This window comes from Arthrobacter sp. Soil_N43 (assembly GCF_057655195.1).
Genome location: NZ_JBDGML010000054.1, coordinates 1 through 45,466, shown reverse-complemented (window position 1 = coordinate 45,466; position 45,466 = coordinate 1). Strand labels below are relative to the sequence as shown.

Genomic DNA, 45,466 nt, shown 5'->3' with positions numbered 1-45,466 from the left:
CACAATGGCGCCTACCTGCTCCGAGCCCGTGAGCGAGACGCCTTGGACGCGGTCATCGGCGATGATGTCCGAGATCTGCGGGTGGGTGGCGAACAGGTTGACGTAGGCCCCCTCGGGGAAGCCTGCATCGCGGAAAAGCTCCTCCAGAGCGAGCGCCGATTCAGGGCACTGGCTAGCATGGCGGACAATGACGGTGTTGCCCAGGATGATATTGGGGATCGCGAAACGGGCCACCTGGTAGTACGGGTAGTTCCACGGCATGATGCCCAGGATTACGCCAAGGCCCTGGTACCGGAAGAAGCTCCTCAGGCCATCAGCAACCTCCAGCTCCTCGTCCGCGAGCCATTCCTCTGCGTGCTCTGCGAAAGCAGCTGCAATGGAACCGGAAAACTCTGCTTCGCCTGCTGCCTGCTGAAGCGGTTTGCCCATCTCCCGGTTGATGATGGCGGCGAGCTTGTCCTTGCGTTCAACAAACAAGTCAGCCAGGCGCTGGGCCAGTGCTGCACGTTCGGCCACGGTGGTGGTGCGTGACCATTCCTGATAGGTCTTCTGGGCTGCGCTGAGTCCTGCTTCCACGTCTGTGTCGGTGGCAGCGGCGTATTCCGCGTGCGTGGTTCCCGTGGCCGGGTCAATTACGGCAAATGCGCTCATGAGGATGCTCCTTTATCGGTTATTTCGAAAGGACGGGGTTTACCCGTAAAAAGCCGGGCGGGACCGCAGCAGGGCGCCGCGGTCCCGCCCGGTGTGCGTCAGCGCGTTTCAGGGGCGGTGGTGGCTGCATAGAAGCGCTGGCGGGCGCGACCCTGCAGGTGCTTGGCAGTACCTTCCTGGTTGCCGGGCCGCTGGGAGGTCATGGGGACTCCAACATCCCAGAACGCGCCGTTGCCACTCAGGTAGCGCCACGGTTCCACACGGGCGACGATCACAGCGGGCCCGTCCGCTTCCCTGGCCTCGGTGAGCGCTGCCTCAAATTCCTCAATGGTGGTGGTGGACCAGGCGGCGCAACCCATGCTGGCAGCGTTGGCGGCGATGTCGATGTCGAGGATCGGTCCGTCAAGGCGGCCGGACTCCTTGCTGCGCGCCCGGTACTGGGTACCGAATTCGCTCCCCGGTCCCCCCTTTGCCACCTGAAGCGGCCAGATGCACTGGTGCCCGCGGTTGTCGATCACGATGGTGATGATCTTCTTGCGTTCCTGGACCGCGGTGACCAGCTCGGTGGGCTGCATGAAGTATGTGCCGTCACCGATCAGGACGTACACCTCGCCCGGGGCCTCCGCGCGTGCCAGGCGGTAACCCAGGCCGGCCGGGATTTCGTGGCCCATGCAGGAGTTGGCGTACTCGAAATGGATTTCGGTGCCGTTGGACGCGTCCCAGACCTTGTGGATGCCTTCAACCACGCCGCCGGAGCCCAGGATCAGTGCGTCCTCGCTGGTGGTGGTCCGGTTCAGTACGTCGATGACCTGCGCCTGGCTCATGTTCTCGCCGGGAAACGCTTGGAGGTCGTGTTTGCGCACCTCGAGTGTGGCTTTCCGGGCGTCCGCGATGTCGCTGCGGAAGTCCTCGGACGTCGAGTATCCAACTTCCGCGAGGCGTTCCCGCACGGCGGCCAGGTTCAGCTTGGCATCACCGATCACGGGGAACGAACCCATCTTGTGCGCATCGAACGAACCGACGTTGAGGTTCACGAACTTCACGTTCGGGTTCTGGAACAGCGAGTGTGAGGCGGTGATGAAGTCCTGGAGGCGGGAACCTACGGTAATCACAACATCCGCACCATCGGCGATCTCGTTGGCGCCCACGGTGCCGGTCACACCCAAGGCACCCAAGTTGAGTTCGCTGATGGGGCCGCTTCCCTTGCCCGCGTAGGTCTCGGACACCGGGATGCCGAACTCGGCGCTGAAACGTGCCAGCTCTTCCTGAGCCTTGGAATAGCGGACGCCGCCACCTGCGATCAACACGGGACGTTTGGCATGACGGATGATCTCGGCTGCACCACTGATCTCGTCCTCCACGGCCGGACGACGGCGGATATGCCAGACGCGCGGGGTGAAGAAGGACTCCGGGAAATCGAACTCTGCGCCTTGGATATCCTGCGGCAGGCAGACCACCACGGCACCGGTTTCCACTGGATCCGTGAGGACGCGCATGGCCTCCGGAAGGGTGGACAGCAGCTGTGCAGGGTGGGTGATCCTGTCGAAATAGCGGCTGACCGGACGGAAGCAGTCGTTGGCGGACACATCGCGCTCAACCGGATGTTCGATCTGCTGCAGCACGGGGTCACCGAAACGGTTGTTGATGATATCCGCTGGGAACAGCAGCACCGGAAGACGGTTCGTGGTGGCCGTCGCGGCACCGGAGACCATGTTGGTGGATCCGGGACCGGCGGAGGCCGTGCATGCCAGGGTGGCAGCACGGTTTGAAGCCTTCGCGAAGCCGATGGCCGCGTGGACCATCGACTGTTCGTTCTTGCCCTGGTAGTGCGGGAAGTCCACACCATACTCGTCGATGCCCTGCGCCAGGCCGACGGAGTTGCCATGCCCGAAAATGCCGTACATGCCGGCAACCAGGCGCCTCCTCTCGCCGTCCAGTTCGCTGTACTGGACCTGAAGGTATTCAACGATTGCCTGTGCCACAGTGCGGCGGCGGACGGCCTTGATGTCGACGTCGGTGCCGATATCAGCAGCGGCTGTGCTAGTCATGCGTTCTCCTAAATTCGTAGGTGCGTCGGCATTTGCAAACCGATTCGCCCGAACATCAGGTTGTCACCGTGGGGAAGGAAAGTTGTGTCCCAGTTTGATACGCACCCACACCCGCCAGGGGACAAGAAAAACAGCAGTCGACGGCGGCACGTAAGTACCGCCGTCGACTGCTGTTGGCTGTTTGGTCTTGTCCCTAGTCGAACCGGTAAGGCTCCTGCGGGCCGACCGAGGGAAGCGGCCGGGGCCGCTCGCAGGTGCTTTCGATCCGGACGTGCCGGCCTTGCTCCGAGGATGCTTCGAAAGCAAGGAGGACTTCCAGCACGTGATAGGCGAAGTCACCACCAGTGCGCGGCTCCACCCCGTTGCGGATGGCGTAGCCGAACTCGGCCAGGCCGATGCCCCGGTAGGCGTCGTCGCGGTGGGTAACTGGTGTCTCCCGCCAATCACCGCCACCGGGAGGGGTCATGTCCAGCGCGAGGTCGCCCGGCTCACCGCGTCGCAGCACCGGCGCCCCGGAGAAGTGGTCCGGGTTTGGCGCTGCCAGGGAACCTCCCGTGCCGTAGATCTCAAGATGCGGCAGGTTGTGGTTCCAGACGTCCCAGCTGACGATCACGGTGGCGGCAGCGCCGGACTCGAAGTCCAGGGTGCCGGTGACGTGCGTTGGCGTCTGGATCTGAATGACGTCGCCCTCTTTGCCAGGACGGGGACGGGTCTCCGATGAACGCGGCGCCGTTGCGGAAACGCGCTTGACCGGGCCGAAGAAGTTCACGAGGTTGGTGATGAGGTAAGGCCCGATGTCGAGCATCGGCCCGGCACCGGGGCTGTAGAAGGGGTCAACGTTCGGGTGCCAGTGCTCGTAGCCGCGGCATGCGAAGGACGCGAAAGCCGCCACGGGTTCGCCGATCCACCCGTCGTCAATGAGCTTCCGGCTGGTCTGCATGCCCGAACCGAGGAAGGTGGTGGGAGCCGAGCCCACCTTGACCCCTGCATCACGGGCGGCATCCAGGATTTTCCGGGCTTCCTCAAGGGAAGTGGCAAACGGCTTTTCAGAGAGGACATGCTTTCCGGCTGCGATGGCCTGGAGAGTCACCGGGGCGTGGAGCTTGGGCGGGGTGAGGTTGAGGACCAGCTCCACCTCGTCGTCGGCAAGCAGCTCCTCCGGCGAGAGGGCCTTGGGAACCGAATATTCTGCTGCCCGTGCTTTCACGGCCTCCGCGTTCACGTCGGCGAGCGCTACGACATCGACATCCGGGTGGACGCCGATTTTGTCCAAGTACTGGTTGAGAACGTTTCCGACGCCGATGATGCCGACTCGAATGGGTTCCATGTGAATCTCCGTTATTAGTTGGTGAAAGATCCCGGGGCGGGGAAATATACCCCGCCCCGGAAACAGTTGCTATGGCTGGCGCCTCTAGCCGGCCCGGCGCTCTTCGCGGGTCTTGGCCGTGGCTTCTTCGTCGAGGGCGCCATCGGTGATGACGACGCCATAATGGGTCGCCGCTGCTTCGAGGGTCACCCGTGACTCGCGGTAGTCGTCGAGCACGGCCAGCACGTCGCGTTCCAGCGGGTCGCCGTATCCGCCACCACCCGGGGTGATGGATACGACCTTTTCGCCGGACTGCAGATCGTAGCGGCCCACCACAGGAATTTCACGGCGTTCGCCAGTCTTGAGGTCTTCCACCCAGGTCGACGGAACGGCCCCGTCGTGTCCGCCGCGGACGCCCTTGGGCGGGTTGAGCTTACCTTCGATGCCGTATGTGAGGGTGACGCTTTCCCCCCGGGGTTCCATGGTGACGCGGGTTGCGAGTCCGCCGCGCTGCCGACCTGCCCCGCCGGAGTCGGCTACCAGAGTGCGTTCGTGGATCAGGATCGGATAACGCTGCTCATCCACCTCCACGCTGTCGTGGTAGAGAAGGGCGCCGCAGACGGGACGCTGATACGTCGGCCAGCCGTCAACGTAGGGGGTGGCAGGGCCACCGACGCCGCCCACCAGGATCTGGTTGACGTAGGCGTTGCCGTTGCGTTCGTCGATGCCGGAAATGACGGACTTGGCTGGCGCTTGCCCGGCTGCTCCCTCAGCGGTGCCGTATCCATCGTCGATTTGGGAGAAGGCGGCCTGGACGATGTTGACCACCCGGTCGGCGAGGTTGGTGGTTCCGGACGAGCAGGAGTGGGGGTGCTTCGGGACGCCGACGGCGCAGCCGTCACGCAGCAGCACCTCCACCCGTCGGAAGGTTCCGGCGTTGCTCGGCAGGTTTTCCGGGATACCGGAGAGGATGCCTGCCAGTGCAGCACCGGTGGCCGTTGCCCTCGTGAGGTTCAGGCCGTTGGGCAGGTTGTCCGGGTTGTCCCGTAGGTCGATGGTGATCTTTCCCTGCTTGGGCTTGACCTCGATGGTGGCCTGCAGGCGCACACCGTCTGGGCCTGTGCCGGGGAAGGGATCGTGGGCCGAGGTGCCGTGCAGGACATATTCGGGCAGCGTTTCGATGGCGCTGGCGGTGAGGCGCTCGGAGTAGTCGAACCAGGCGTCAACGAAGTCCACGAGGTCGTCGACGCCGAACTTCTCGGCGAGTTCATGGATGCGGCGCTCGGCAATACGGGAGGCGCCTACCGATGCGAGGTAGTCGCCGTACCACTGGTCAGGAACGCGGATGCGGGAGCGGCACATGCGGATGATGTCGTCGATGTCCGTGTAATCGCGCTGGACCCTCACACAGGGGAAGATCAGGGCGCCTTCCTCATAGACGTCCCGGGCGGTGGCGAAGAACGTAGTGGGCAGCGAGTTGCCGCAGTCGGCCTGGTGAGCCTTGGTCACGGCGGTGAAGAGGTGGCGTCCTCGGAGGAAGATCGGCACCAGGATGACATGGTCGGCGGCGTGGGAGTTGCCCATGTAGGGGTCGTTGTGCAGGAAGGCATCGCCTTCACGGATGTCATTATGCAGCTCGACCATGTCCTCGCCCAGCGGGCCGGCGCCGAAGACGTGAACCGGGACACCTTCCGCTGCTGCGAGCAGCTGGTTGTCCGCCGTCAGCACGGCGCAGGAGAAATCGCGGGCCGTGTTGATGACGGAGGAACGTGCCGAGCGCAGCAGGCCGCTGGTCATCTCGCGGACGATGCCGTCGAATGCATTGGCAAGCACCGAGAGCTTTACTGGATCGAATTCGGGCGTCACGGTTACGCCTCCTTACGGGTGAGGTAGATGTTGGATCGTTCGTCGAGCGTGGCATTCCATTCCGGTGGAACGACGATGGTGGTGGTGGGCTGGTCGATGACCGCGGGCCCCAGGATCTTGTCCCGCGGGGCCAGGGTGACACCGCGGTAGCGCTGGGTGCTGAAGCTCTCGCCGCTGAAAACGATGTCATCGGTGCGGTGGACCTCGCTGGTGCGGGCCGCCCCGATCTCATCCTTAGTGTGCTCGGGCCGAGGGATTTCCACGCGGACGCCCCAAGTGATGATTTCGACCCGGCTGTCCGGATCGTGTGTGCCGTTGCGGCGGTCGTGCTCCTCGTGGAAGGCCCGCTCAATGATTCCTGCGGCGTCGCCGGCGGTATCGGGGGCGGCATCCAGATACACACGCAGGTCCCACGCCTGGCCCGGGTACCGGGCGTCGACAAAGTAGGTGACGTTCGGGGCATCGCCTACACCATCGAACCGCTTCCCAAAGAGCTCTGCCTTGGCCGTCAAATCCTCCACCGCACGGGTGGCGGAACCGGAGTTGAAGCTGCGGGTGTCGTTGTGCAGCGGTGAGAGGAACTCGGTGGCGATCGGAGCGCGATGGGCGCCGTAAGCGGCCAGCACGCCAGCCGTCGCGGGGATCAGGACGGTGTCGGTCTCCAGCAGGACACCGATTGCGGCTGCGACCATGGCACCTGCGCCACCGCCGGCAACAATCAGCGCGCCTCGGGGATCAACGCCCTGTTCCAGTGAAGCCTGACGGATGGCCGTGGCCATGTGGTTGGCAGAGACGTCCAAGATGGCCTGTGCAGCCTGCAAGGTATCCATGTTCAGAGGGCCGGCGATGCGAGTATCGATGGCGCGGACAGCGGCCTCGCGATCCAGGGTAAATCCGCCTTCGAAGCCATCAGCGTCAAGGTAGCCGAGCGCCACACAGGCGTCCGTGACGGTGGGCTCTTCGCCTCCGCGTCCGTAGGCAGCGGGACCGGGGGTGCTGCGGGCACTTTGCGGACCCACGCGGAGCAGGCCGCCGCCGTCGACCCATGCGATGCTGCCGCCACCGGCGCCGATGCTGGAGACAGCCACGGAGGAAAGACCGGTGAGGTGTCCAACGAAGGGCTCACCCAGCCAGGCTTCCCGGGTATGGCGGACAACGCCCTCTTCGACGAGGGACACGTCGAAAGTGGTTCCGCCCATATCGCAGACCACGACTGTGTCCCTGTCCGGCGCGGCTGCCGCTCCAACCAGCGGTGCCATCGACGGACCCGAGTTCAGCAGCAGTACCGGTCGGTCCAGTACATCGACGACGTCGAGGACGGCACCTTCGGAGGTGACCACCAGCAGGTCGCCGGCGAAACCGTACTTCTGGAGGTCAGCGCGCAGCTTACCCAGATGGTCAGCCATCAACGGCTTCAGGGAGGCGTCGATCGAGGCTGCCGAGGAGCGGCGGTATTCGCGGATAGTAGGGTTGGCCTCGTTGGACAGCGTGTACGGAACACCCGGCAGGATCTCCTGGATGAGTTCCGCGACGCGCTTCTCGTGGGCGTCGTTGATGATCGACCAGAGAAAGGAAACGGCCACCGCTTCGATTCCCTGTTCCTTGAGGGAACCCAGAACCTCACGCACTTGCTCTTCATCCAACGGCACCAGGACATCGCCTTCTGCGGAAATGCGTTCGGTGATCTCAAAGGTCAGGTGGCGGGGAATGTAGGGCGGCGGGTAGGCAGCTTTGGAGTCGAAGGCGTCCCGGCGGCCTCCCTCGCGGAGCAGCAGTGTGTCGGCGAACCCGTCGGAGGTCAGCAGGGCGGTCTTGGCCACCTTGCCGGTCAGTACTGCGTTAGTGGCGTGCGTAGTGCCGTAGACGATGACGTCCGCGTTGCGCAGGACGTCATCCCCGCTCCAGCCAACCGATTCGGCGGCCCGGCGTACGGAGGCTTCAAAGCCGGTGAAGACGCGGTCATAGGTGGTCAGGGCCTTGCCGACGGCCATGTCACCGTTGTTGGAATCGACGACGACATCGGTGAACGTGCCACCGGTGTCCACGGCGATGCGGTACCTCGCTTCACGTGGGTGTGTCTGTACTTCACTCATGGGTCTTCTTACTTTCGTAGAGCTTGCAGGGGTTAGAGCTGGGGCTTGCCGACGCGGTTGCGGAGCAGCCCTACTTTGTCGATCTCGATTTCCACCGTGTCGCCCGGCTCAAGCCAGACGGGAGGGTTCCGCTTGGCGCCGATGCCTTGCGGGGTACCTGTGGCAATGACGTCTCCGGGCTCCAGAGTGAGGAAGCCCGACAGGTAGGAGACGATGCGGGCGATGGAGAAGATCTGGTAACGGGTGTTGGAGCGCTGCACTTCAACGCCGTTCACCCGCGTCACCAGGTCCAGTGTCTGCGGGTCTCCCACCTCATCCAGCGTCACCAATGCCGGACCCCAAGGAGTTGAACCGTCAACAGCCTTGCCCGCAAGCCACTGGGTCCCGCGATACTGGAGATCACGTGCCGTAACATCGTTCAGCGGGGCCAGGCCTGCGACGTACTCGAGGGCTTCATCTTCCGTTACTTCGCTGGCACGGCGCCCCATCACTACGGCCACCTCACCCTCGAAGTCCAGGTTTTCGCTGACCCTGGCGCCGCCGATCTCCTCCTCGGGACCAACCATGGTGGAGTCGAACTTGGCGAAAACGTCCGGGTACTCGGGGAACGCACGGCCCGTTTCGGCAACGTGGTCCTTATAATTCAGCCCGATGCAAAGCACCTTGGATGGGTTAGGCACGGGCATTGTCAGGCGGATCTCGGAGCGGGCACCCACGCGGGCTTCCGGGTCCTGGGCCGCGGCCTCGGCGGCCTCGGCTGAGATGGCATCGAGACGGTCGCCGTAGAGCTTCAGGAACTCCCGGACGGAGGATGTTGCCCCGTTGACTGCCCCGCTTGAGCCCTGCAGGAGCAGTTCCAGATCGTAGACCGAGTCTTCGATGAGGACACCTCCGCGGACGCCGGATTCGTGGTCATAGGAAACGAGCTTCATGGTTACTTGCCGCCTTCTGTTGCTGGGGACTGTGCCGCGACTGCCAGGACGGCGTCGGCCAGCCGGTCAGCGATGTCTTCGGTCACTTTTACGTCCATGGGCGTGGAAAGGGACAACAGGTTTGCGGGAGATCCGAGCAGCCCCCGCTCGTAGGACGCCCACCACAGCTTGTGCTGCGTCTGCTCGTCAACTTTCTCAGCACCGCCAGGAACCGCGCGGAGCAAAGAGCCACGTCCGCGAACTTCCCAGCCCGCCTCAGCGACCCTGGCGTTGACCATGTCGCGGGCGGTATCGCCCAAGTGATTCAGCCGCTTTACTTCCTCTTCGTTATAGAGGCGCAGGGCGACAGCACCGGCAGCCATGCTGACCGGGTTGCCGGAGAAGGTGCCGCCATGCGGGAGGCTGTCCTGACGGGTCGGATCCACCTCGGCCATGAGCTCGGCCTTGCCGCAGACTGCGCCAACGGGGAAGCCGCCTCCGATAAGCTTGCCGGTGGTCAGCAGGTCGGGGGCAACCCCGTATTCACCGCTGAAGCCGTTGTACCCGAGGCGGAGGCTAATGACCTCGTCGATGATCAGGACGATGCCGTGGCGCGTTGCAAGTTCGCGTGCGCTGCGGACGAAGTCCTCCGAAATGTGCAGGAGCCCTGCGCGGTTGGGCAGCAGGTCGAGGATGATGGCGGCGTAGGCGTCCGGGGCGGCCTCTACCGCCTGGCGCAGGAACTCGACGTCGTTCAGCGGCACCGCAGTGACGTCATCGATCACGCCGCGTGTCAGGCCGCGCTGGTAGGCCGGTCCACCTGGTACCAGTGCGACCTCGGATGTCCCGTGGTAGCCACCCTTGGTGACGATGACTCGTTCACGGCCGGTGCTGGCCCGTGCGATGCGGATCGCGGACATGACCGCTTCGGTGCCGGAGTTCGCAAAGCGGACCTGGTCCAGATCAGGGAGACGGTGCAGCAGGAGTTCAGCAAGTTCCCATTCGTAGAGGTTCGGGATGCCCCAGCTGGCTCCGGTGGTGAGGGCCTTGGTGGCGGCTTCCGTGATCTCCGGGTGCGCATTGCCGTGAATCAGGGACGTGAAGTTGTTGTTCGCGTCGATCAGTTCACGGCCGCGGTCGTCCCACACGCGGTAGCCCTCGCCGCGGATCGCATACGGGCTCGGAGCTCCCGTGTAGTACGTTGAGCGCCCATAGCCGCCGGGCAGCAGCGGGAAACCGCGTGGCCCGCGGCGCAGATGGGGATCCTCCGCGGGATGCTGCAGATCCGCAATATTTTCCAGATGGTTGGGTGTTGCCAATTGGGGTTTCTCCAGTCTTTTCAGTTCACGAGGTCGATGAGCGGCTGCCCGGTCAGCGCAAGGCGGACCCGCTCCACAGCGCCGTCCTGCAGGGCCCCCGTTGACCGGTTGGAACGCCAGGCGATGTGCGGAGTGAGGATGGTGTTGGGCGCCGAACGCAGCGGATGTCCCTCCCGCAACGGCTCTTCAGCGAAAGTGTCGATGCCTGCGCCGGCGATGTGTCCGGAGATCAGTGCTGCAGCGAGCGCAGCTTCATCGATAAGGCCGCCGCGCGACACATTGACCACCACTGCACCCTTCCGCATACGGGCGAGGACATCTCCGGAGAGGAGGTCCGCCGTGTCTTGGTTAAGCGGCAGGTGCAGCGAGACGACGTCGGAGTTCTCCAGGATGTCGCCGAGCCCGGTCATCTCCACGAAGCTGTCCGTGACGAAGGGATCGTAGGCCCGGACATCGGCTCCCACGGCCGAATACATCCGGGCGACGTGCTGACCGATGCGTCCCATTCCAAGCACCCCGACCTCAAGCTCGGAGAGCACCGGCGTGTCGTAGCCGATGGTCCCGGCCCAGCCCAGGTTCCGGATGGAGGCATCACCGGCAGGCAGGCGGCGGGCCAGCGCCAGGCCCATGGCGAAAGCGTGGGAGGCCACTTCCTCTGACGCGGTTCCCGGGACGATCGAGACTGGGATCCCAGCCTCCGTGGCGGCGGCAACATCGATGTTGTCGTAGCCGATTCCGTAGCGGATAACCGCCCTGCACTTCGACATCACGGGGAAATCAGCTGCGGTGAGCTTTGCATAGGGGGTAATCATCACAATGTCGGCTTCGGGAAGCCCTTCACGGAAGGCGTCGGTGTCTGCCGCGGGGTTAAGTGTGTAACCGAACTCCTCCGCGAGCGCGTGCTCGCGGTCCAGGTTCGGAAAATGGTGAGGGGCCACAAGAATGGTTCCCTGGGCATCGCGGGTCATAGTGTGTCGTCCTGTTCGTGTCGTACCCTCGTTCGCTGCCGGACACTCCATGGGACGGGTGCCGGTGTCGGGTGATTACAAGTACAACGCGATATCGGAGCGTCCATCCGTGCCAGATCGGGACACCGTGGTGGGACACGTCCCACTCGGCAGACCTGCGCGACAGCAGGCAGGAGCCGACCATCAAAGGATGGCCGGCTGCTGCAGATGGGCGGGTATAATCGTGCGGGGATCAGAGGTCGAAGCCGCGGCTGCGGAAGTAGTCCATGCGCCGGTACAGGGTGGAACGGCCGATTTGCAGTGTTTCCGCTGCGAGGCTTCGGTTGCCTTTGGCCTCCTGGAGGGCAGTGCGCAGCTCGCTCAGTTCTGCATCTTCCAGCCGTGAAAGCCGGCCCTTTGTCAGAACACGGTGGAAACCCTGTGGCAGGTCGTCCACAGTGACTTCTGCGCCTTGGGCCCGTTCCACGGCGTTGGAGACTACAGCCCGGAGCTGGTCGATGTTCCGTGGCCAGTCAGCATGTGTGAGTGTGGTGATGAGCCTGCGGGAAAGCCTCCGCTGCCCGAGTTCCTCCGCGATTGCGTTAGCCAGCTGGGGGATGTCTTCACGCCTGTTGCGGAGGGGCGCCACTGAGATTTCCAGGACATCGAACGCTTCGGAGAGCAGCAAGGTGGCGTCTGTGGGTCGCGCAATGGTGAGGATCAGCTTGGTGGTGGGATTGCCACGCAAATTACGTGCGATCTCACCGGCTTCGTTCTGCGAAAGCTCATCGGCGTGCTCGACGATCAGCGTGGCCGGGAGTTCGGTAGCCACCCGGTGCAGCACATCCCGGAAGTTGGGGTTCCTGAGTGCTCCGCTACGGGCGTCAACCGCCATGTGGCCACCCCGCAGTGATGCGATGGCACTGGCCAGGCGGAGTTTTCCGCTGCCCAGTTCACCGATCAAAACAACGGACCTGTCCTGGTCCACAGCCTTGCGGGCCATGTTTAGGGTGCGCTTGAATTCCGTGCTCGTCCCGTCCACGTGCTTCATTAGGCGCTCAGCAGTTCCCTGCGGGGAAGATTCCAAAGTCAGAGGCGCACTTGCGGCGGTGACGGCCCGCTCCTTGGCCGGCGAGTGGGACCGGACCACAACGATTGCCCCCACATTCGCAGACGAGAGGGTCACCGGGGAGATCTCCAGTGTGGACAACCCCGGCCCCTGCAGCATGGCCTCGCAGTTCATGTCACGGCCGGAGGACATCACTGCCTTGGCGTAGCCGGAAATGATCGAGAAGTCGCTGTCCACCAAAGTGGCTGTGGCGGATGCGTTCTGGAGGGAGTTCTTCCCATCAACTGCAATGACCGCACGGTTGCCCCGTCTCCGCGAGATTCTCAGATACTCACTCAGGAGGGCCCGTTCCTTCGATGAAGTCCGGACCTCGATGTCGCGTTCGATGCGAGAGGCGACACCCTCAAGCATCAGCAGCGTGGAGGAAGGTTCAAGGGTGGTGACTCGGTTGGCCGGGAGTGTCAGCCCGATGACGGCGCGGACACGATTGTGGAACGGATCCCGCACCAGGGACGCGAAGCACCAATTGCCGCGCATGTCCTCGCGGAAGTGTTCCTCTGGGGCCAGCCAAACGCCGCGGCCTTCTTCTAGGGCCAGCCCTTCTCCATTGCTGCCGCAGCTTTCCTCCAGCAACGAATATCCAGCCGGGAAGCCGTCATCGCGGAGGAAGCTGGCCTTCACCAGCACGCCGTTAGGGGCTGTGAGGTTGACGTAGCCGCCCAGGTCCGCTGCAACTTCGTCCAGCTTCTGTAGGTGCGGACCAGCCGCCGCAATCGTGTATTCGTCAACCCGGCCTTCGTCATAAATTCCACGGTCGGCAACCGCGTCGACACCAGCCGCGCGGCTTCTGTACCAGGAACGTGCGACTATCGGCCGGATTCCGCTAAGGTCCGCGTGGGGTTGCATCAGGAACAATTCGCGTAGGCGGTCTGTTTCACGCAGCGACTCATACGGCCACGGGGACAATACTTCTGCAGACATGGGACAGGTTCTTTCTGGATGTGAAGGAAAGTTCAGGACGCCAAGGTGGCTCCGGTACCACCAGGACGGCTTGTCCGATTGCGCCGCCTGGGCAACCTGGGACGGAATGCCTGCTGGGCATGCCAGTCCTCGTTCATGGCGGCATTGTCTTCCCTTGCCTTTGCGCTGATGTATGCCGCAACCATTCCCGAAAGTCCGCTTCCGAGGATGATGGTGTTGTTCCGAGAGGCCCCCAGGCTCGTTTTTTCGGTGCCCATTTGCTTTGCTCTTCCGCTCGATCATTCAAAAGGCAACCGCAGCGGCGCTGCTGCGGGCCACTATCAGTTTACCTAACTAACAGACGTTAGGGAAGAGTTAACCTCAAGGGCCGCACACGGCTAACGCCTGTTAGGATGAGGCATTATGAGCGACAGGTCCTACGAAGCCGCCCGCGAAGCTTTCGAGCTGCGACTGAAAGAGTGGAATTGGGCCGGCCAGAAAGCTGCCCGCCAAAACATCCTTGAGGCCTTCCTCGAGCTTGCCATCGCTCACGGTTTTAACTCCGTGTCCATGAGGACGATCGCCAACGCCGTCAACATCAAAGCACCAAGCCTCTACTCGCACTTCCCTGGCGGAAGGGACGAGATTGTTGCGGAATCCTTGCGGTGGCACTTCCATCGCTTTGGCGTCGCCCTTCTGCAAGCCGTAAGCGGTGCCGGGGATGCAGATGAGTTTTGGGATGCCATGGTGCGACTGCATTTCACCCGGCAGGTGCGGCTCCCTGAAAGCAACCTTTGGGATCTGCTGGTCGCCACAGACAGAATGGCGGGAGTCTTGCCCAAAGACGTCCGGGTCCAGGTGGATGACTGGGTGCAACTACACCAGAACATGTATGTGGCCGCTGCCAGGGACATGGGTGTTCCCGAAGCGGAGGAGCGGGTCAAAGTTGTCATGACGCTCTTGGAGGGTGCCACTCGTTGGGCATCTTACGAGTGTGACGACAATGAGCTGGAAAGGCTCAGCGACCGAGCGGTCATGATATCCCGGACACTGCTCGGGATGGACTTCCCAGCGTGAGAGCTTCCGCCTTCTCTCACGCGGCACCATGCCGCGGCCAGCCAGCGAGGCCCGGCTACAATTCCATCCTCACCAGATCGTACCCGTCGTGTTCATGCAGCATTTTCCGCTCTCCGATACTGTCAAAGAGCCATACGAATGCTCCGTCGGATGTACGATCATCAACGATTCCGTTCTGCACAAACGTTCCGTTTAATCGCACTTCTACAACGTCACATGGGGAAACGGCATCCCACTGCTTATTGAAGGATTTTGCCATCGCGGTTATCTCTTTTCATTCAGGAGTTTCTAAATTTGAGAGAGCCCGACTTCATCGTCGGCGCGGTCCAATGACATTTGGCCCACGGTATCTTCGAGCAGCTGCCTCCGCTACTTCCTTTGCACGGAAATTCCCTCAGACATGGTATAAAACTCAGTTCTGGACGAAGAATTCGAAATCCATAGAACGCGGCCACTGTCCGAGACTTCCTCTACCTGGCCTGCCGAAATAACCTGTGAGTTTTTGAGGATGTACACACGCTCCCCGGATTGCAGTTCGTGCCAATCCGCTTGGATGGTTCCTGTTCTGCGCCGAACAGACGTTCTGACTTTCATAATTCCACCTTGAATAGCAACTGAAGTAGGGAAATTAGCGCGGATCTCCCGATCGTCGGAAGTTCATCGAATCTAGGTCCGCGAAGATATGGCCAATTCCCTCTGCGGCGCACCGGCGCCGTATGCATCGGCTGAGTGCGGAGTCAAATTGGCAGGATCCTCCGCTCGCGCAGAGGGATTGACCACACCCGTCGACGTCGTCGGGCTGTGATCGCATACGACCTGCCGTTGCAGGTAACGCAATTGGGCCATCTTTCTGCTCATCATTAGAATCAACTCGCTTACCAAATGTTTGGGACAAGAAAAGCATCCGTCCCGAGGCTGCAATCGAACCGTGTCAGTTTGAGACACAAGCGGCTCTCATCTCGCGATCCCTAAGCCGGCATCACCTTCTTGCCATCGCGGGACTCGCCACCTGAAATCCTTTTGACCTAATGATTCATTCCCTCAGAAGTCATGCCGCCTCATCCCCATACTCCGATGAATGAGTGGAAGCATCATCGCTGTTTGTCATTCTGATAGCCCCATCATCGCTGGGCGGGCCCTCCGCGCAACCAGGGCGCCAAGGGCCGACCGCAACCAAAAGTTTCGTTGGGCGCTCCTCCGTCGCTTATCTCCTCACCAAACTTTTGGTTCCGGCCGGTCCCCCAAGTTGCACTCCGAATCCTTCTGCCCAGCGGTTGAATCCTCTATCAGAACGGCACCCAAATCCAACGACCACAGTCACGCCAAGAAGGTCAAAGAACCAGGGGACCATGGAAACGCTCACCATCAAATCTCCCGCAGATCTGCTCAGCTTCATCGGCCGCACCCTCGGCTTCTGGCCGCAGGAGAGCCTAGTCTGCGTCACCGTGGACACCGACTGCCTCGGGCTCACCTTGCGCGTGGACCTCCCCCGGCACGACGGCGGTGAGCTCGGCTACGCCCCACCGTCGCCGGCTACCTTAGCCATGACCCGGACGCCACGAGCGTCCTCTTCGCCGTCTACACCTAAACACCCTGGGACGCCGACCAACCCAAACCCCGCGCGGCGATCAGCGCCGCACTCACCGGCGTGCTGGCCCAGCGCGGCATCACCATGAGCGACGGGCTACTCGTCGGGGAGAAGACTTTCACCCAGCACGACGGCGACCCCCAGCACAGCGCCGCAATCCCCCCCCTGACGGCTACCCAGACCAGCGCGATCAACGCCGAATTGCTCCCATGGAGAGGTATCAGAGCAAACACAACCCGAAGGTGCACGGCATGGACGATCTTCCAGCCATTGGCACACAGGCCTCCTCAGCCGAGATCCCGACGGCACGTTTGTCACGCCTCCAGCACTCTCCTTCGCCCAGGTTCCCCGCAAATCATGCACCTCGGCATGTCCGGCCCATGAACCGCTATCAGCCACAAAGTGTGCGGAAAGGGAAGCAAAGATGCGAGTCGAACAGCCGCCGTCGAAAGTCTGTGCACAATGTTCACACCCCTTTGGACGGACAAAGGGCGATGAGGGCAATCTCCTGGGCCGTCAGGAAGCAGCTATTGGATGAAAACCATGAAACGAAAATTCTATTGGTCATGTCGTCAACACAACCCTTCATCATGAATGAGTGATGGCCAACAACGGCCATCAGAGCAAGCCCGAAAGGAGGACGGAAACCCCACATCCCAGCAAGCGGAGGGCCCACAGCCAAGGCCCCTGACCCCGCCACCCACACAACTTCACAGGCCATCGCGGCGGCCAGGCACCAGCCACGGAACAACGTCAGAGGGACCCGCGGAGGGTCCATGTACACACATTAAAAGCAAAAACCCCTCTGACGAGGGGTAATGCGTGCCCGAGGTGGGACTCGAACCCACACACCTTTCGATACCGCATTTTGAGTGCGGCGCGTCTGCCAATTCCGCCACTCGGGCGCGGAGTACACGGAGTAACAATCGTAGGCCCACAGTGTGATTGTGAGCAACGCAGCCACTTCCAGTGCGCGGAATTACTCTACATGCAGATAGGCTGAAACCCAGAATCGCGCCAGTGCCGCCGCAACAAGCCATGCAGATCCAAGTACATCCGTGGGGCGCAACTAAGATAGTCCTGTTCCCGCCGTACCTTTTCAAGGAGATCCCGTGTCAGAACCGACGGAGTCAAACACCACGTCCCAGCCGGCGCGCCGCGTAATTGTCGCTGAAGACGAAACCCTCATCCGCCTGGACATCATCGAAATCCTGCGCGGCGAGGGCTACGACGTTATCGGCGAAGCAGACAACGGCGAGAAGGCCGTGCAGCTGGCCGAGGAGCTCAAGCCGGACCTCGTCCTCATGGACGTCAAGATGCCCGTCATGGACGGCATCTCCGCTGCCGAGAAGATCGTCAAGGCACGCATCGCCCCCGTGGTGCTGCTGACCGCCTTCAGCCAGAAGGAACTCGTGGAGCGCGCCCGCGACGCCGGCGCCATGGCCTACGTGGTGAAGCCCTTCACCCCGGCAGACCTCATCCCGGCCCTGGAGATCGCGCTCTCCCGCCACGAGGAGATCAAGGCCCTCGAAAGCGAGGTCAGCGACCTGCAGGAGCAGTTCGCCACCCGCAAGCTCGTGGAGCGCGCCAAGAGCCTCCTGACCACCAAGATGGGCCTCACGGAGCCGGAAGCCTTCCGCTGGATCCAGAAGACCTCCATGGACCGCCGCCTGAGCATGCGCGAAGTGGCTGAGACCATCATCAACCAGGTCAACTAGCTAAAAGACGAAAAGGAGGATCCCCGCCAGCCGGCAGGGACCCTCCTTTTTTGTTCACACAGAACACAGCAGCAAGGGAGGGTCCCCGCCAAACGGCGGGGACCCTCCCTTGTTGCTCAGCTACTCAGCAGCGGCTGAAGCCTAGTTCTTCTTCTTCTTTTCCGGCCACGGGCCAAGCTTCTCCCTGGTCGTCCCCTCGCCCAGGCGCGCGGTGTCGGCGAGGTCGCCCACCTTGTGGACCTTCAGCGAGTTGGTCGAACCGGCCTTTCCGGGAGGGGAACCGGCGGCGATGACCACCAGGTCACCGTCTTCCACGAGCCCCATGTCCAGCAGGCTGCGGTCCACCTGGGCCGTCATTTCGTCCGTGTGGCCCACCATGGCCACCAGCTGCGGCTGGATGCCCCAGGTCAGTGCCAGCTGGTTCCAGACCTGCTCCACCGGAGTGAACGCGAAGACCGGCTTGATCGGGCGCAGACGGGACAGACGGCGGGCGGAGTCACCGGACTGCGTGAACGTACAGATGTACTTGGCGTCCAGCTGGTCGGCGATTTCGACGGCGGCACGGGTGATGGCGCCACCGCGGGTCTTGGGCTTGGTGCCCAGCGGGGGGACGCGCTCCAGGCCGTGCTCTTCGGTGGACTCGATGATCCGGGCCATGACCTTGACCGTTTCGATCGGGTACTTGCCCACGCTGGTCTCGCCGGAGAGCATGACTGCATCGGCGCCGTCGAGCACTGCGTTGGCGCAGTCGGAAGCCTCCGCGCGGGTGGGGCGCGGGTTGTCGATCATGGACTCGAGGACCTGCGTGGCCACGATGACCGGCTTGGCCCAGCGGCGTGCCAGTTCAATGGCGCGCTTCTGCACGATCGGCACTTCCTCCAGCGGGAGCTCCACACCGAGGTCGCCACGGGCCACCATGATGGCGTCGAAGGCGTCGATGATTTCGTGGAGCTGGTCCACGGCCTGCGGCTTCTCGATCTTGGCGATCACCGGAACGCGGCGGCCTTCTTCGTCCATGATCTCGTGGACGCGCTTGATGTCGGTGGCGTCACGGACGAACGAGAGCGCAACCAGGTCGACGCCGCGGCGGATCGCCCAGCGGAGGTCGTCCTCATCCTTCTCGCTCAGCGCGGGGACGTTCACGGCAACACCCGGCAGGTTGATGCCCTTGTTGTTGGACACCATGCCACCGACAGTCACTTCGGCGACGACCTTGACGTCGTCCACCTCGATGGCGCGCAGTGCAACCTTGCCATCGTCGATCAGAAGGGCGTCGCCCACGTTGACGTCCTCGGTGAGGCTCTTCAGCGTGGTGGAGCAGATCTCCTTGGTGCCGGGCACGTCTTCGGTGGTGATCGTGAAGATGTCACCGACGGCGAGCTCGTGCGGGCCGTCCACAAAACGGCCAAGACGGATCTTCGGGCCCTGGAGGTCCGCCATGATCGCCACGGCCTTGCCGAGGTCCGTCGCAGCCTTGCGGACGTTCTCATAGGTGCTGTCGTGCACGGAGTAGTCGCCGTGGCTCATGTTCATTCGGGCTACGTCAACGCCGGCTTCCAGCACCGCGAGGGTGTTTTCATAGCTGGCAATGGCCGGTCCGAAGGTGGCCACAATTTTTGCGCGTCTCATATACCTACCCTATTGGTCTCTTGCATTGGTTAAGTTGTCATGGAGGTGAACTTTCACCTCCGAGGCATAACTAGAGGACGGCGATGGCGCGGTCCGTCGGTGCAACGGGAGCGGGCAGAATCGTGCTCCCCATCAGGTACTTGTCCACGGCCGCGGCTGCGGCACGGCCTTCGGCGATGGCCCACACAATGAGGGACTGCCCGCGTCCGGCGTCACCGGCGACGAAAACGCCCTCGGTGTTGGTCATGTAGTAGCCGTCCCGGGACACGTTGCCGCGTCCGTCGAATTCGGCGTGGACCTGTTCGGTGATGCCGGCGGGCTCCGCGCCGGTGAAGCCCAGGGACAGGAACACCAGGTCGGCGGGGATGATCCGCTCGGTGCCGGCCTTGGGGAGCCTCTTGCCGTCAACGAACTCGGTTTCGGCCACCTTGACGCCGGTGAGCTTGCCGTTCTCGCCGACGAACTCCACCGTGGAGGCGAGGTAAGTGCGCTCACCGCCTTCTTCGTGGGCGCTGGCCACCTCGAAGAGGGTGGGGAAGGTGGGCCACGGCTGGTGGCCGGCGCGCTCCGCCGGAGGCTGCTTGCCGATGGCCAGCGTGGTCACCGAGGCGGCGCCGTGGCGGTGAGCCGTGCCGAGGCAGTCGGCACCGGTGTCGCCGCCGCCGAGGATCACGACGTGCTTGCCCTTGGCGTGGATCTGGTTTTCTACCTGCTCGCCTGCCACCACACGGTTGGCCGGAACGAGGTAGTCCATCGCGAAGTGGACGCCTTCGAGCTCGCGGCCCGGGATCTTCAGGTCGCGCGGTACGGTGGCGCCGGTGGCGATGACCACCGCGTCGTACCGGCGGCGCAGCTGCTCCCAGGTCACGTCCGTACCGACGGCGACGCCGGTGCGGAAGCGGGTGCCCTCGGCCTTCATCTGCTCGAGCCGGCGGTCCACCTGCTCTTTTTCCATCTTGAAATCGGGGATGCCGTAGCGCAGCAGGCCACCGATCTTGTCATCGCGTTCATACACGGCCACGGTGTGGCCCACGCGGGTCAGCTGCTGGGCGACGGCGAGGCCGGCGGGGCCGGATCCCACGACGGCGACCGTCTTGCCGGTCAGGCGGTGCGGAGGCAGCGGGTTAACCCAGCCGTTGTCGAAGGCCTGGTCGATGATGGACACCTCGACCTGCTTGATGGTCACGGCAGGCTGGTTGATGCCCAGCACACAAGACGCCTCGCAAGGGGCCGGGCACAGGCGTCCGGTCCACTCGGGGAAGTTGTTGGTGGCGTGCAGCCGCTCAATCGCTTCCTCGCCCTTGTCCCGCCACACGAGGTCGTTCCACTCGGGAATCAGGTTCCCCAGCGGGCAGCCCTGGTGGCAGAACGGCACGCCGCAGTCCATGCAGCGGCCTGCCTGACTCTTGAGGACACCCTTTTCCTGGGCCTCGTAAACTTCCTTCCAGTCCATGATGCGGACGGGAACGGGGCGGCGTGGCTGGGTTTCACGCTGGCGTACTTTCAGAAATCCGCGTGGGTCAGCCACCGGTCACCTCCAGGATTCGAGACCAAACTTCTTCGCCGTCGGGGTCCAGGCCCTCTTCAATGGCGTCAAGACGGGTTTGCAGCACGGCCGCGTAATCGCGCGGCAGCACCTTGGTAATGCGGGCAGCAGTGTCGTCGAAGTTCTCGAGCAGGCGGGCGGCCAGCTGGGATTCGGTTTCCTCGACGTGCTTGACGAGCAGTCCGTGCACGATGTCGCGGTCCTCGGCGTCCAGTTCACGGAGCTGCAGTTCACCGGATTCCAGCGCCTGCTTGTTCACCCGGGCGCTGTCCAAGTCCAGGACGTAGGCCGTGCCGCCGGACATGCCGGCGCCGAAGTTGCGTCCGGTCCGGCCGATGATAAGCGTCTGTCCGCCGGTCATGTACTCACAGCCGTGGTCGCCGATGCCTTCGACAACCGCCGTGGCGCCGGAGTTGCGGACCAGGAAGCGTTCGCCCACCTGACCGCGCAGGAACAGCTCACCGCTGGTCGCGCCATAGCCGATCACGTTTCCGGCGATCACATTGCTCTCCGCCTTGAACACGTTGGTGCGGTCCGGCCGAACGATGATGCGTCCGCCGGACAGGCCCTTGCCCACGTAGTCGTTGGAATCGCCGTACATGCGCAGCGTGATGCCGGCAGGCAGGAACGCGCCCAGCGACTGGCCGGCGGTTCCGGTCAGCGTGATGTCGATCGTGTCCGTGGCGAGGATGTCCGTGCCGAACGTCTTCGTGACCACGTGGCCCAGCATGGTGCCTACCGAGCGGTCGGTGTTGATGACGTCCACCGAGATCTTCACCGGGGCACGGTCGGTCAGCGCCTCGGCGGCCATCGTGATGAGCCGCTGGTCGAAGTGCTTGTCCAGCTCGTGGTTCTGGCCGGTCAGGTTGCGCAGCGGCGCGTCGTCGTCGAACTCCAGCCCGTGCAGGATGGGGTCGAGGTCCAGGCCTTCGGCCTTCCAGTGGTCGATCGCCTCGCGGGTGTCCAGCATTTCCGCGTGCCCGATCGCTTCCTCGATGCTCCGGAAGCCGAGTTCCGCGAGGATTTCGCGGACCTCCTCCGCCAGGAATTCGAAGAAGTTGACCACGAACTCGGGCTTGCCGCTGAAGCGGGCCCGCAGCTCGGGGTTCTGCGTGGCAACACCCACGGGGCAGGTGTCCAGGTGGCAGACGCGCATCATGATGCAGCCTTCCACCACGAGCGGTGCCGTGGCGAACCCGAATTCCTCGCCACCAAGCAGCGCGGCGATGACGACGTCGCGGCCGGTCTTGAGCTGGCCGTCCACCTGCACCACCACGCGGTCGCGCAGGCCGTTGAGCATCAGCGTCTGCTGCGTCTCTGCGAGACCCAGCTCCCACGGGACACCGGCGTGCTTGAGCGAGTTCAGCGGCGAGGCGCCGGTTCCGCCGTCGTGACCGGAAACGAGTACGACGTCGGCCTTCGCCTTGGTCACACCGGCGGCAACTGTGCCGATGCCCACCTCGGAGACGAGCTTGACGTGCACCCGGGCCGAGGGATTGGCACGCTTGGCATCGTAGATGAGCTGCGCGAGGTCCTCGATCGAGTAGATGTCGTGGTGCGGCGGCGGGGAAATAAGGCCGACGCCGGGGGTCGAGTGGCGAGTGCGGGCAACCCAGGGGTACACCTTCTGGGCCATCAGTTGGCCGCCTTCGCCGGGCTTGGCGCCCTGGGCCATCTTGATCTGGATGTCGTCCGCGTTGGTCAGGTACAGGCTGGTGACGCCGAAGCGGCCGGACGCTATCTGCTTGACGGCAGAGCGGCGTTCGGGATCCAGCAGGCGGTCAATGTCCTCGCCGCCTTCACCTGTGTTGGACTTGCCGCCGAGCCGGTTCATCGCGATGGCGAGGGTCTCGTGGGCTTCCTTGGAGATGGAGCCGTAGCTCATGGCACCCGTGGAGAACCGCTTCACGATGCTGGAGACCGGTTCCACTTCCTCGAGCGGCACGGCGGGGCGGAGGCCGTCCTTGAACTTGAGGAGCCCGCGCAGGGTCATCAGGTTCTCGGACTGGTCGTCCACGCCCTTGGTGTAGGCCTTGAAAATGTCGTAGCGGCGCTCACGCGTGGCGTGCTGCAGCCGGAAGACAGTCTCCGGGTTGAAGAGGTGCGGCTCGCCGTCGCGGCGCCACTGGTACTCGCCGCCGCCCAGCAGGGGACGGTGGGGCTGCTCGATGCCGCTCTCGGGGTACGCCATCTCGTGCCGGGCCGAGACCTCGGCCGCGATGACGTCCAGGCCAACGCCGCCCAGCTGGGAGTGCGTGCCGGCAAAGAATTCGTCGACGAGCTCCTGGCCGAGGCCCAGCGCTTCGAACGTCTGGGCGCCGGTGTAGGAGGCCACGGTGGAGATGCCCATCTTGGACATGATCTTCAGGACGCCCTTGCCCAAGCCCTTGATGAGGTTGTAGACGCCGTCCTGCGGGGTGACCCCCACGACGTCGCCGGCGGCGATGAGCTGCTCCACGGATTCCATGGCCAGGTACGGGTTGACGGCGGAGGCGCCGTAGCCCACCAGCACGGCCACGTGGTGCGTCTCGCGGACGTCGCCCGCTTCCACCACGAGTGCGGTCTTGGTGCGGTTCGCGCTGCGCAGCAGGTGGTGGTGCACGGCGCTGACCAGCAGCAGGGAAGGAATCGGTGCCCACTGGGCGTTGGAGTCCCGGTCGGACAGCACCACGTACTGCACGCCGCGGTTGATGGCACCGGAAACCTGCTCGCAGATCTCGGTCAGGCGGGCACGCAGCGCGTTTTCGCCGCCCTCGGGGCGGTACAGTCCGCGGACCTTCATGGCCACGCGGTTGCCGTCGGCGTCCTCGATGTTGGCGATCTTCGCCAGCTGGTCGTTGTTGATGACCGGGAACGGAAGGGAGACCTGCGGCTGGCGGACCTGCTTGGTGTCGAGCAGGTTGCCGTTCGGACCGATGGCGCAGGTCAGCGACGTGACCAGTTCTTCGCGGATGGCATCCAGCGGCGGGTTGGTGACCTGCGCGAAGGACTGCACGAAGTAGTCGAACAGCAGGCGGGGGCGCTTGGACAGCACCGCCACAGGCGTATCGGAGCCCATGGCGCCCAGCGGCTCGGCGCCGGTGCGGGCCATGGGGCCCAGCAGGATCTTGAGCTCTTCGGTCGTGTAGCCGAACGTCCGCTGCCGGATGTTCACGGACGCGGCCGTGTGCACGACGTGCTCCCGCTCCGGGAGTTCGTTGAGGTCGATCAGGTTGTCCTTGACCCATTCGGCCCAGGGGTTCGCCGCGGCGACCTCGGCCTTAACCTCTTCGTCGTCGATGATCCGGCCGGCTTCGGTGTCCACGAGGAACATCTTGCCGGGCGAAACGCGACCCTTCTTGACCACTTTGGAGGCTTCGACGTCGATGACGCCGACCTCGGAGGCGAAGACCACGAGGCCCTCTTCAGTGATCCAGTACCGGCCCGGACGCAGGCCGTTACGGTCCAGCGTGGCGCCGACCAGGTTGCCGTCCGTGAACGACACGGCGGCGGGACCGTCCCACGGCTCCATCAGCAGGGAGTGGTACTCGTAGAACGCGCGGCGTGCCGGATCCATGGTGGCGTGGTTCTCCCACGCCTCCGGGATCATCATCATGATCGAGTGCGTGATGGGGCGGCCGGACAGCCAGAGCAGCTCGGCCACTTCATCGAAGGACGCGGAGTCCGATGCACCGGGAGTGCAGATCGGGAAGAGCTCTTCCGGGGAATCGCCCAGCAGCGGGTTGGCCAGCTGCGACTGGCGGGCGCGCATCCAGTTCCGGTTGCCCTTGACGGTATTGATTTCACCGTTGTGGGCGATGGTGCGGAACGGCTGCGCCAGCGGCCAGGACGGGAAGGTGTTGGTGGAGAAGCGCGAGTGGACGATCGCCAGCTTGGTCTTGAAGCGCTTGTCGGAGAGGTCCGGGTAGAACGGCTCCAGCTGGGCCGTGGTCAGCATTCCCTTGTAGACGATGGTCCGCGAGGACAGCGACGGGAAGTACACGCCGAACTTGTTCTGGGCACGCTTACGGATGCGCCAGGCCCGGGAGTCAAGTTCGTTGCGGTCCAGCTGCTCGCCGGTGGAGGAGGCGAAGAACGGCTGGGAGAAGTACGGCATGCAGGCGCGGGCCATGGCACCGACCAGGTCGGCCACCACGGGCACTTCACGCCAGCCGAGGACGGTGAGGCCCTCGTCTGCCGCGAGGCCTTCGATGCCGGCCTTGGCGGCGTTGGCTTCGCGCTGCTCCGCGGGGAGGAAGGCGGTGCCCACGACGTACTGCCCGGGGGCGGGCAGTTCGAATTCGGTGACGGCCCGGAAGAACTCGTCCGGTACCTGCATCAGCAGGCCAGCGCCGTCACCCGTTCCCTCGTCGGCGCCAACGGCGCCGCGGTGCTCAAGGTTGCGCAGGGCCGTCAGCGCGGCATCAACGATGTCGTAGCCGGGCTCCCCCCGCAGCGTGGCGATGATCGCAAGACCGCAGGCGTCCTTCTCCTGCTCCGGGTTGTAGAGCCCTGCTGCCTCGGGCAGCGCCGCAAACCGCTTGAACGGTGACATGGCGGCGCCAGCCTGGGTCGGTTCGGACCAACTGGGGCTGGAAAGAGTTTGGGTCATGGGAGACGTCCTTCCTCCTGATCGTGCGTATGGAAGGGACAACGTTGGCCCCACTCAGAGCGCCGCTGTGATGGGCACAACAAAGTGTTAGTTACTGGAAATTGTAGGGCAGGGACCCTTGCGGAACTAAGAGTTACGCAGGCTTCCCGCCCGGGCTTGACCGGCCAGCAGCTCTATGCTGCCCAGTGATGGGCCCTTATGCCACGACGCTGTGGTGTTGGGCGCTGCGAGCGGTGGCTCTGGCTGCCCTGTTGCCGGTGCTGACTAGCGGGTGCCGTCAGGTTCCGACGCGGATCCGGTGGCTGAGGCACCGGATTTTCCGGTGTCCGGCGACCCCTTGGCGGACGTGGTGCCGCCAGTGGACGCCGGCACTGCTTCCGTTGGGGCAGAAGAGTGGCCTGGACCGTTTTGGTTATCAGGGAGATTATCACGGGATTCACTATCTGAGACAATGGCGTCCGGATCACGGACCGGATCCGCGGCGGCCCGACGGCCGCTTGCCTTCTCCCCCGCCTGCTCCGCTGGCTCCTCCGGTGACTGCTCCCGCGCCTGCTCCGGCGAGCCGCCGTCGTCCTTTTTGTCGGCTCCGGCAGGCTCACCGGCCGTTTCGACGGCAGGTTTGCGGCCCGGGAGGTAGACGTTCTCCGCATCGGCGTTCTTGCGCCGCCCCAGCAGAATGAACACTGCCAGCGCCGCGGCGAAGACGAAAATGCTGGTCCAGACATTCAGCCTAGTGGTGATGCCGAACAGGCTGATCTGTTCTGCGTCGTCGATCCGCATGGCTTCAATCCATACCCGGCCCAGCGTGTAGTACATCGCGTACAGCCAGAAGAGCCGGCCGCGGCGGAAGTGGAACCGCCGGTCCAGTGCCAGGAGAATCAGGACCCCGGCGATGTTCCACAGCGACTCATAAAGGAACGTGGGGTGGAAGAGGGTGTCCGCCGCGTAGCCTGACGGGAAGTTCGCGTTGTCCGCGTCCACTTGTAGGCCCCACGGCAGCGTGGTGGGCCCGCCAAAAAGCTCCTGGTTGAAGTAGTTGCCCCAGCGGCCCACCGCCTGCGCGAGCAGCAGTCCCGGCGCAGCAGCGTCCAGGAAGGCGGTCAGCTTCACGCCGGCCCGGCGGCAGCCGATCCAGGCGCCGAAAGCGCCCAGCACAACGGCACCCCAGATCCCCAGCCCGCCGCGCTGGATCTGCGGGATCAGGGACAGGTCACCGGTGCCGTCAAAGCCCGGACCAAAGTAGGCATCCGGGGAGGAAAACACGTGGTAGAGCCGGCCGCCAATGATCCCAAACGGAATGGCCCAAATGACGATGTCCCACACGCTGCCCTCGGGGGCCCCGCGCTTCGCCCAGCGCACGGACGTCAGCCAGAGGCCGACGATGATGCCCGCGAGGATGCACAGGGCGTAAGCGTGGATGCGCAGCGAGCCCCACGGCAGCGGAATGTCGAAGCCGGACCAGTCCGGGCTCGGAATGCTCGCCGGGACCATATTCGCCGGCACCAAGGCTGCCGCGGAGTGGAACATCTGCATGGAGGGCTACTTCCTGGTCAGTCCGGCGCTGAGGTCCCGGGTGAGGCTGGCCACGGCATCTGCGCCGCCGTCGCGGATGGCGGCAACAAGCGCCGTCCCCACGATCACGCCATCGGCGTAGGCGGCGATTTCCGCCACGTGCTCGGCGTTCGATACCCCGAGGCCCACGCACACCCGCTCCGCCCCGGCGTCCTTGGCGGCGGCCACCACTCCCTCGGCCGCGGCGCTGACCGACGACCGGGCGCCGGTGACGCCCATGATGGAGACTGCGTAGACGAACCCGCGGCTGGCCTCAACCGTGCGCCGCATGCGCTCTGTCGAGGACGACGGCGCCACGAGGAACACGCGGTCCAGCCCGTACTTGTCGGAGGCCGCCATCCATTCCGCGGCTTCATCCGGAATGAGGTCGGGCGTGATGAGGCCCGCTCCCCCGGCCTCGGCCAGGCGGCGGGAGAATTCGTCCACGCCCATACGGACCACGGGGTTCCAGTAGGTCATGACCAGGACGGCCGCGTCGGTTTCGGCGGTGATGCCGGCGACCACGTCAAAGACCTGGCGGACGGCAAAACCCTTGGCCAGCGCCTCGGTGGTGGCGGCCTGGATCACCGGGCCGTCCATCACGGGGTCAGAGTAGGGAATGCCGATCTCGATGAGGTCCGCACCGTTGCGCGCCAGGGCGATGCCTGCCGCGATGGTCTCTTCGACGGTGGGAAAGCCGGCAGGCAGGTAGCCGATGAGGGCCGCCCGTCCTTCTGCGCGGGCCTTGTCAATGGCGATTGCCGATTTGCTGGTCATCTGCGCCGTGCTCACAGCTGTTCCCCTTCCTTGCCGATGGTTGCCTCTGCGGAATCCTTGTCCAGGAGATCGAACCACTCGGCTGCTGTTGCCACGTCCTTGTCACCGCGGCCGGACAGGTTCACGATCACGATCTTGTCCGACGCTTCACCTGCGGCGCCTTCCGCTGCCAGCCGCTGGCCCACCTTGATGGCGCCGGCGAGGGCGTGCGAGGACTCAATGGCGGGAATGATGCCCTCGGTGCGGCACAGCAGCCGGAAGGCGTCCATGGCTTCGCTGTCGGTGATGGGCTCGTAGCTGACCCGTCCGATGTCGGCGAGGTAGGAGTGCTCCGGTCCGACGCCGGGGTAGTCCAGCCCCGCGGAGATGGAGTGGGATTCGATGGTCTGCCCGTCGTCATCCTGCATGAGGTACGACCGGGCGCCGTGCAGTACGCCCGGCTTGCCGAGCGTGATGGTGGCAGCGTGCCGGCCGGTGTCCACGCCGTCGCCGCCTGCCTCGAAGCCGTAGATCTTGACGGAGGGGTCATCGAGGAAGCCATGGAAGATGCCGATGGCGTTGGAGCCGCCGCCGATGCATGCGCAGACGGCGTCCGGCAGGCGGCCAGTCTGCTCGAGGATCTGGGCGCGGGCCTCTTCGCCGATGACCTCGTGGAAGTAGCGGACCATGGCCGGGAAGGGGTGCGCACCGGCAGCCGTGCCCAGCAGGTAATGGGTGTGTCCGACGTTCGCCACCCAGTCGCGGAGGGCCTCGTTGATGGCGTCCTTGAGGGTCTGCGAGCCGTTGGTCACCGGGATGACGGTGGCGCCCAGGAGCTCCATCCGGGCCACGTTTAGGGCCTGGCGGCGGCAGTCCTCGGCGCCCATGTAGACGACGCATTCGAGGCCGAGCAAGGCGGCTGCCGTGGCGCTGGCCACGCCGTGCTGCCCGGCGCCGGTCTCGGCGATGACGCGGGTCTTGCCCATGCGCTTGGCCAGGAGCGCCTGGCCCAGCACGTTGTTGATCTTGTGCGAGCCGGTGTGGTTCAGGTCTTCGCGCTTCAGGAAGATCCGGACTCCCCCGGCGTGCTCGGCGAACCGCTTGGCCTCGGTCAGGAGCGAGGGCCGGCCGGAGTAGTTCTTGTTCAGGTCGGCGATCTGTGCCGTGAATTCGGGGTCGGCCTTGGCCTTCTCGAAGGTGTCCTCAAGCTCGTCCAGGGCCGCGATCAGTGATTCAGGCATCCATCGGCCGCCGTAGGAGCCGAAGTAGGGTCCCGGGGCGTGGCGCAGCGATGTGCCTCCCTGCAGGAACGCATCCACCGAGCCTTCGTCAGAGCCGGCTGTCGGCGCTTCGGCCATCAGTCTCACCATCCTGTTCACTTTTCACTGATTGATGTCAGGCGGCATCCCGTCCGCGGCTGCCTGTGGCAGCTGGTCCGGACGGGATGGCGCCGCGGTATGGGCGGGGTTCAGACGCGGGCAGCGATCGCCGCTGCCCCGGCTGCCGTGAACTCCGCAATGCGTTCACGCGGTGTGGCGTCGCTGACCAGCGCCTCTCCGACGAGGATGGCGTTGGCGCCGTGCGCCGCGAAGTGCGTGACGTCGTCGGCGTTCCGAACGCCCGACTCTGCCACCACGACCGCCCCGGCCGGAATGCTGCCGGCCAGTGTGGCGAAAAGGGACCGGTCGACGTCGAGCGTCTTGAGGTTGCGTACGTTGACGCCGATGATCCGGGCATCCGCCGCAACGGCCCGTTCGACTTCCTCCGGCGTGTGCGTCTCCACCAGGACATTCATGCCGAGCTCACTGCTGAGGGCACTGAACTCGCGCAGCTGCTGGTCGGACAGGGCCGCCACGATCAGCAGGATGAGGTCCGCACCGTGGGCACGGGCTTCCCAGATCTGGTACTCGTCCAGCGTGAAGTCTTTGCGGAGCAGCGGGACGTCCACCCGGGCGCGGACGGCGTCCAGGTCCGCCAGCGAGCCGTTGAAGCGGCGCTGTTCGGTGAGCACGCTGATCACGGCGGCGCCGCCGTCGGCATACTGTTCGGCCAGCGAGGCGGGGTCCGCGATGTTCGCGAGGTCGCCCTTGGAGGGGCTGCGGCGTTTGATTTCCGCGATGACCTTGAGCTGGTCACGGGATGCGGACGGACCGCCAAGGGCTGCCCAGGCGTCACGCGCCGGGGCGGCCGCCAGGGCGCGGTCCTTCAGTTCCGCGAGGGACACCAGGCGCTTGCGGGCCTCCATGTCCTCCCTGACACCGGCATTGATGTCATCGAGAACCGTCACGGTCAGTGGCCGGTGTTCTTAATCTTGCTGCCGCCCACACCGTAGCCGGCCTTGCGCATGACGTAGCCGGCCAGCAGGCCGACGAACATGACGCCGATGCCCGCCCAGAAGATCGGGGAGTTGGCGATGACAAACGCGATGGAGGCGATGAGGGCACCGACCAGCATGACGATGACGCAGGTCCACGCGGCCGGGCTGTTGCCGTGGCCGAGGTCAATGCTGTGATCGATGCCGTGGTGGGTCTTTGCGGTCTTTCCGGGCGCTGGCTGGGTGCCGGAAACAGTGGCTTTGCTCATGTGAATCTCCTCAGGATCAATACTGCTTACATTCTGCCATTTTTTGGCGCGGCCTTAGGCATCGGCGGCTCCGCCGCGTGCCTCCGGGCCTTCCCGCTCAGGTGGGATCGTCGCCGCGGGACAGCCGGTCCCAGCTGTCGATCTCATCCACCGGGCCCGCCTGCGCGGCGGTAGTTCCGGGTGCCGTGGTGTCGTATTTGGTGCGGGCCTTCCAGTGCTTTCCCGCGGGGATGACCAGGAGTCCGCCCAGCGCCAGGAGGGAACCGGCGACGACGGCGAGGACGGGGAACGCCGTGACGCTCACGTCCGCTGTGCTCCCGGAAACGCCGGTAGCGGCGGCAATGGACCCCTGTGCCGCCGCGAGAGGGTCGGCTAGCACGGTCGCCGCGGCCGCGACGATGCCCACGGCCGCCAGCACGATGATGGCCGTGATCACCCAGCGGGCGACCCGGCCGGCGATGGACGCGGCAAGCCCTCCGGCCAGCGCGACGAGTGCAAGCGCCGTCACCGTGGTGGCCGCCTTGCTCCCCTGGACTTCGAGTCCGTCCTGGACGGCGGTGGCCTGTCCGAGCTGCTGCGGGTCCACGTGGACCGTCAGCCAGGTCTGCGTGGTGGCGCCGAACACCGCCAGCGCCAGCACGGCGATGAGCAGGACCACCGTGGATTTCCGCGCCCACGCCGGAGCGCTGCCGCGGGCTGTGGCTGGGGTGGCCGAACCTGCCGGAACCGCCATCAGGATTCTGGTCCGGTTTCTGCTCCGGCGTTCGGTCCTGCATCAGCCGCGGCCTTGGGAACAGCCGCGTTGGGCGCGGCGGCCTCTGCGGTGGGGACCGATTCGGGCGTGATGTTGTGGAGCGAGCCCGCCGTATGAACGGCACGGAGCGGGGCAGCGGCCTTGTTCACCGTTTCCAGCGCCTCGGTGGGGTTGACCGAGTCCGCCACGATGCCCCCGCCGGCCTGCACGTACGCGCGGCCCTCGCGCAGCAATGCCGAGCGGATGGCGATGGCCATGTCCATGTCCCCTGCGAAGTCCAGATAGCCCACCACGCCGCCGTAAATTCCGCGGCGGTGGGGCTCCAGCTCATCCAGGAGGCGCAGGGCACGCGGCTTCGGGGCGCCCGAGAGTGTTCCTGCCGGGAAGGTGGCCTTCAGGACATCGTAGGCTTTGGCCGAGGGCGCAAGCTGTCCGACGACGGTGGAGACCAGGTGCATGATGTGGCTGAACCGCTCCACTTCCATGAACTGCGTGACGTCCACCGAACCCGCGACGCAGACCTTGGACAGGTCGTTGCGGGACAGATCCACCAGCATCAGGTGCTCGGCGCGTTCCTTCTGGTCCGCGAGGAGTTCCTCGGCGAGGGCCTTGTCCGCCTCCACCGTCTTGCCGCGCGGGCGGGAACCGGCGATGGGGTGGGTGATGACGTCGTCTCCGGTGACGGTGACGAGCGCCTCGGGTGAGGACCCGACAATCGAGTATTCCCGGCCGTCCGCATCCTCGAGGCTGAAGATGTACATGTAGGGGCTGGGGTTGGTGTTGCGGAGCACCCGGTAGACGTCAAGCGGGGACGCCCCGCACTCCATTTCGAAGCGGCGGGAAATCACCACCTGGAAGACTTCGCCGTCCACGATTGCCTCCTTGCCGCGGTCAAGGGCGGCAAGGTACTCGGGCTCGTCCCAGCGTTCCTGGACACTCGATGCGAAGTCGAGGGCTGCCGGCTCCAGCACCGAAACCGGCTGGGTCACCGGCGTGCTGATGCGGGCCAGCAGTTCCTTCACGCGGTCCACGGCGTCCTGCCAGGCTTCATCCACCCGGTCCGGGCTGTTGTCGAAGTTGATGGCGTTGGCGATGAGCAGCACCGTGCCGTCCATGTTGTCGTGGACGGCCATGTCCGTGACGAGGTTCAGGGCCATTTCGGGAAGCTGGAGATCGTCCTCGGGCGGGCTGGTGAGCCTCTCCCAGTGCCGGACGGTCTCCCAGCCGAGGAACCCGACGAGTCCCGACGTGAACGGGGGCAGCCCGTCGAACCGGTCGGTGCGCAGGGCAGCAACGGTGTCCCGGATGGCGTCCACGGGATTGCCGTCCACGGGAACGCCCGCCGGCGGCTGGCCGAGCCAGTGGGCCTGGCCGTCCTTGGTGGTCAGGGTGGCGCGGGACCGTGCGCCGATGAACGAATAGCGGGACCAGGCGCCGCCGACGGCCGCCGATTCCATCAGGAAGGTGCCGGGCTGGCCCTGCGCGAGTTTCCGGTAGAGGCCGATGGGGGTTTCGGCGTCGGCCAGCACCTTGAGCCGCACGGGGATGACACGGCTGTGGCCGGCGAGTTCCCGGAATTCTTCGAGGCTCGGGCTGATGATTCCGAGGTCCTGCATGGCTATTGGTTCTCCGTCTGTTCTGGGGTGGTGCCTAATTCGATAGACCTGTTCAGCGGAACGCAGGTTAGCCGGCGGTTCCGGTCACGACCTCGAGGGTGCGGCCGTCGAAGCACGTGCGCGTTCCGGTGTGGCACGCGGCGCCGACCTGGTCGACGCGCACCAGAAGGGCGTCGCCGTCGCAGTCCATGGCCACCGACTTGACCCACTGCACGTGGCCCGAGGTGTCCCCCTTGCGCCAGTATTCCTGGCGGGACCGGGAGTAAAAGGTCACCCGGCCGGTGGTCATGGTGCGGTTGAGGGCTTCGTCGTCCATCCAGCCGAGCATGAGCACCTCGTTGGTGTCGTGCTGCTGCACGATTGCGGCCACCAGGCCGGCGCTGTCCCGTTTCAGGGCGGAGGCGATTTCGGCGGGAAGCGGACTTCCGGAAACGGCGTCGGCACCGGCAGTGCCGGGGGTCGGACCGGGAGTGGGGCTGGGGGCGGGCTGCTCAGACATCAGGTCAAGTCTAGTGCCTCGCCACAGCCCCCTGATCAGTGTGAAGAACGGCACGAAATCCCGGACGATACACTGCGCAACTGCACCGGCGACGTGCTAGTTTCACAAGTGATGCATTTCGTCGATCCGTCCCGAGAAGTCCTGGCCGAAACCCTGCTGGCGGCCGGTCCTGATTCCCCCACGCTCTGCCGCGGCTGGAAGACCAGAGACCTGGCAGCGCACTTGTACCTGCGCGAAAGGAAAGCCGCCGTCGGCCTCGGGCTGATCATCAAACGCCTGTCGAAGGCCTCGGACAACGCAACCGCCAAGCTCGCATCAAAGCTCAAAACGGCCGACGACTACACCGAACTCGTGAAGGCTTTCCGAGCCGGCCCACCGGCGCTGTCTCCGATGAAGATCAAGGCCCTGGATGAAAGCTCCAACCTGATCGAATACTTCGTCCACACGGAGGACATCCGGCGGGCCGTTGACCGCTGGGCGCCCCGTGCGCTCGATGAGGAATACTCCGAAGCGCTGTGGGACGAACTGATCAAACGTGCCGCCATCCTGTACCGCGGGGTTGACCTCGGCATCGTGCTGGTCCGGCCGTCCGGCCCGAGGCACGTCGCCAGGCGCGCCCCCGTGTCCGTTGCCATCGTCGGTGAGCCGGGCGAGCTGCTCATGCACGCCCACGGCCGCACGCGCCATGCCCTGGTGACGTTCGAAGGCCAGGCCGACGCCGTCGCGCTGCTGCAGTCCGCCGAGGTCGGCCTCTAACATACCGGTGATTGAGCCTGTCGAAATCCCGGTTTCACAGGCTCAAACAGCAGTCAGCGGACCTCGAAACCGGCCTCGCGGATGGCGGTCTTGACCTGGGACATCATGTCGTCCGGGCCCCAGTGGAAGATCGAGGCGGCCAGCACTGCGTCCGCTCCGGCCTCGACGGCGGGCGGGAAGTGGGCGGGTTCGCCGGCGCCGCCGGACGCGATGATGGGAACCCTGACGGCCGCACGGACCAGCCTGATCAGCTCAAGGTCGAAACCGTCCTTGGTGCCGTCGGCGTCGATAGAGTTGAGCAGGATTTCCCCGACTCCCCTGTCGGCGGCCTCCTTCGCCCAGGCAACGGCGTCGATTCCGGTGCCCTGCCGGCCGCCGTGTGTGGTGACCTCAAAGCCGGACGCCGTGGGCTCGGATCCGGGGCGTGTACGGCGCGCGTCGACCGACAGCACGAGCACCTGGGAACCGAAGTGCCGGGTGATTTCGTCGATGACGTCGGGCCGCGCCACCGCGGCCGTGTTGATGGACGCCTTGTCAGCGCCGTAGCGGAGCAGCTTGTCCACTTCGGCAACGCCCCGGACGCCGCCGCCGACTGTGAGCGGGATGAAGACTTCCTCCGCGGTGCGGCGGACGACGTCGAATGTCGTCTCGCGGTTGCCCGAGGACGCCGTCACATCCAGAAATGTGAGCTCGTCCGCGCCCGCGTTGTCGTAGCGGTGCGCCAGCTCGACCGGGTCCCCGGCATCACGGAGCCCTTCGAAGTTGATGCCCTTGACCACACGGCCGGCATCGACGTCCAGGCACGGAATGACGCGTACGGCTACAGCCATGATTCTCCTGTTGTCCTGCAAATGGTGCTATATGAAGGGGCCCGCGTGTGAGGACGGGCGCTGGAAGACGCGGCTCAGATGCGGCAGGCGTGAATGCTGCTGACCAGGATGGCGCGGGCGCCGAGGTCGTACAGCTCATCCATGATCCGGTTGGTTTCCTTCTTCGGCACCATGGAACGGACGGCGACCCATTCGGAGTCGCGCAGCGGTGAGACGGTGGGCGATTCGAGGCCCGGGGTGAGGGCCGCGGCCTGTTCGACGAGTTCCTTGCGGATGTCGTAGTCCATCAGCACGTACTGGCGCGCCACGAGGACGCCCTGCAGCCGGCGGATGAGAACTTCGATTTCCCTGGCGGTGCCGTTCGCGGCGCCGCCCTGCCCGGTCCGACGGATCAGAACGGCTTCGGACTTGAGAATGGGGTCTCCGAAGATCTCCATGCCGGCGGCTTTGAGGGTGCTGCCGGTTTCGACGACGTCCGCGATGGCGTCAGCCACGCCCAGCCGCACCGACGATTCCACGGCACCGTCGAGACGGACCACTTTCGCCTGGATGCCGCGCTCGGCGAGGTAGCCGCGGAGCAGGCCGTCGTAGCTGGTGGCGAGGCGCTTGCCCTCGAGCTCTTCGACCTTGCTGAAGTCCCCCACGGGACCGGCAAAGCGGAAGGTGGAGGCTGCAAAGCCGAGCGGCAGCAGTTCCTCTGCCTCTACCTCGGCGTCCAGCAGGAGGTCGCGGCCGGTGATGCCGACGTCGAGCGTTCCCTGCCCCACGTAAACGGCGATGTCGCGGGGGCGGAGGAAGAAGAACTCGATCTCGTTGTCCGGGTCCACCATGACCAGTTCGCGGGTGTCGCGGCGCTGGCGGTAGCCGGCCTCGGCGAGCATCGCGGAGGCGGCTTCGGACAGGGATCCCTTATTGGGTACAGCTACTCGCAGCATTGGTGGTCTTTCTGGGTGTGGAAGTCTTCAGTTGAGGCAAGCGGGCCACGCGGACGCGGCTAGAGATGCTTGTAAACGTCTTCCAGGCTGAGTCCCTTGGCAAGCATCAGGACCTGCAGGTGGTACAGGAGCTGCGAGATTTCTTCGGCCGCCGCTTCGTCGGATTCGTACTCTGCCGCCATCCAGACTTCGGCGGCTTCCTCAACGACTTTTTTCCCGATGCCGTGGATTCCGGACTCCAATTCGGCGACCGTGCGGGAGCCCTCCGGACGGGTGGCCGCCTTCTCACTCAGTTCTGCGAACAGCGTCTCGAAATTCTTCACGCCCTACAGCCTACTTGCTCCGGCCCGAACCCCGCCTGTCGGGCCGTTCCGTGACGGCGGGGATGTGACCGAACACACAGGAGCCGTGGGTCCGCACATCCCCGCCGTCACCGGGACCGGCAGTTGCCGGGCTCAGTGGTTGTCGGGCTCAGTACCGCGAGAGCAGCAGCGCTGTTGCCAGCGCAGCCGTAACAGCCTCGTGGCCCTTGTCCTCGGAGGAGCCCGGCAGGCCCGCCCGGTCCAGGCCCTGCTGCTCGGTGTCGCAGGTCAGCACGCCAAAACCGACCGGCACGCCGGTGTTGACGCTGACGTCCGTGAGGCCCGAGGTTGCAGCCTGGCAGACGTAGTCAAAGTGCGGCGTGCCGCCGCGGATGACGACGCCGAGCGCCACGACGGCGTCAAAGTGCGGCGCCAGCCGCGCGGCCGCAACGGGAAGTTCAAAGCTGCCGGGCACGCGCAGCACCGTGGGTTCGCTGATGCCGGCGTCCTTCGCGGCGCGCAACGCGCCGTCCAGGAGTCCGTCCATGATCTGGGTATGCCAGCTCGCCGCCACGATGGCCAGCCGCAGCTTTGACGTCTCTGCGGGGTTGAGTGTGGTCAAGTCGATCTGGGGTGCGCCGTGTCCGCTCATTAATTAGTTCCTGGTCCGTTCAGTCTTGTTCGTGGTCAAAGGTGTCTGCGCCGCTTCCCGGTACGCCTGCGCCCTGGGCATCCAGGGTGAGCAGGTGGTCCATGCGGTCTTTCTTGGTCTGCAGGTAGCGGATGTTCTGTTCCCTGGAGGGCACCTCGGTGGGAACCATCTCCACGACCTTGACGCCGGCCTTGGCCAGGCGGTTCTGCTTGTCCGGGTTGTTGCTCAGCAGCCGGATCTCATGCAGTCCCATTTCGGCCAGGATCTGGGCGGCCGCGTTGTAGCAGCGGGCGTCCACGGGCAGGCCGAGCTGCTCGTTGGCCTCCACGGTGTCGAATCCGGCTTCCTGCAGGGCGTAGGCCTTGATCTTGTTGGCCAGGCCAATGCCCCGGCCTTCCTGGCCGCGGAGGTACAGCAGCGTTCCGCCGTTTGCCTCGATCATTTCCAGGGCGTAGGCCAGCTGCTCGCCGCAGTCGCAGCGGTAGGATCCGAAGACGTCGCCGGTGAGGCATTCGGAGTGGAGCCGCACGAGCGGCGCCTGGCCATCCCGTGGAGGGTTGGGCGAGCTGACAGCGAGGTGCTCGGCGCCCGTGATCAGATCGGTCCATGCCTGCGTCACGAAGTTCCCGAACGCACCCGGCAGCTGGACCACGGGGCCGCCGCTTACCGGGTGCGGCACCCGGCCGTTGCTGCTTGTCTCCGCAGCCTGAGATCCGCTCATCGTCATTTCCCTTCTCCAGCCGGGCTGGGCTCCGGCCTGTTCTCCTGTGAAGATACACTGTCGCTCGCGTCAAGATAGGACACGAGGTCCTCGATCGAAACCAAGGGGCAACCGTGCTCCGCAGCGAACACCCGCAGGCCGTCCAGCCGCATCATTTCACCGTCGTCGTACACAACCTCGGCGATCACGCCCACCGGCTCCAGACCGGCAAGCCGGCACAGCTCCACGGCCGCTTCGGTGTGGCCGGGACGTTCACGCACTCCCCCCTTAACCGCACGCAGCGGAAAAATATGCCCGGGGCGGGTCAGCGCAGCCGGCTCACTGCGGGGGTCCGCGAGGATCCTCGCCGTCAGGGCACGGTCCGTAGCGGAGATGCCCGTGCTGACGCCGCTCGAGGCGTCGCAGGAGACGGTGTAGGCCGTTCCCTTCGCGTCCTGGTTGACCTCCACCATCGGCGGCAGATCCAGGGCGTCGGCGCGGCCACCGTCGAGCGGAACGCAGATCACGCCGGAACTGTAGCGGATGGTCCATCCCATCAGCGCCGGGGTGGCGTGCTGGGCCGCGAAGATGATGTCGCCTTCGTTTTCGCGGTCCTCATTGTCGACCACCAGCACCGGCCGCCCGGCCGCCATTGCCCGGATAGCTTCCTCGATCGGATCGAGGGACAGGGTGGTGCCGGCCGCTGCCGGCTCAAGCTTTGCGGCGCTCATGCCTGGCCCTCCGTCCCGGCTCCGGAGCCGCTGAATGAGAGCAACCGCTCGGTGTATTTGGCCAGCACGTCCACTTCGAGGTTCACTTTTCCGCCGGCCGGCTTCGCACCCAGTCCGGTGTCCGCCAGGGTGGTGGGGATCAGTCCCACCTCGAACCAAGGCGCCGTTTCCTGTGCCGGGCTGACGGCCGTGACCGTGAGGGAGACGCCATCGATGGCGATGGATCCCTTCTCGGCGATGTAGCGTGCCAGGCGCTGCGGCACCCCGAAACGGAGCCGTTCCCAGTTTCCCTGGGCCTCGCGTTCCAACAGCTCGCCAACGCCGTCCACGTGGCCCTGGACAACATGGCCGTCCAGCCGGCCGCCCGCCGGCACACAGCGTTCCAGGTTGACGGCGTCGCCCGCGGCGAGGTCGCCGATGGTGCTGCGGATGAGAGTCTCGCCCATGACGTCGACGCTGAAGTCCTTCCCGTCAATCGCGGTCGCCGTGAGGCACACGCCGTTGACGGCGATTGACCCGCCCAGGGGCAGGCCCTCGGCCGTGCCGGGGGCGTGCAGGCGCAACGTTGCGCTCGTGTCCCCGTTCCGGTCCACGGAAAGGACCTTCCCTTGCTCGGCGATAATTCCGGTGAACATCAGTAGCCTCCCGTGGCTTCGCCCGCTGCTGCGCGGACGGGTAGTGAATCAGTTGACGTTGAATGTGCCGCTGCGGGCACGGGGTCTTCGTTTCCGGGCGGCCCGGCCGGCCGTTCCGGAAGCAGATGCAGCCGCAGGTCCCTGCCCAGGGTCTGGACGGCGCCGCCTGATGCCGCATCCCATTCCCACCGCTGGGCATCGGCGAGGGTGGCGATGCCCAGGCCGTTGAGCGCTGGGGTTCCGGATCCGAGCAGCGTGGGCGCCAGGTACATGACCAGTTCGTCCACCAGGCCTTGGGACAGGAAGGCGCTCAGTATCCTCGACCCGCCCTCCACCATGACGTGCCGTGCGCCCGCTGAAAACAGCAGGGACAGGGCTTCACGCGGGTCACGGGTCGGGAGGTGGAGAACCCTGCCGTCGTCCCCGTGGACGGCGGCGTCTTCCGGGATTTCGCGAAGCCCCATGACCGCCCGGAGCGGCTGTTCGCCGAAGGCGTCACCGTTAGCATCCCTGGCTGTGAGCCGCGGGTTGTCCACCAGGACTGTCTGCGTGCCGACGAGGATGGCGTCAATCCGGCGCCGGATGGCGTGGTTGTCCGCCAGCGATTCCGGGCACGAAATCCATTGGCTCGTGCCGTCCTCGGCGGCAATGCGGCTGTCCAGGGTCTGGGCGATGTGGAGCGTCACGAAGGGACGCTTGTCCTCGACGGCCTCGAACCAGCGGCGGTTGAGTTCCAGCGCCCGCCCGGCCGCCAGTCCGCTGCGCACGCTGACTCCTGCGTCGCGCAGGGTTGCTGCCCCGCCGGCCGCAGGATCGTGGGGGTCGTCAACGGCATACACCACATTCGCTATGCCTGCGTCGATGATCGCCTGTGCGCACGGTCCGGTGCGTCCCACATGGTTGCAGGGTTCCAGCGTGACCACCATGGTGGCGCCCCTGAGGTCCATCCCGGCAGCGGCGGCGGCCGCTATGGCATCTGCTTCGGCGTGCGCCGTTCCGGCGCCGCGGTGGTATCCGGTCGCCAGATGACTGCCGTCAGGGCCGACGACGACCGCACCCACCAGGGGATTGGCGCCTCGGGGTCCCTGCAGGGCGGCTTCCAGTGCGGCGTCCATTGCCTGGATTTCGGAGGCGCTGAAGGCGTGGATCGGCTGGGTCATGTGACAGCCACCGGATCCGGCCACACGGTGCGAGCGTCCATGCGTACGTGTCGTTCCTTCCCTCTAGAACCGCTAAGGCTCCGGGGGTATACGACAGTGCAATGCTGCGACGCCGGCAGGCGCCACAGATACAGCCGTACGTGCTTCTCTCATCCAGACTTTAACTGTCGGTACCGGAATTTCACCGGTTCAACCGTCCGCCGGATTCTCCTGGGAGAAACCGGCTCGCGGGTCGCGGACTGTCACCGCCGGTTCGGACTTACACCGACCCCGGAGCACGTATTGTGTGTTGCTATTCTGACACAACCCGGAGCATGCTCCGGGTATTCCCTGACACGGTCCGTCACGGAACCGCCCGACGGCCCCGGCCCGCCGCCGTGGTACGCCCGGACGCGGCGGCAGGGCGGCCGCGGCAGGCAGGCGGCTACAGCGAGCCGGCCTTGCGCAGGCGGTCGATGGCGCCGGCCGGATCGGCAGCGCCGTAAACGGCCGAGCCCGCGACAAACACGTTGGCGCCGGCCTCCGCGGCGCGCAGGATCGTCTCCTCGGTGATGCCGCCGTCCACCTGGAGCGCGACCCCGACGCCAGATCCGTCAATCGCCGCGCGGGCACGCCGGATCTTCGGAAGCGTGAGGTCCAGGAAGGACTGCCCGCCGAAGCCGGGCTCCACGGTCATGATGAGCAGCATGTCCAGCTCAGGGAGCATGTCCAGGTACGGTTCCACGGCCGTTGCGGGCCGCAGCGCCATGCCGGCCTTCGATCCGCGGGCCCGCAGCTCGCGGGCCAGTTTCACCGGCGCGATGGACGCCTCCGCGTGGAAGGTCACCGAGGCGATCCCGGCGTCCGCATACTCCGGGGCCCAGCGGTCGGCGTCGGAGATCATCAGGTGGGCATCCAGGGGAACCGGACTGACCGCTTGGATCCGCTGCACGACAGGCAGCCCGATGGTCAGGTTGGGGACGAAATGGTTGTCCATCACGTCCACGTGCACCGAGTCGGCGTTGCTGATTCGCTGCAGTTCGGCTTCGAGATTCACGAAATCTGCGGAGAGGATGCTCGGGTTGATGCAGCACTGCGGCATGCGGGTCCTTTCGCGGGGATGGATTGAACGCTTCTACTGGTTCAGGGCTTCTTGTGGATCAGGGCCAGGAACATGGCATCGGTGCGGTGGATGTGGGGCCACAGCTGGGCCGTCATCTCGTGGCCGGCGTTGAGGTGCCCGGTCAGGCTGACGGCGTCCAAGGCGCTGCCGGCATCCAGCAGCTCGAGGTCGTCACGCTTTCGCAACGCATCGCTGACCACCGCTGTGGTCTCCGCGGGGTGCGGCGAACAGGTCACGTAGGCGACCACACCGCCGGGCTTCACCGCGTCCAGAGCCGACTTGAGCAGTTCCCGCTGCAGCGGCCCGAGATCGGTCAGGTCCTTCGGCGTGCGCCGCCAGCGGGATTCGGGCCGGCGGCGCAAGGCACCGAGGCCGGTGCAGGGGACGTCCACCAGCACGCGGTCAAAGCTTTCCGCCTGCTCCGTGCCGACCTCCCTGCCGTCGCCGGTCCGCACTTGCCAGGCGTCCCTGGGAACGGCGCCCAGGGCCTGGCGGACAAGCTTGGCGCGGTGGGGAGCGGGCTCGTTGGCCAGCAGCGTAGCGCCCCGCTGGTGGGCAAGCGCGCCGAGGAGTGCGGCCTTGCCGCCCGGCCCGGCACACAGGTCAAGCCAGGATTCGCCGGGCTCAGCAGCGGTGCCAGCATTTTCGGTGGCGAGGTCGACGGCGGCGAGGGCGCGGGCCACGAGCTGCGAACCGACGTCCTGGACGCGGGTGGTTCCCTCACGGACCGAGGACAGCCGGCCGAGGTCACCGCCGCTGGACAGCGCGGACCCTTCGACAAGCTCACCGGCCGACGCGCCGTTCTCGAGGGCCTCGTCGAGGCTTCCGAGCCCGGGCAGCGCCACGAGGTTGACCACGGGTGCAGCGTTGTCCGCCTCAAGAAGATCATCGATTTCGGTGACCGGCCTGCCGTGCGCCACCAGGGACTGCCTGAACGCGCGCACAATCCACTCGGGATGGGCGTAACGGACGGACGCCACTTTGGTGGCATCCGTCTCATTGCTGAGCAGCAGGTCCAGCCAGTCCTCCAGCGTGTGGGCGGCGACCTTGCGCAGGACGGCGTTGATGAGCGTGGAGGGCCCCGCCCCGATCACGGCGCGGGCCAGTCCCACGGTCTGGTCCAACGCCGCATGGGCTGGAACGCGCATTGCGAGCAGCTGGTGCGCACCGATGCGCAGCGCGTCAAGGACTGCGGGGTCGAGCCGGTCCAGCGGCCGGTCCACGCAGCGGGCCAGGACGGCGTCGTATGTTCCCTGGCCGCGCAGTGCGCCGTAGCTCAGCTCCGTGGCGAACCCGGCGTCGCGCTTGTCCAGCCCGTGGTGCCGGATCCTCGCCGGCAGGACCAGGTTGGCGTAGGCGTCCTCGGACGCGACGGCGCGCAGCACTTCGAAGGCCACGAGCCGGGCGGGGTCGGCGCGCCGGGTGCGCTGGGAGGGTGCGTTCTCGGTGTAGTTGCGCTGCGGGCCGCGGTTCCGCTCCCGGCCCTGGGCATTGCGCCGGCTGGCTCCGCCGCCCCGCTGGTCCCCGCGCTGGTTCCCCTGTCCCGCGCGTTGGGGGCCTCTTCCACGGCCACTGCCGCCTGTCCCGGACTCGCTCATTCGAACACCACGCTTTCAAGGGAGGCCTGTCCGCGGGCCCAGTCGGCCGCAGACATCATTTTTTTGCCCGAAGGCTGGACGCGGGTCAGCTGCACGGGGTGCGACCCTGTTCCCACCAGCACATTTTTTCCGTCAAGCGCCACTGCTCCGGGCGCCAGCCCAGGACCTTCGGGACGCGGCACTACGGGCTCAAGTTTCAGACGTTGGCCGTCGAGGGTGGTCCACGCCCCGGGCTCCGGAGTCACGCCCCGGGCCCGCCGGCCGATGGCCAGGGCCGGCTCCGACCAGTCGATCCGGCCGTCCTCGATGGTCAGCTTGGGCGCGAGCGACACCTCGCCCTGCTGCGGCCGCGGTGACGCGGCGCCCGAGCCGACGGCGGACAGCGTCTGGGCGAGCAGCACGGCGCCGCTGTGGGAGAGCCGTTCCAGCAGCGCTCCGGAGGTGTCGTCGGGCCGGACCGGTTCGGTCAGTGTTCCGATGACGGGGCCTGTGTCGAGCCCCTCCTCCAACTGGAAGGTCACGGCGCCGGTGATGTCGTCCCCGGCAATGACGGAGCGCTGTACCGGTGCGGCCCCGCGCCAGGCAGGCAGCAGAGAGAAATGCAGGTTGATCCAGCCGTGCGGCGGGATATCCAGCGCAGCACGCGGCACCAGTCCGCCGTAGGCGACGATGGCCGCGACGTCGGGACGGACCGCCGCAATCCTGGCAGTGACGTCGGCGTCCACGCGGGCGGCGTGGATGATCTCGATCCCCAGCTCCGCCGCGCGGGCGGCGACGGGCGACGGCGTGAGCACGCGTTTGCGGCCAATCGGCGCATCCGGCCGGGTCAGCACGGCAACGACGTCGAATCCGGCATCGATCAGCGCGTTCAGTGACGGCACGGCCACCGCCGGTGTTCCAGCGAAGAGGACCCTCATCCGGCAGCGCCGAAGCTGCCCGCACCGGGTGTTCCGGTTCCAAAGCTGCCGCCTCCGAAACTGGAGCCGACAGTTTTGGCGCGCTTCGCCGTCGTCCGCTCGGTTATGGCGTCATAGTTCGCGTTGCGGATGGAGCGCAGCGCACTCTTGCGGTCCTCCCCTTCGAGCCGGTCGGTGAAGAGAATGCCGTCAAGGTGGTCGGTCTCGTGCTGGAAGCAGCGGGCCAGCATCCCCTCGCCTTCGAGCGAGACGGGGTTTCCGTTGACGTCGACGCCGGTCACACGGGTGGTCCGATAGCGTCGGACCGGGAAGCCGAGTCCGGGGATGGAGAGGCAGCCTTCCATTTCGTCGGGCTGGAAGTCATCGCTGTTCTCCAGCACGGGGTTGATGACGTGGCCTTCGACGCCGCCGATGCGGTAGGTAAAGACGCGGAGGCTGACGCCGATCTGCGGCGCGGCGAGGCCGGCGCCTTCCACGTCCTCCATGGTTTCGGTCATATCGGCAACGAGCCTGGCCAGCTCCGGCCCGAATTCCGTGACAGGCTCAGCAACCGTGCGCAGCACGGGATCGCCGATGATACGGATATTCAGAATTGCCATCTGCAGTCATTTCCTCACGGTGAACGGTAACGGATCCAGACCAGTTTAGTTGTGCAGCCGGTGAACGTCCGCTCAGGCAAACACCGGCGGCGCCACCGGGAGCAGGGCCGGGCCGGCGCTCAGTGTGTCCGCCGACATTTCCCAGACGCGGCGCAGCGCGCAGAACTTCCACCAGTGGTGCCGCAGCACCTCGGGGTTGGCCCGCACCGGGCGAACTTCTGTTTCGCCGATGGCGACCGCGAGCAGCACCGGGGCATCGCCGTGCCGCCACGGTTCCCACTCCCCCGCCACGGCGTCCACCAGGCTCTCCTCCGCTTTCATTCCGGCAACGAGCTGCATGACCACCTTGTCATCCAGCGGCTTGACCTGCCCGTCCCTGGTGGTCCCCTTGGTCTTGTAGTCAATGAGGCAGGTCCGCCCATTGATCTTGGCGACGAGGTCCAATGTTCCGGCGTAGCCCACGCTCGCGTTCCATACCGTGATTTCCGGGGCCAGCGGCTCCACGCGGAACAGCTCCCACCACTCATCGAAGCGGGCCGCGAAGGCCTCTTCGCCGTTGGCCGCCAACGCCTCCCGGGTCTCCTGCATCTGGTGCGGGCGGCCCAGGGCGCGCAGGGCAACCTGTTCGCAGTAGTTGTGGACGCGGTCGCCGCGCTGGGCGGCCTCGTCCCGGTAAGCCTCCGCCGCCTTGGCCGCGCGGTTCACTGCCTGCCGGACCTTGGCCGGACTGCCAAGGATCTCGGGCAGCGAGGGATCCTTTGCCAGGCTGCTCGCACCCATGTACCCAAACCAGCCGTCCAGGCCGTGGGGCTGCTGACCGATCACCGTGGTGATGGAGGGAACCGAGAATGCCTCTGTGGTGGAGCGAGCGTACATCCGGCCGTATTCCGTGGCATGGGCGAGGAGTGGATCAGTCATGGCAAGACTCTTTCACAGGGGGCTGACAGTAAGCTCCGGAAACAGGTCCGGAAACAGAAAAGTCCGTCCCGCGCAGGGTGATTTCCCTGTGCGGAACGGACCATTCATCGGTGGGCGATACTGGGTTCGAACCAGTGACCTCTTCGGTGTGAACGAAGCGCGCTACCACTGCGCCAATCGCCCCGATGCATTTGAATGCTAGCCGACGATGTGGCGTTTACGGAAATCGGCGCACGTCCCAAGGAAAACTAATGAAGAGCACGAGGGGCCCGGACCGAAAGCCGGGCTCAACCACGGCGCATCACGAGGAGGAACTACACGGCTGTAATTCAAAAATTTCCCTAGAATTCAAGGAAGTAGACCGGTTGGCGACGCCGCAGCGAAGGCCGATTTGGAGATTCCCTGAACCTCCTATAGAGTTTTTACTCGTTGGAACGCGAGGAAATGCCGCTCAAGGCAAGGAATCACCGCTCCAAAATGCGGACGTAGCTCAGCTGGTAGAGCACCACCTTGCCAAGGTGGATGTCGCGAGTTCGAATCTCGTCGTCCGCTC

The 45,466-nt window shown here is 65.3% G+C and carries 37 protein-coding genes, 3 tRNA genes and 1 riboswitch; of the genes, 5 read left to right on the top strand and 35 right to left on the bottom strand.

Features of this window, described 5'->3' with window-relative positions; genetic code table 11:
* The 9 genes from AC3A3W_RS04505 to AC3A3W_RS04465 form a co-directional block, all read right to left on the bottom strand.
* A partial coding sequence (locus AC3A3W_RS04505) for an aldehyde dehydrogenase family protein (RefSeq protein ID WP_487440668.1) occupies window positions 1–651 on the bottom strand: 651 nt, incomplete at its 3' end.
* 98 nt (window positions 652–749) lie between these two features.
* Window positions 750–2,699 (bottom strand): 3D-(3,5/4)-trihydroxycyclohexane-1,2-dione acylhydrolase (decyclizing), encoded by a 1,950-nt coding sequence (iolD, locus tag AC3A3W_RS04500; protein ID WP_487440666.1) that lies wholly within the window; start codon window positions 2,697–2,699, stop codon window positions 750–752.
* 193 nt (window positions 2,700–2,892) lie between these two features.
* Window positions 2,893–4,026: a Gfo/Idh/MocA family protein gene (locus tag AC3A3W_RS04495; RefSeq protein ID WP_487440665.1), complete on the bottom strand. Its 1,134-nt coding sequence runs from the start codon at window positions 4,024–4,026 to the stop codon at window positions 2,893–2,895.
* An 84-nt stretch (window positions 4,027–4,110) separates the two neighbouring features.
* A complete protein-coding gene (locus AC3A3W_RS04490; protein WP_487440664.1) occupies window positions 4,111–5,871 on the bottom strand; it encodes a hydantoinase B/oxoprolinase family protein in 1,761 nt (586 codons plus the stop codon).
* A gap of 2 nt (window positions 5,872–5,873) precedes the next feature.
* Window positions 5,874–7,964, bottom strand: coding sequence for a hydantoinase/oxoprolinase family protein (locus AC3A3W_RS04485; RefSeq protein WP_487440662.1), 2,091 nt, complete (start codon window positions 7,962–7,964; stop codon window positions 5,874–5,876).
* Window positions 7,965–7,996: 32 nt separating this feature from the next.
* Window positions 7,997–8,896: a fumarylacetoacetate hydrolase family protein gene (locus tag AC3A3W_RS04480; RefSeq protein WP_487440661.1), complete on the bottom strand. Its 900-nt coding sequence runs from the start codon at window positions 8,894–8,896 to the stop codon at window positions 7,997–7,999.
* A gap of 2 nt (window positions 8,897–8,898) precedes the next feature.
* Entirely contained in the window at window positions 8,899–10,194 is a 1,296-nt protein-coding gene (locus AC3A3W_RS04475; RefSeq protein WP_487440660.1) for an aspartate aminotransferase family protein, read from the bottom strand.
* Window positions 10,195–10,214: 20 nt separating this feature from the next.
* Window positions 10,215–11,162 carry a C-terminal binding protein gene (locus AC3A3W_RS04470; RefSeq protein ID WP_487440659.1) on the bottom strand — a complete coding sequence of 316 codons (948 nt, stop codon included), beginning with the start codon at window positions 11,160–11,162 and terminating at the stop codon, window positions 10,215–10,217.
* A 232-nt stretch (window positions 11,163–11,394) separates the two neighbouring features.
* On the bottom strand, window positions 11,395–13,191 hold the full coding sequence (locus tag AC3A3W_RS04465) for a sigma-54-dependent Fis family transcriptional regulator (RefSeq protein WP_487440658.1): 1,797 nt from the start codon (window positions 13,189–13,191) through the stop codon (window positions 11,395–11,397).
* Between the two features lie 402 nt (window positions 13,192–13,593).
* On the opposite strand from AC3A3W_RS04465, the gene AC3A3W_RS04460 reads away from it, so the two are divergent.
* Together AC3A3W_RS04460 and AC3A3W_RS04455 are read left to right on the top strand one after the other, a co-directional pair.
* Window positions 13,594–14,247: a TetR/AcrR family transcriptional regulator gene (locus tag AC3A3W_RS04460; RefSeq protein ID WP_487440657.1), complete on the top strand. Its 654-nt coding sequence runs from the start codon at window positions 13,594–13,596 to the stop codon at window positions 14,245–14,247.
* A gap of 1,349 nt (window positions 14,248–15,596) precedes the next feature.
* Entirely contained in the window at window positions 15,597–15,923 is a 327-nt protein-coding gene (locus AC3A3W_RS04455; protein WP_487440656.1) for a DUF4192 family protein, read from the top strand.
* Between the two features lie 735 nt (window positions 15,924–16,658).
* Here AC3A3W_RS04455 and AC3A3W_RS04450 read toward each other — a convergent pair.
* Window positions 16,659–16,740: transfer RNA gene (locus AC3A3W_RS04450), tRNA-Leu, on the bottom strand.
* Window positions 16,741–16,947: 207 nt separating this feature from the next.
* On the opposite strand from AC3A3W_RS04450, the gene AC3A3W_RS04445 reads away from it, so the two are divergent.
* Window positions 16,948–17,553, top strand: a complete 606-nt coding sequence (locus AC3A3W_RS04445) for an ANTAR domain-containing response regulator (protein WP_487440655.1) — start codon at window positions 16,948–16,950, stop codon at window positions 17,551–17,553.
* Window positions 17,554–17,694: 141 nt separating this feature from the next.
* Here the strand turns inward: AC3A3W_RS04445 and pyk are convergent, their stop codons facing one another.
* The 11 genes from pyk to hisI form a co-directional block, all read right to left on the bottom strand.
* Window positions 17,695–19,182 carry a pyruvate kinase gene (gene pyk / locus AC3A3W_RS04440; protein ID WP_487440654.1) on the bottom strand — a complete coding sequence of 496 codons (1,488 nt, stop codon included), beginning with the start codon at window positions 19,180–19,182 and terminating at the stop codon, window positions 17,695–17,697.
* Between the two features lie 70 nt (window positions 19,183–19,252).
* Window positions 19,253–20,710 (bottom strand): glutamate synthase subunit beta, encoded by a 1,458-nt coding sequence (locus AC3A3W_RS04435; protein ID WP_487440653.1) that lies wholly within the window; start codon window positions 20,708–20,710, stop codon window positions 19,253–19,255.
* Window positions 20,703–25,319 carry a glutamate synthase large subunit gene (gene gltB, locus AC3A3W_RS04430; RefSeq protein WP_487440652.1) on the bottom strand — a complete coding sequence of 1,539 codons (4,617 nt, stop codon included), beginning with the start codon at window positions 25,317–25,319 and terminating at the stop codon, window positions 20,703–20,705. The genes AC3A3W_RS04435 and gltB overlap by 8 nt, the downstream gene beginning before the upstream one ends.
* Window positions 25,320–25,583: 264 nt before the next feature.
* Window positions 25,584–26,852, bottom strand: a complete 1,269-nt coding sequence (gene lgt / locus AC3A3W_RS04425; RefSeq protein WP_487440651.1) for a prolipoprotein diacylglyceryl transferase — start codon at window positions 26,850–26,852, stop codon at window positions 25,584–25,586.
* 6 nt (window positions 26,853–26,858) lie between these two features.
* On the bottom strand, window positions 26,859–27,647 hold the full coding sequence (gene trpA, locus AC3A3W_RS04420) for a tryptophan synthase subunit alpha (protein ID WP_487440669.1): 789 nt from the start codon (window positions 27,645–27,647) through the stop codon (window positions 26,859–26,861).
* A gap of 11 nt (window positions 27,648–27,658) precedes the next feature.
* Entirely contained in the window at window positions 27,659–28,984 is a 1,326-nt protein-coding gene (trpB, locus tag AC3A3W_RS04415) for a tryptophan synthase subunit beta (protein WP_309992988.1), read from the bottom strand.
* Between the two features lie 110 nt (window positions 28,985–29,094).
* The gene (trpC, locus tag AC3A3W_RS04410) at window positions 29,095–29,913 is read right to left on the bottom strand and encodes an indole-3-glycerol phosphate synthase TrpC (protein WP_487440650.1); all 819 of its coding nucleotides are present in this window, start codon (window positions 29,911–29,913) and stop codon (window positions 29,095–29,097) included.
* A gap of 2 nt (window positions 29,914–29,915) precedes the next feature.
* Window positions 29,916–30,209, bottom strand: coding sequence for an HGxxPAAW family protein (locus tag AC3A3W_RS04405; RefSeq protein WP_487440649.1), 294 nt, complete (start codon window positions 30,207–30,209; stop codon window positions 29,916–29,918).
* A 97-nt stretch (window positions 30,210–30,306) separates the two neighbouring features.
* On the bottom strand, window positions 30,307–30,942 hold the full coding sequence (locus AC3A3W_RS04400; RefSeq protein WP_487440648.1) for a Trp biosynthesis-associated membrane protein: 636 nt from the start codon (window positions 30,940–30,942) through the stop codon (window positions 30,307–30,309).
* Window positions 30,942–32,579 carry an anthranilate synthase component I gene (locus tag AC3A3W_RS04395; RefSeq protein WP_487440647.1) on the bottom strand — a complete coding sequence of 546 codons (1,638 nt, stop codon included), beginning with the start codon at window positions 32,577–32,579 and terminating at the stop codon, window positions 30,942–30,944. The genes AC3A3W_RS04400 and AC3A3W_RS04395 overlap by 1 nt, the downstream gene beginning before the upstream one ends.
* Before the next feature lie 67 nt (window positions 32,580–32,646).
* A complete protein-coding gene (gene hisI, locus AC3A3W_RS04390; protein WP_487440646.1) occupies window positions 32,647–33,078 on the bottom strand; it encodes a phosphoribosyl-AMP cyclohydrolase in 432 nt (143 codons plus the stop codon).
* A 111-nt stretch (window positions 33,079–33,189) separates the two neighbouring features.
* Between hisI and AC3A3W_RS04385 the strand changes: the two genes are divergently transcribed.
* Window positions 33,190–33,834, top strand: coding sequence for a TIGR03085 family metal-binding protein (locus tag AC3A3W_RS04385; protein WP_205653232.1), 645 nt, complete (start codon window positions 33,190–33,192; stop codon window positions 33,832–33,834).
* 53 nt (window positions 33,835–33,887) lie between these two features.
* On the opposite strand, the gene hisF is transcribed toward AC3A3W_RS04385, so the two are convergent.
* The 14 genes from hisF to AC3A3W_RS04315 all read right to left on the bottom strand — a co-directional run bounded on the left by hisF (window position 33,888) and on the right by AC3A3W_RS04315 (window position 45,096).
* Window positions 33,888–34,664 carry an imidazole glycerol phosphate synthase subunit HisF gene (hisF, locus tag AC3A3W_RS04380; protein WP_487440645.1) on the bottom strand — a complete coding sequence of 259 codons (777 nt, stop codon included), beginning with the start codon at window positions 34,662–34,664 and terminating at the stop codon, window positions 33,888–33,890.
* Window positions 34,665–34,738: 74 nt separating this feature from the next.
* Window positions 34,739–35,599 carry an ATP phosphoribosyltransferase gene (hisG, locus tag AC3A3W_RS04375; RefSeq protein WP_487440644.1) on the bottom strand — a complete coding sequence of 287 codons (861 nt, stop codon included), beginning with the start codon at window positions 35,597–35,599 and terminating at the stop codon, window positions 34,739–34,741.
* Window positions 35,600–35,658: 59 nt separating this feature from the next.
* On the bottom strand, window positions 35,659–35,922 hold the full coding sequence (locus AC3A3W_RS04370; protein ID WP_003801526.1) for a phosphoribosyl-ATP diphosphatase: 264 nt from the start codon (window positions 35,920–35,922) through the stop codon (window positions 35,659–35,661).
* Between the two features lie 148 nt (window positions 35,923–36,070).
* A complete protein-coding gene (gene ribH / locus AC3A3W_RS04365) occupies window positions 36,071–36,553 on the bottom strand; it encodes a 6,7-dimethyl-8-ribityllumazine synthase (RefSeq protein WP_487440643.1) in 483 nt (160 codons plus the stop codon).
* Between the two features lie 19 nt (window positions 36,554–36,572).
* The gene (gene ribA, locus AC3A3W_RS04360) at window positions 36,573–37,274 is read right to left on the bottom strand and encodes a GTP cyclohydrolase II (protein ID WP_487440642.1); all 702 of its coding nucleotides are present in this window, start codon (window positions 37,272–37,274) and stop codon (window positions 36,573–36,575) included.
* 2 nt (window positions 37,275–37,276) lie between these two features.
* On the bottom strand, window positions 37,277–37,984 hold the full coding sequence (ribB, locus tag AC3A3W_RS04355) for a 3,4-dihydroxy-2-butanone-4-phosphate synthase (RefSeq protein WP_487440641.1): 708 nt from the start codon (window positions 37,982–37,984) through the stop codon (window positions 37,277–37,279).
* Window positions 37,981–38,619: a riboflavin synthase gene (locus AC3A3W_RS04350; RefSeq protein WP_487440640.1), complete on the bottom strand. Its 639-nt coding sequence runs from the start codon at window positions 38,617–38,619 to the stop codon at window positions 37,981–37,983. The genes ribB and AC3A3W_RS04350 overlap by 4 nt, the downstream gene beginning before the upstream one ends.
* Window positions 38,619–39,779, bottom strand: coding sequence for a bifunctional diaminohydroxyphosphoribosylaminopyrimidine deaminase/5-amino-6-(5-phosphoribosylamino)uracil reductase RibD (gene ribD / locus AC3A3W_RS04345; protein WP_487440639.1), 1,161 nt, complete (start codon window positions 39,777–39,779; stop codon window positions 38,619–38,621). Before ribD ends, AC3A3W_RS04350 begins: the two co-directional genes overlap by 1 nt.
* A 136-nt stretch (window positions 39,780–39,915) precedes the next feature.
* Window positions 39,916–40,062, bottom strand: a riboswitch (FMN riboswitch).
* A 141-nt stretch (window positions 40,063–40,203) separates the two neighbouring features.
* Entirely contained in the window at window positions 40,204–40,860 is a 657-nt protein-coding gene (gene rpe, locus AC3A3W_RS04340; protein ID WP_487440638.1) for a ribulose-phosphate 3-epimerase, read from the bottom strand.
* Between the two features lie 41 nt (window positions 40,861–40,901).
* The gene (locus tag AC3A3W_RS04335; protein ID WP_487440637.1) at window positions 40,902–42,479 is read right to left on the bottom strand and encodes an RsmB/NOP family class I SAM-dependent RNA methyltransferase; all 1,578 of its coding nucleotides are present in this window, start codon (window positions 42,477–42,479) and stop codon (window positions 40,902–40,904) included.
* On the bottom strand, window positions 42,476–43,396 hold the full coding sequence (fmt, locus tag AC3A3W_RS04330) for a methionyl-tRNA formyltransferase (protein ID WP_487440636.1): 921 nt from the start codon (window positions 43,394–43,396) through the stop codon (window positions 42,476–42,478). The genes AC3A3W_RS04335 and fmt overlap by 4 nt, the downstream gene beginning before the upstream one ends.
* A complete protein-coding gene (gene def, locus AC3A3W_RS04325; protein WP_487440635.1) occupies window positions 43,393–43,995 on the bottom strand; it encodes a peptide deformylase in 603 nt (200 codons plus the stop codon). The genes fmt and def overlap by 4 nt, the downstream gene beginning before the upstream one ends.
* Window positions 43,996–44,067: 72 nt before the next feature.
* Window positions 44,068–44,913, bottom strand: a complete 846-nt coding sequence (locus AC3A3W_RS04320; protein ID WP_205653220.1) for a cytochrome — start codon at window positions 44,911–44,913, stop codon at window positions 44,068–44,070.
* A gap of 111 nt (window positions 44,914–45,024) precedes the next feature.
* Window positions 45,025–45,096: transfer RNA gene (locus tag AC3A3W_RS04315), tRNA-Val, on the bottom strand.
* A gap of 296 nt (window positions 45,097–45,392) precedes the next feature.
* Between AC3A3W_RS04315 and AC3A3W_RS04310 the strand changes: the two genes are divergently transcribed.
* Window positions 45,393–45,465, top strand: a tRNA-Gly gene (locus tag AC3A3W_RS04310).
* Window position 45,466 lies beyond the last annotated feature (1 nt).

What these genes read in the sequence shown, in the direction of transcription:
- iolD (WP_487440666.1), bottom strand. Translation starts at nt 2,699, where the DNA reads ATGACTAGCACAGCCGCTGCTGATATCGGCACCGACGTCGACATCAAG.
- AC3A3W_RS04495 (WP_487440665.1), bottom strand. Translation starts at nt 4,026, where the DNA reads ATGGAACCCATTCGAGTCGGCATCATCGGCGTCGGAAACGTTCTCAAC.
- AC3A3W_RS04485 (WP_487440662.1), bottom strand. Translation starts at nt 7,964, where the DNA reads ATGAGTGAAGTACAGACACACCCACGTGAAGCGAGGTACCGCATCGCC.
- AC3A3W_RS04480 (WP_487440661.1), bottom strand. Translation starts at nt 8,896, where the DNA reads ATGAAGCTCGTTTCCTATGACCACGAATCCGGCGTCCGCGGAGGTGTC.
- AC3A3W_RS04470 (WP_487440659.1), bottom strand. Translation starts at nt 11,162, where the DNA reads ATGACCCGCGATGCCCAGGGAACCATTCTTGTGGCCCCTCACCATTTT.
- AC3A3W_RS04465 (WP_487440658.1), bottom strand. Translation starts at nt 13,191, where the DNA reads ATGTCTGCAGAAGTATTGTCCCCGTGGCCGTATGAGTCGCTGCGTGAA.
- AC3A3W_RS04460 (WP_487440657.1), top strand. Translation starts at nt 13,594, where the DNA reads ATGAGCGACAGGTCCTACGAAGCCGCCCGCGAAGCTTTCGAGCTGCGA.
- AC3A3W_RS04455 (WP_487440656.1), top strand. Translation starts at nt 15,597, where the DNA reads ATGGAAACGCTCACCATCAAATCTCCCGCAGATCTGCTCAGCTTCATC.
- pyk (WP_487440654.1), bottom strand. Translation starts at nt 19,182, where the DNA reads ATGAGACGCGCAAAAATTGTGGCCACCTTCGGACCGGCCATTGCCAGC.
- gltB (WP_487440652.1), bottom strand. Translation starts at nt 25,319, where the DNA reads ATGACCCAAACTCTTTCCAGCCCCAGTTGGTCCGAACCGACCCAGGCT.
- lgt (WP_487440651.1), bottom strand. Translation starts at nt 26,852, where the DNA reads ATGCAGATGTTCCACTCCGCGGCAGCCTTGGTGCCGGCGAATATGGTC.
- trpA (WP_487440669.1), bottom strand. Translation starts at nt 27,647, where the DNA reads ATGACCAGCAAATCGGCAATCGCCATTGACAAGGCCCGCGCAGAAGGA.
- trpB (WP_309992988.1), bottom strand. Translation starts at nt 28,984, where the DNA reads ATGGCCGAAGCGCCGACAGCCGGCTCTGACGAAGGCTCGGTGGATGCG.
- AC3A3W_RS04405 (WP_487440649.1), bottom strand. Translation starts at nt 30,209, where the DNA reads ATGAGCAAAGCCACTGTTTCCGGCACCCAGCCAGCGCCCGGAAAGACC.
- AC3A3W_RS04400 (WP_487440648.1), bottom strand. Translation starts at nt 30,942, where the DNA reads ATGGCGGTTCCGGCAGGTTCGGCCACCCCAGCCACAGCCCGCGGCAGC.
- AC3A3W_RS04395 (WP_487440647.1), bottom strand. Translation starts at nt 32,579, where the DNA reads ATGCAGGACCTCGGAATCATCAGCCCGAGCCTCGAAGAATTCCGGGAA.
- hisI (WP_487440646.1), bottom strand. Translation starts at nt 33,078, where the DNA reads ATGTCTGAGCAGCCCGCCCCCAGCCCCACTCCCGGTCCGACCCCCGGC.
- AC3A3W_RS04385 (WP_205653232.1), top strand. Translation starts at nt 33,190, where the DNA reads ATGCATTTCGTCGATCCGTCCCGAGAAGTCCTGGCCGAAACCCTGCTG.
- hisF (WP_487440645.1), bottom strand. Translation starts at nt 34,664, where the DNA reads ATGGCTGTAGCCGTACGCGTCATTCCGTGCCTGGACGTCGATGCCGGC.
- hisG (WP_487440644.1), bottom strand. Translation starts at nt 35,599, where the DNA reads ATGCTGCGAGTAGCTGTACCCAATAAGGGATCCCTGTCCGAAGCCGCC.
- ribH (WP_487440643.1), bottom strand. Translation starts at nt 36,553, where the DNA reads ATGAGCGGACACGGCGCACCCCAGATCGACTTGACCACACTCAACCCC.
- ribA (WP_487440642.1), bottom strand. Translation starts at nt 37,274, where the DNA reads ATGAGCGGATCTCAGGCTGCGGAGACAAGCAGCAACGGCCGGGTGCCG.
- ribB (WP_487440641.1), bottom strand. Translation starts at nt 37,984, where the DNA reads ATGAGCGCCGCAAAGCTTGAGCCGGCAGCGGCCGGCACCACCCTGTCC.
- AC3A3W_RS04350 (WP_487440640.1), bottom strand. Translation starts at nt 38,619, where the DNA reads ATGTTCACCGGAATTATCGCCGAGCAAGGGAAGGTCCTTTCCGTGGAC.
- ribD (WP_487440639.1), bottom strand. Translation starts at nt 39,779, where the DNA reads ATGACCCAGCCGATCCACGCCTTCAGCGCCTCCGAAATCCAGGCAATG.
- rpe (WP_487440638.1), bottom strand. Translation starts at nt 40,860, where the DNA reads ATGCCGCAGTGCTGCATCAACCCGAGCATCCTCTCCGCAGATTTCGTG.
- AC3A3W_RS04335 (WP_487440637.1), bottom strand. Translation starts at nt 42,479, where the DNA reads ATGAGCGAGTCCGGGACAGGCGGCAGTGGCCGTGGAAGAGGCCCCCAA.
- fmt (WP_487440636.1), bottom strand. Translation starts at nt 43,396, where the DNA reads ATGAGGGTCCTCTTCGCTGGAACACCGGCGGTGGCCGTGCCGTCACTG.
- def (WP_487440635.1), bottom strand. Translation starts at nt 43,995, where the DNA reads ATGGCAATTCTGAATATCCGTATCATCGGCGATCCCGTGCTGCGCACG.
- AC3A3W_RS04320 (WP_205653220.1), bottom strand. Translation starts at nt 44,913, where the DNA reads ATGACTGATCCACTCCTCGCCCATGCCACGGAATACGGCCGGATGTAC.